Genomic DNA, 57,671 nt, shown 5'->3' on the forward strand with positions numbered 1-57,671 from the left:
ACCACTCATCGCCTGTTTGATCTCATCAATAAGACTATAAATAACAGAGTAATAGCGCAGATCTAAATTTTCACTTTCAACGATACGTCTTGCTGCAGCATCGGCGCGGACATTAAAGCCAATGATAATCGCATTAGAAGCAGCAGCCAATGTAACATCCGTTTCTGTAATACCACCAACACCTGAACCAATAATTTTTACTTTCACTTCATCAGTTGACAGTTTTTGCAACGAATCAATTATAGCTTCACAACTACCTTGTACATCGGTTTTTAATACAATATTTAACTCAGAAATCTTACCATCTTCCATGTCAGCAAACATGTTTTCTAGTTTTGACTTCTGCTGGCGTGCCAATTTCACTTCCCGGAATTTACCTTGACGATAAAGTGCAACCTCACGCGCTTTCTTTTCATCACGGACAACCGTTGCTTCATCACCTGCTGAAGGTACATTTGATAAGCCCAGAATTTCAACCGGAATTGATGGCCCTGCAGACTGAATATCTTCACCTAATTCATTACGCATTGCACGAATACGGCCATACTCAAAACCACATAGGACAATATCACCTTTATTAAGAGTGCCTTCCTGAACTAAAATAGTCGCAACCGAACCACGCCCCTTATCCAAATAAGACTCGATAACAACACCACTTGCCATGCCGGTACGAACCGCTTTGAGTTCTAATACTTCAGCTTGCAATAAGATAGCTTCTAATAATTCATCAATACCTGTCCCTTTTTTGGCAGATACATTGATAAATTGGTTTTCACCACCCCACTCTTCAGCCACTATACCATATTGAGATAGCTCATTTTTAACGCGATCAGGATCAGCTTCGTGTTTATCAATTTTATTAACTGCAACAACAACGGGAACATTAGCGGCCTTAGCATGCTGAATAGCTTCTATCGTCTGGGGCATCACACCATCATCCGCTGCAACGACCAAAACAACAATATCAGTTGCTTTAGCACCACGAGCACGCATCGAAGTAAATGCAGCATGCCCTGGTGTATCTAAAAAGGTAATCATGCCTTTATCTGTTTCAACATGATAAGCACCTATGTGCTGTGTGATCCCGCCAGCTTCACCCGATGCCACTTTAGTCGAACGAATATAGTCAAGTAATGACGTTTTACCATGGTCAACATGCCCCATGATCGTTACAACTGGTGCTCGTGGTTCTGCGATTGCTTCACCAGTATCACGATCACTTAAAATTGCTTCTTCCAACTCATTTTCACGACGCAAGATGACTTTATGCCCCATCTCTTCTGCCACAAGTTGCGCTGTTTCTTGATCAACCACCTGATTGATGGTCACCATGGCGCCCATTTTCATCATAGTCTTGACAACTTGGGAGCCTTTGACTGCCATCTTATTTGCTAATTCAGCAACCGAGATGGTTTCGCCAATAACAACATCACGGTTAATAACCGCAACTGGTTTTGTGAAACTTTGCTGTAATGAACTGGTTTTCTTCTGTTTACCTTTAGTTTTATTCGTACGACCAACCGCTCGCTCTTCTTCGCGATCAGCTTTCTCAGAATGTTTATTATTTTTTTTCTGCCGAGTAGCCTTTCCGCCTCGATTTCGGGCGCGACGGCCTTCTTCTTGGGCATCATTTTCGTCTTCTGCTTCACGAGCATGACGAGAAGTCGTGGTATGATAATCTACATTATCTTCTACTTCATCAGCACTACTCCAACTATTGGAGTTTTCCTCTGCCATACGTCGAGCTTCTTCAGCAACTCGTTTAGCTTCAGCTTCTACCTTACGTCGCATCTCTTCTTCAGCTTTCCGCTTGAGCTCTGCTGCTTCAGCTTCGCGACGCTGTTTTTCCGTATAAGTAGCCGAATCTTGATTCGATTTAGCCGTTTTTTGATTATTTTTACTTTGTTTCACTTTCTCTTTTTCCGCTGCTTCGCGCTTGGCTTTTTCAGCTGCTTCACGTTTCGCTTTTTTCTCTTCGGCTTCACGTTTTGCTTTTTTTTCTGCTTCGCGCTTTGCTTGCTCTTCAGCTTCATGCTTCACTTGCTCTTCAGCTTTCGTTTTTTCCAATGCATCGCGGTCAACATATGTGCGCTTTTTACGGACTTCAATATTGACTGATTTACTTTTTCCGCCCGTACTCGGAACACTTAGAGTGCTGCGAGTTTTTCGCTGTAGTGTTAATTTGCCAGTCTGGTTACCTGTAGTCCCATCTTCACGATTTAAGTATGCAAGTAAAGTTTCTTTTTCATTTTGAGTAACAGCGTCATTTTCAGTTTTCTTTATCCCGGCATCAGCAAACTGCTGTACCAGGCGTTCAACTGAAGTTTGAATCTCTGCTGCCAATGATTTTACAGTTTCATCTGCCATTCTGTTCCTTCCTGCTACAAATTATTTTGGATCGTTGCCAAACCAGCAAATATTGCGCGCAGCCATAATAATTTCACCAGCCTGTTCATCATTCAGCCCTTCTTCAATATCTCTCAGATCGTCGATCCCCTGTTCGGCAAGATCTTCCAATGTACAAATACCATGAGCAGCTAGGTTCATTGCTAAAGCATGATTCATACCTGGTAGATTTAACAGATCCTCAGTTGGCTGATTATCCCCCATACTCTCTTTTTGAGCCAATTCTAATGTCGTCAGCGCCGCTTTCGCTCTTTCACGCAAAACTTCAATCGTTGTCTCATCAAGACCTTCAATTTCTAATAGTTCGTTGATTGGTACATAAGCTAATTCTTCTAATGTAGAAAAACCCTCTTCAACGAGAGCAGTAGCGAATTCTTCATCAATATCAAGATGCTTAACAAAAGAATTAATAGATGCATGTGCCTCTGCTTGATGTTTAGCTTCAAGTTCTTCTGCAGTCATGACATTTAATTCCCATCTGTCATCTCCACGATGTTTTTTTAGTAATTGAGAAGCTAAGCGAACATTTTGTCCATTACGACCAATTGCCTGAGCCAAATTACTACTCTCAACGGCAACATCCATCGTACATTTATCTTCATCAACGACAATAGAAGCCACATCAGCTGGCGCCATCGCATTAATCACAAATTGTGCAGGATTATCATCCCACAGAACAATATCAATACGCTCACCACCAAGTTCACTTGATATTGCTTGCACCCTTGCACCACGCATGCCAACACAGGCGCCTACTGGATCAATACGTTTATCATTCGTTTTTACGGCAATTTTTGCCCGCGAGCCTGGGTCACGGGCAGCAGCTTTAATTTCAATAATTTCTTCACCAATTTCAGGTACTTCTATGCGAAATAATTCCACTAACATTTCAGGACGAGAACGACTAACAAATAGCTGAGCCCCACGCGCTTCTGGACGTACATCATATAATACACCACGCACACGGTCACCTGGACGAAAGTTTTCACGTGGTAACATATCTTCCCGCAAAATTACCGCTTCGGCATTATTTCCTAAATCTAATGTAATATTTTCACGATTTACTTTTTTTACTACCCCGGTAATGATTTCACCTTGCTGCTCACGAAATTGTTCGACAACCATCGCTCTCTCAGCTTCACGTACCTTTTGAACAATAACCTGTTTTGCAGTTTGAGTAGTAATGCGGTCAAACGTAACAGACTCTATTTGATCCTCTACATAATCGCCTAATTTAATCTCTGAGTCTTCAAATTTTGCCGCATCTAAGGTAATTTCACGTGTTGGCTGCGTTACTTCTTCAACTACTAACCAACGCCGAAATGTATCAAAATCTCCCGTTTTACGATCAATATTAACGCGAACATCAATCTCTTGTTCATATTTTTTCTTAGTAGCTGTTGCTAATGCGGTTTCAAGCGCTTCAAAGATTTTTTCGCGAGGAAGAGATTTTTCATTAGAAACCGCTTCCACAACAGCCAGAATTTCTTTATTCATCCTAGTTGCCTCATTGAACTTTATTAAAAGTGGGGTACCAGGTTAGCTTTCTGGATGTTTTTTAGTGCAAACACTTCGTCCTTGCCATCCACAGTAACCGTAATCATTTCGTCATTAACAGCTTTAATTATACCTTGCCATTTACGACGGTTATGCATTGCTATTCTTAATATTAAATTCACTTCTTTACCAATAAAACGCTGATAGTGTGCAACAGTAAAGAGTGGACGCTCAAGTCCTGGTGAAGATATCTCCAGGTTATAGAGCACTGAGATCGGATCTTCAACATCCAGTACTGCACTGACCTGGTGGCTAACATCGGCACAATCATCAACAGTAACACCATGTTCATTATCAATATAAACGCGTAATGTCGAAACACGTGCTCGAATAAACTCCAGCCCAACAAATTCAAAACCTAACGCTTCTACCGGCACTGAAATCATCGATGTTAATTTTTGCTCTAATGTGGACAAACCCCACCCCCAGACATAAAAAAAGGGCTAAAAGCCCAGTAATTCTGTTTTAAATAACAAAAAACCCCGAAACCCGGGGCTTTATGCAACTGGACCCTATACACTGCCAGTAGGTTTAACCCCTGACTCAGCACTCTTCCAAACGAAAAATAATTCAACGAGACGCCTGAAATAGATCATATGCTAAGAAGTGGTTGCGGGAGCCGGATTTGAACCGACGACCTTCGGGTTATGAGCCCGACGAGCTACCAAGCTGCTCCATCCCGCGTTCGAAAACTTCGCAAATTTTACGCTGATAATATACGAAACGCAAGTTATCTTTTAAAATGGTGCCGAGGACGGGACTTGAACCCGTACGCCTGTTTTATAGGCACTACCACCTCAAGGTAGCGTGTATACCAATTTCACCACCTCGGCACACCAGTAAGACAATTTTTTGCCAAAACCGCCTCACTACACAAACTGTTGTTTAATTAATGAGGAATATCACTTGTTGGTGCAACAGGCGCGGTAGGTACTCCAACTGGTTTCTCAACTTTAACCGGTTCACCAATGTTTTCCCATTTGCTTCCAGTCACACTTTTATTGGAAGTTAAATTCCCTAAAATTAAACTGATAACAAAGAATAATGTTGCAAAGATAGCCGTCATCCGCGTCATAAAATTACCTGACCCTGATGAACCAAATAATGTTGCAGAAGCGCCAGCACCGAATGAAGCTCCCATATCAGCACCTTTCCCTTGTTGCCGCATGACCATAGCAATCAGCACAATTGAGACTAACAAAAAGATAACCAAAAGGGTTATGTACATAGCTAACTACCTATTTAACAATAAAGTTTGGGAAAACCTATCTATTGCAGCTCGCTCCTTACGTCGTTACTCTAAGGAGCGGTTTTGAATACTAACCAAAGCTTAGCTGACAAGCAAGATTATTTTTATTTCATTGTACTATTTGTAGAAAAAAACAACAAAAGTCGTTACCTGAAGTCAGCGGGTAAAAAATAACACAATACTTATACAACCATATGATTTTTTCTAAAAATATTATGATCTATTTTACTTGCTTAACCACTTCGGCAATACGATTAGCCATTGCAGTAACCTGTTTTTCATTCTCACCTTCTACCATAATACGAATTAAAGGCTCGGTTCCTGATTTACGTAATAAAACCCGTCCTCTACCTGCTAGGTCATTTTCCACTTGTTTTACCACATTTAAAACATCTTCTGTAACCAATGGATTATGGCTACCAGAAAAACGCACATTTACCAATACTTGAGGCATCAATTTCACCTCTCGGCAAAGATCATAAAGACTGGTATTATTACGGATCATGGCACTTAGAACTTGTAAACCAGCGATAATACCATCACCTGTTGTTGTTTTATCTAACAATATAATGTGACCTGAATTTTCAGCACCAAGCCGCCATCCTTGTTCTTGTAATTTTTCGAGAACATAACGATCGCCGACTTTTGCCCGGATAAAAGGTATATCCAACTGTTGCAAGGCTAATTCCAATCCCATATTACTCATTAAAGTGCCAACAACACCACCATGCAATTGACCTTGTCGAAGTGCATCACGAGCAATAATATAAAGAATTTGATCGCCATCAATTCTATTGCCCCGATGATCAACCATTATTAGCCGATCACCATCACCATCAAACGCAAGGCCAATATCCGCTTTTTCAGCTACCACACGTTTTTGCAATAGCACGACGTCAGTCGCCCCACAGCCTTGATTAATATTCAGTCCATTTGGTTCACAGCCAATTGCGATGACTTCCGCGCCAAGCTCAGTTAATACATTCGGCGCAATATGATATGTTGCACCATTAGCACAATCTAAAACTATTTTTAAACCACTTAGACTTTGGTCACTCGGAAACGTCCCTTTGCAAAATTCTATATAACGCCCAGCAGCATCAACAATACGACTTGCTCGTCCTAATTCGGCAGACTCTACACAAGTAAGAGGCTTCTCCATCTCAGCTTCTATTGCTTCTTCTACGTCATCAGGTAACTTAGTGCCATCAATCGAAAAGAATTTAATACCATTATCATAATAGGGATTATGAGAAGCAGAAATGACAATACCCGCCTCAGCACGGTATGTGCGTGTTAAATAAGCAATTGCTGGTGTCGGCATAGGACCTGTAAATGCAGCAGATAGTCCAGCTGCTGCAAGACCCGCTTCTAAAGATGACTCCAACATATAACCTGAAATGCGTGTATCTTTACCTATGATTATTTTACGAGAACCATGCCGCGCTAAAACCTTACCCGCTGCCCAACCCAATTTCAAAACAAAATCAGGGGTAATTGGGTTTTCTCCTACTTTGCCACGAATACCATCGGTGCCAAAATATTTGCGCTTACTCATAATCATCTGTTTCCTTTACTGAAAGGGTTGCTTGAACAATATTCATAGCCTGTACAGTTTCTTTTACATCATGCGCACGAATAATCTGTGCTCCCTGCATAGCTGCGATAACAGCGCATGCAATACTGCCAATAAGCCGTTCCTCTAGTGGCACATCTAATAATTCACCAATCATAGATTTACGTGACATACCAACTAGCAGCGGCACTTCTAGAGCATGAAATTCATTCAATTTCGCTAATAATTGATAATTATGCGCCAAATTTTTACCAAAACCGAAACCTGGATCAATAATCAAACGATTTTTCGCAATGCCTGCCGCTTCACAGCGGTCAATTTTATCTGATAAATACTGTTTTACTTCTGCAACCACATTTTTATAAACGGGTGTTTGTTGCATTGTCTTAGGTTGACCTAACATATGCATAATACAGATAGGTAACCCTGTTTCAGCTGCGGCTTCTAATGCACCCGGCTCATGTAACGACCGAACATCATTAATAATATGCGCACCGGCTCTGGCTGCCTCTGTCATGACAACAGCTTTCGATGTATCAACAGAAACCCAAACCTCAAAACGATCAGTTACGGCTTCAATTATTGGGATAACCCGGTCAAGTTCTTGCTGTAAAGTCACTTCACTAGCACCCGGGCGGGTTGATTCACCACCAATATCGATAATTGCCGCACCATGGTCAACCATACTAGCTGCATGCTTGAGCGCATAGTCGTAACGATTGTATATACCACCATCAGAAAAAGAGTCTGGAGTAACATTTAATATTCCCATAACAATAGGACGATTAAGATCAAGCTCTATTTTTCGGGCAGTAATTTTCATAATCACCTTACTCAACCAAACAAAACCCCAGGCTATCCTGGGGTTTTAATTATTAATTCATTTCACATAGAAAACCGATGAGCATTAACGATTCTCTGTGTTACTACCATTATCATTTCCATTCACACTATCTTCACCCTGAGCGGCAGAAATATTCTTTTCTGGCTCGCCTTGTGATGAGGATGTTGCAGTAGGATTACTACTATCATTATCATCCCAGCCAGCTGGCGCTCTAACTGGACGGCGATTCATTAAATCATCTATTTGAGGTGCATCAATGGTTTCATATTTCATTAATGCATCCTTCATCGCATGCAGGATATCCATGTGATCATTCAAAATCTGACGAGCTCGTTTATAATTACGATCAATAATTGCCTTAATCTCTTCATCAATTGCTCGCGCAGTTTCGTCTGACATATGATTCGCCTTAGCAACCGAACGGCCTAGGAAAACCTCACCCTCTTCCTCTGCATAGAGCAATGGCCCTAATTTCTCAGAAAAACCCCATTGCGTCACCATATTACGAGCAAGATTAGTTGCTACTTTAATATCGTTTGAGGCACCAGTAGATACCTTTTCTGAACCGTAAATAATTTCTTCCGCTAACCTACCACCATAAAGGGTGGAAATTTGACTTTCTAGCTTTTGCCGGCTCGCACTAATTTGATCGCCTTCTGGCAAGAAGAATGTAACACCTAACGCACGACCACGCGGGATAATTGTCACTTTGTGAACAGGATCATGCTCTGGAACAATCCGGCCTATAATTGCATGACCAGCCTCATGATAAGCAGTAGATTCTTTTTGTTCTTCTGTCATGACCATAGAGCGACGTTCAGCACCCATCATGATCTTGTCTTTTGCCTTTTCAAATTCCACCATAGTGACAACACGCTTATTGCCGCGCGCCGCAAAAAGGGCAGCTTCATTAACTAAATTAGCTAAATCAGCACCAGAAAAACCAGGGGTGCCTCGTGCCAATACCGAAGCATCAACACTAGGATCTAAAGGTACACGGCGCATATGAACTTTCAAAATCTGTTCACGACCACGTACATCAGGTAGACCCACAACAACCTGCCGATCAAAACGTCCAGGACGCAATAATGCCGGATCTAACACATCGGGACGGTTGGTAGCAGCAATAACAATAATACCTTCATTACCTTCAAATCCATCCATCTCTACCAGCATCTGGTTAAGAGTCTGTTCACGTTCATCGTGCCCTCCTCCCAAACCGGCACCACGTTGGCGGCCAACAGCATCTATTTCGTCAATAAAAATGATACAAGGCGCTGCTTTCTTGGCTTGCTCAAACATATCACGTACGCGAGAAGCACCAACACCAACGAACATTTCTACAAAATCTGAACCGGAGATAGTAAAAAAGGGAACCTTTGCTTCACCAGCAATGGCTTTTGCCAACAAGGTTTTACCTGTTCCCGGTGGTCCTACCATCAAAATTCCCTTAGGAATTTTACCACCTAATTTTTGAAAACGTCCAGGTTCACGCAAATATTCAACTAACTCACCCACTTCTTCTTTCGCTTCATCACAACCGGCAACATCAGCAAAAGTTGTTTTAATTTGATCTTCTGTCAGCATGCGAGCCTTACTCTTACCAAAGGACATAGCACCTTTGCCACCTCCTCCTTGCATCTGACGCATAAAAAAGATCCAAACCCCAATCAGTAATAACATTGGGAACCAGGAAATGAAAATAGTTGCTAAGAAACTTTGCTCTTGAGGTGGTTCACCAATGACGGTGACATGTCTTTCAAGCAAGGTATCCAACAATCTTGGATCCTCTCTCACTGGAATATAAGTCGTATAACGACTGTTATCCGTTTTCTTAACACTAATTTCACGATCAGAAATACGCACTTCACGTATCTGATCCTGAGTTAACTCATTCATAAAGGTAGAATAATCCACCCTGCGACTATTCGAATCGCTAGGACCAAAACTCTGGAATAGAGACATCAGGACTACCGCAATGACTACCCAGAGAATCAGGTTTTTCGCCATGTCACTCAAGGGATGAACCTCTTCATTACAACTATGTTAAATAAATAACGTACAGGGTACTATATTTTGCGTCCTGTCGCTACAATGTACACTTCACGTGAACGTGACCGCGAAGCATCTGGTTTACGAATTTTAACTTTTAAAAATAGAGAGCGAATTTCCCTCAGATATTCATCAAAGCCTTCTCCCTGAAATACTTTAACAATAAAACTTCCGCCGGAAGCCAGTACATCACGACACATATCCAACGCTAGCTCAACCAGATACATGGAGCGAGGAATATCGACTGCAGGGGTCCCACTCATATTGGGAGCCATATCCGACATAACGACCTGGACTTTTTTATCTCCAACGCGTTCAAGCAATGCCTTTAATATCTGCTCATCTCGAAAATCTCCTTGCAAGAAATCAACACCAACGATGGGATCCATTAGCAATAAATCACATGCAATAACCCGCCCCGTCTGGCCAACTTTACTTGCTGCATATTGAGACCAACCGCCAGGCGCTGCACCTAAATCAACAACGGTCATACCAGGTTTAAATATTTTATCACTCTGCTGGATCTCATCCAATTTAAACCATGCGCGTGAGCGAAACCCTTTTTTTTGTGCTTGAAGAACGTATTTATCACTAAAATGTTCCTGCAACCAACGACTAGAGCTTGCTGAACGCTTTTTATTAGCCATTGTTTTTCCAACTATACTTATAAAATAACATCTATCTTTGCCATTTCGATATACCAAAATTATAGAATTTATGGTGATAATTAAAAGATGGCGGTAGAATGTACCGTTTTCAATCCCACTAAAGCAAAAAACAATGACTCTTAATAAAAAGCAAATACAATATCTAAAAAGCCTTGCTCATCATCTAAACCCTGTTGTAATGATAGGTAACAATGGTTTAACTGAAGGTGTTTTAGCTGAAATAGAACAATCTTTTTCATATCATGAACTTATCAAAATCAAAATAGCGAGTGAAGACCGTGAGACCAAAAATTTGATAGCAAACGCTATTGTTAGAGAAACCGATGCTATCAATGTGCAAATTATTGGTAAAATCTTGATACTCTATCGTCCTTCTGAAACACACAAGATTATTTTACCTAAATAAGTCTTCTACATTTATACAAAAATGCCATCTCACTGCAGGGTAAAAAAGGCCATATTGGCCTCTTTTACTTTAAAATTAACTCAAGAATATAACGCTTTAAGATAAAATGAAAATCAAATATATTCCACTTTCAAAATTTCATATTCAACTTCACCGCCAGGGGTGGTGATAACTGCCACATCATCCATAGTCTTACCGATCAAACCTCGTGCTATTGGTGAATTAACAGAAATGAGATTTTCTTTGATATCAGCTTCATCATCACCCACAATACGATAAATCTGATCTTCATTTGTGGTTACATTAAATACCGTGACTGTTGCACCAAATATTACACGACCCTCATTTTTCATTTTTGTTACATCAATAACTTGCGCATGAGACAATTTAGCCTCAATTTCTTGGATACGCCCTTCGCAAAACCCTTGCTGCTCACGCGCTGCATGATATTCTGCATTTTCTTTCAAATCACCATGTTCACGTGCTTCTGCAATAGCAGCAATAATTTCAGGACGGCGGATATTCTTTAAAAATTCTAACTCTTTACGCAACTTTTCTGCGCCACGTACCGTCATTGGAATCTGTTTCATTAATAAATGCCTCTGATTCTTTCCTAAATAAAAATTAAATATCTTCCTGATTTTTCTGTCATTAAAGCAAATTAGCACTTCTGACAAAACAACATTCTAGGCAAACAAAAAAGGGGTAAACCTTGTTAACTATTAATTTGCGACTTTATTATTCTATCATTTAATTAACCATTCTAACGCACACTTAATGCTAGGTCACCGTTTACTTTTTTCTGCATTACACTTTAGTATGTCTATTATGTCTACTTTTATATACTGCACTTATGGCTTTTTTAAAAAAAATGGGAAGATCATATTGGTTATTTAACCTACTTTTCATATTCAATCAGGCGCTATCAGCACCCATTGAAACCTATATCAATTATCTGCCCACAGGCACAAATCTCGCTTTTATCGCGCAAAAAGTGGGGAGTGATACGCCGTTGATCGATTACCATAGCCAACAAATGGCGCTGCCTGCAAGTACTCAAAAAATTATTACCGCATTAGCCGCCTTACTTCAATTAGGTAGCGATTATCAATTTGTCACCTATTTCGAAACCGAAGGAAAAATTATCGGTCATCGTTTAAAAGGTGATTTGGTTGTACGCTTCACTGGTGATCCAACCTTAACACGCCAACAAATTCGCAATATGGTAGCTGAATTAAAGCAGCTAGGCATTGAGCAAATTGATGGCGACTTAATTATTGATATATCAGCCTTCGCTGGCCAAGATAAGGCTCCTGGGTGGGTATGGAATGATATGACACAATGTTTTAGTGCTCCACAAAGCGCTGCGATTATCGATAAAAACTGTTTCTCAGTCACTTTACATAGTGGTCAAAAACCTGGCGATATTGCTTATATCCATACTGCCCCTTTTTACCCTGTTAATATGTTCAGCCAAGTTATTACGCTAGCAAAAGGTTCTACTGATGCACGTTATTGTGCATTAGATGTTATACCAGGAGAACTAAACCGTTATATACTAACTGGTTGCTTAATTCAACGCACTGAACCGTTACCATTAGCATTTGCCATTCAAAATGGCGCAAGCTATGCAGGAGCCATAATAAAAACTAGCCTGACAAATGCCCAGATTGCGATTACTGGGCACATTAAACGGCGCCATATGCCTACCATAGCAGGAAATATCCTAGCTACAACAAAATCTAAGCCATTACATCATTTGCTAACAATAATGTTAAAAAAATCTGATAATATGATAGCTGATGCGATCTTTAGAACCATAGGCCGTGAATATTATGGTGTCCCTGGCACCTGGTCTTCTGGCTCCGATGCTATCCGCCAGATTTTAAAACAAAAAGCCAATATTAACTTAGCTAATACAATTATGGTAGATGGTTCAGGGCTATCTCGTCACAATTTAATTACACCAGCGGCTATGATGTCTATTTTGCAATATATTGCTAAACATGATGGTCAACTAAACTTTATTGCTATGTTACCCTTAGCAGGCCATGACGGCACTCTACGTTATCGTGGCGGCTTAGACAATGCCGGAGTTAATGGTAAGGTCACAGCTAAAACCGGTGCTTTGCAAGGAGTATATAATCTCGTCGGCTTCATTACTGCACAAAGTGGTCAGCGTATCGCTTTCGTACAGTTTATTTCAGCTTATAGCTTACCGCCAGCACAATATAATAGTCGCCGTATTCCACTTGTCCGTTTTGAGGGCCATCTCTACAAAGATCTTTATCGTAATAACTAAAAAAACAAAAGGGTATCTACTCGATACCCGCTAAAAATAATTCGTATTAATTAACGCTTATAAATGAAGTCGATTCCCTCTTCATCGTCTTCATCCCAATCGTCATCATCTAGATCCGTTTTATTATCAAATAGTTGCTCTTTATGATAATCATCCCACATAAATTCAGCTTTATCTGATCCGTTACTATTATCTAGTGATATATTTTGCGGATGGGCTTGCATAAATGTCATAATATCCCAACAAAGTGCTTTAACGCCTAGCTGATTTACCGCAGAAATCTGATAATACTTATCTTGCCATTTTAAAGTTTCAATAATAGCTTTTGCACGATCATTTGCCTCTTCAGTAGTCAAAAGATCAACTTTGTTAAACACTAACCACCGCGGTTTTTGGGCTAACTTTTCACTATATTTTTCCAGTTCGGCATCAATTATTTTGACATTCTCAACCGGATCAGAACCATCAATAGGGCAAATATCAATAAGGTGTAGAAGTATCGTGCAGCGTTCCAAATGCTTTAAGAAACGAATGCCAAGACCTGCACCTTCTGCTGCTCCCTCAATTAAACCAGGAATATCTGCAATAACAAAGCTTTGCTCACTATCCACACGTACTACCCCCAAACTCGGTACCAATGTAGTAAAGGGATAATCAGCAACTTTGGGTTTTGCTGCAGAAACTGAACGAATGAAAGTCGATTTACCTGCATTTGGCATACCTAACATGCCTACATCAGCAAGTAACATCAATTCAAGTAGCAACTCTCTTGTTTCTCCTTTCGTTCCCATCGTTTTTTGACGAGGCGCACGGTTGACTGATGATTTAAATCGAGTATTACCTAAACCATGAAATCCACCTTTTGCAACCATTAAGCGCTGCCCGTGACGCGTCATATCACCGACGATTTCACTGGTTGAAAAATCGCGTATCCGTGTACCAACTGGCACTTTAATGGTGTTATCTTGACCACGTTTACCTGTACAATCACGACTTTGACCATTCTGTCCTCGTTCAGCTCGAAAGATGGTTTCAAATCGATAATCAATTAACGTATTAAGATTTTCATCAGCCAACAGATAGACATCTCCACCATCTCCACCATCTCCACCATCAGGCCCACCCTTAGGAATATATTTTTCACGGCGGAAGCTAACGCAACCATTGCCACCATCGCCAGCTATAACTAATATTTTGGCTTCATCAACAAATTTCATTATCTTTTCTCCGCATACTAGACATTATATGCTAGATGGTAGTTTTACTCAGAGATGGTATTACATAAGGTAATATAAAAAGCCCCGCATATTTGCAGGGCTTTTTTAAACTCTATTTAAAGATCAAAAAAACTTATTCAGCTTCAATACTGACATATTTACGATTTTTTGGTCCTTTAATTTCAAATTTAACTTTTCCGTCAGCCAATGCAAATAGGGTATGATCGCGACCACAACCAACATTAATACCAGCATGGAATTTAGTACCACGCTGACGAACAATAATGCTACCTGCCAATACAGATTCACCACCAAAACGTTTTACACCTAGGCGTTTTGCTTCGGAATCGCGACCATTACGCGTTGAGCCGCCAGCCTTTTTATGTGCCATTAATCTGCTCTCCTAATTCTTAAGCAATACCAGTGATCTTAACATCAGTAAACCACTGACGGTGGCCCTGTTGTTTACGGCTATGTTTACGGCGACGAAATTTAACAATTTTAATTTTCTCACCGCGACCATGCGCAATAACTTCAGCTTTAACTTTGATGCCTTCAACGACAGGCGCACCGATTTTAATATCATCACCGTCGGCGATCATCAATACTTGATCGAACTCAACAGTTTCACCTGTCGCAATGTCTAGCTTTTCCAGGCGAACTGTTTGGCCTTCGCTGACTCGGTGTTGTTTACCACCACTTTGGAAAACCGCGTACATATAAACTCCGCTTAACACACTCCCTTAGCATATTTGATTCAGAGTGCGTTTTATAAATATTCACAATAGGGCGCGAATTCTACGCAAAAAAGCATCAGAAGACAAGCCTAGAATTCAATCTAATAATAAAAAATCTACTTTATAAAGTGTATTTATTCTGTAGCCGTTCATTTGCAATTAATTTTACAGTACAATCGGTGACAGATTAACAGTACAAGATCACATGACTAAATATTATGTTTAGGTAAAACCAAATTGATGTAAGAATTTATAAAATGAATTTAGAATCAATTATCAATCTAACCGCAAAAGACATGGAAGCGGTTAATAAAGCAATCTTGAATCAATTAAATTCAGATGTCTACCTCATTAATCAACTAGGTCACTATATTATCAGTGGTGGCGGAAAAAAAATTCGGCCTATGATTGCTATTCTGGTTGGAAGAGCGCTAGGTTATCAAGGCGAAAAGCACATTAATGTAGCAGCATTGGTTGAATTTATTCATACCGCAACATTACTACATGATGATGTTGTTGATGAGTCAACCTTGCGGCGCGGGAAAAAAACAGCAAATTCTGTTTTCGGTAATGCCGCCAGTGTATTAGTAGGAGACTTTATTTATACCCGCTCATTTCAAATGATGACAGCACTTGATTCAATGCCTGTTTTAAAACTGATGTCTGATGCAACAAATGTCATTGCAGAAGGTGAAGTTTCACAACTAATCAATTGTAATAATCCAGACATCACCGAAAGCATCTATATGCAAGTAATATATAGTAAAACTGCACGCCTATTTGAAGCTGCGACACATGCATCAGCGATTGTATCTGGTGCCAATGAGACCCAGCAACAAGCCTTACGAGATTATGGTCGTTTTCTTGGTACGGCCTTCCAACTGATTGATGATCTTCTAGATTATGACGCGGATAGTACCACTATTGGCAAAAATATCGGCGATGATTTAAATGAGGGAAAGTTAACATTACCGCTACTTCATGCAATGAAAAAAGGCACCGCAGAAGAATCCGCACTTATTCGTAACGCAATAGAAAAAGGTAATGGGCGCCATTTACTTAGTACTATATTAATTACCATGAAACGCTGTGGCTCTCTTGAATATACCCGTGACCGAGCTAGAGAGGAAGCCGATAAAGCAATTAAAACGCTAGATATCTTACCTGACACATCTTATAAGGATGCTCTGATCAGCTTGGCTTGCATTTCCGTGCAACGCCCCTCGTGACAAAAACTTCTTTGGAACAGCTCATCCTGTTCCAGAGTTATCTTCTTCCACTAATATCGCTTCACAACAATTGATATAACCAATTAACTTTTCCAATCCTTCCCGTAAAATAAATTTAATAATTTTTTCACGCTCTTTTTTTGTTAATTGTTTATAAGCTTCGACCCAAATTAAAAAAGCATCTTGTCGTTTTCCTTTGCCGCGATAATCAATAGAGTTATCATTTAGCGATAATACATTAAATACATCTTCAGGCAGACTACTGACATGATATTCAACAGCTTTGCCTTGGACTCCACGTTTTCGACGTTGCTCCCAACCTTCCCTGCGAGCCATTAGGTTGATACCTTGTGGTGATGAAGGCAAACCAACCAATCCAGCGAGTTCTTTCGCGGTATACCATTCTTTTTTCATAATTTTCTCGCATCACTTTTGGTATTAATACATAACCTAATTCTGCAAATCTAATTGTTAAAAATGGTGGCCTTCTTGATTATTTTTTTCTTTTAAAACCCTCCAAATTTCTTAAACATAGAAAAATCATTGAATAAAATTGCAGGGTTATTTCTTTTTTTATCTCTTGCAAATATTGTTCTCCTTTTTACTATCATTATTAACTAATTTTTTTTCTATTAATATCGGACAAATTATTTTATAACTATTAATTTTAAGGAATTAATATGAATTAAAGATTTTTATTTTTTTCACTCTATTATACTGAATTAATATAACTAGAATTAATTATATACACTCCTAATAAATTGAAGAGAACCTCACTATATTTCTTAAAATATCTGTAAAATTTCTCTATTTTTTGCAATCAAGTTCAAAAAAGAGATTTTTAAGAAAAAAATAAGAAACTATTAAAGAAAAAAATGTTATTTTATTTCTAATAACAAGTTCTAGTTCGAAATACATGTGAGAACTATCTGTTATTTATACCACTAATACAGCAATATATTTAATAGAAAAAGGATTAAAAATGATTTCACAGAAATCTGATTGGCATCCTGCGGATATTATTGCAGCGCTAAGAAAACGCGGAACAACATTAGCAGCTATATCAAGACAAGCAGGTTTAAGCTCTTCTACCCTAGCCAATGCTTTATCTCGGCCCTGGCCAAAAAAAGAATGGATAATTGCAAACTTTTTAAACCTTCATCCCTCTGAAATATGGCCTAGCCGTTATTACGATTTCAATACAGGAGAATTATTAGAACGAAATATTCGTCAGCCTACTAATAAAAATAACGAATAAATTATAAAAAAACCGCAGACTCATATCTGCGGTTTATTATTTAATTAAGTTAATAATATTATTTATTAATAAAATTTTCGCCTAATTTAATATCTTTATTGAGTGTCTCTAACATATTTTCCAATTTATTTTTTTCAAAGGTATTCATAATATTTATAGGTAATCTTTCTTCAATACCATTTTTACCTAAACGTATTGGCTGAGCAAAAAAACGCGCATATTCACCATCACCTTCCACATATGCACATTCGATTATATTTTCTTTACCATTTAAAGCGTGTATTAATGATAAACCAAATCGTGCAGCGGCTTGTCCCATAGAAAGTGTTGCGGATCCACCACCGGCTTTTGCTTCTACAACTTCAGTTCCCGCATTTTGGATACGTTTAGTTAGCTCCTCAGCTTCCTGTTCGGTAAAGCTAACTGCTGGAATTTGAGAGAGTAGCGGTAGAATCGTTACGCCAGAATGACCTCCAATAACCGTCACTTCAATTTCTTGCGGTTTTTTACCTTTTAATTCAGCAACAAAAGTGTTAGAACGGATAATATCTAAGGTTGTTACACCAAATAGTCGATTTCTATCATACACACCGGTCTTTTTTAATACCTCTGCTGCTATCGGAACCGTGGTATTGACCGGATTAGTAATAATACCAATTAACGCCTTTGGACAGCTCTGAGCAACTTTTTCAATCAGACTACGTACGATACCGGCATTTATATTAAACAAATCTGAACGATCCATTCCCGGTTTCCTGGCAACACCTGCCGAAATTAATACTACATCAGCACCGTCAAGTGCAGGTGTTGGATCTTCACCAGCAAAACCAATTACTTTTACATCCGTTGGAATATGGCTTAAATCTTTGGCAACACCAGGGGTCACAGGAGCAATATCATAAAGAGAAAGCTCTGAGCCTGATGGAAGCTGGTTTTTAAGAAGAAGTGCAAGCGCTTGACCAATACCACCTGCTGCCCCAAGAATAGCTAATTTCATGCTGATACTCCTTTAAATGATGACACTTCGAAATAGCTTAAAACTTTCAATCTATTACATACATTATTCATATGACAGTCTATTAATTACGATTAATTGTTGTTAATAGATAAGTCCGATAAATTTTTTGCTTTCATTTTAAATAAAATCCTTATCGACTAATGCGATAAGGGGCACTTTTTTAATATTGATTAGGTAGCAGCATAAGGTAGAGTCACAAAGGTTATTTTTACAATTAACATTATTTTTTAAACAAAAATTTATCTTCAATTTCCACAAAACAGACAAATAACTAACAAATAATTTCTATTATTGCTTTTTTTATTATTTTCATAGCACTATGGCTAGACTCCTTGTTGCATAAAAATTCACCTTTATACATAATATCGCTCTACTTAACGTCTTGAAAAAGGTGATTTATGTATGCTTCTTCTAAACAAGAAGATCTCGTGAAAGCTTTTAAAGCGCTGCTCAAAGAAGAAAAATTTAGTTCACAAAGTGAGATCGTTATAGCACTTCAAGAGCAAGGCTTTGAAAATATAAACCAATCAAAAATTTCTAGAATGCTGACTAAGTTTGGCGCAGTGCGTAACCGTAATGCGAAAATGGAAATGGTTTATTGCCTACCCGCTGAACTGGTTGTTCCTACAACAACTAGCCCACTAAAAAATTTGGTATTAGATGTTAATTACAATGAATCAATTGTGGTTATTCGTACTAGCCCTGGGGCTGCACAGCTGATTGCTCGTTTATTAGATTCTTTAGGAACTTCAGAAGGAATTTTAGGTAGTATCGCCGGCGATGATACCATTTTTTCTACTCCAACTCTGGGATTTTCCACCAAACGACTTTATGAAGCCATTTTGAATTTATTTGAACAAGAGTTGTAAAAATCACAGTTATCGCGCTGATCAGCGCGATAATATGAAATGAATCGTTATCTTGATTAACAAAAATAATCCAACTATTAATCTTGCCCTAATTTGGCTAAACTGCACGCACATAAGGAACTACAGTTCCTTAAAAAACCTCTATAAAATTTGACTCAGGACCTTGGTCATGAAAACATTAGACGAATTTATCGTTGAAAAACAACATGATTTTCCTCATGCTACTGGTGAACTTACTGCATTATTGTCAGCCATTAAATTAGGTGCAAAAATCATTCACCGCGATATTAATAAAGCCGGTTTGGTGGATATTTTAGGCGCAAGTGGTGCTTCTAATGTTCAAGGTGAAGTTCAAATGAAACTTGACCTCTACGCGAATGAAAAATTAAAAGCCGCTTTGAAAGCGCGAGGAGAGGTTGCTGGCATTGCCTCTGAAGAAGAAGACGAAATCGTTATTTTTGATGGTGATCGGGCAGAAAATGCCAAATATGTCGTATTAATGGATCCATTAGATGGTTCATCAAATATTGATGTAAATGTTTCGGTAGGAACTATTTTCTCTATTTATCGCCGCATTACACCGATTGGACAACCTGTTACCAAAGCAGATTTTTTACAACCGGGCCATCAACAAGTCGCAGCCGGCTACGTTGTATATGGCTCTTCAACCATGCTGGTCTATACAACCGGTTATGGTGTGCATGCCTTTACCTATGATCCTTCTCTGGGAGTTTTCTGTTTATCTCACGAAAAAGTGATGTTCCCGACCCAAGGCAACATGTATTCAATCAATGAAGGAAATTATAGTAAATTTCCATTAGGGGTAAAAAAATATATAAAATATTGCCAGGAGCAAGATCCCGCTACACTTCGCCCTTATACTACCCGTTATATTGGCTCTCTGGTGGCAGATTTTCATCGAAATTTACTAAAAGGTGGTATTTATATTTATCCAAGTACAGCAAGCCATCCTAAAGGTAAATTACGCTTACTATATGAATGCAATCCGATTGCCTTTTTAGCCGAACAGGCGGGAGGTAAAGCAAGTGATGGTAGTCATCGCATTTTAGATATTGTTCCAGAACAACTACATCAACGTGTACCATTCTTCGTTGGAACAAAATCTATGGTAGAGAAAGCCGAAAGCTTTATGCTTGAATTTTCAGTTAATGAATAACGTCCTATCGTACACAATAAAGGCAACCAATCTGGCCTTTATTGTTAAGCTTATTTTTATAATAAGATCCTATCTGATAGTGAGTTTTTCTTTCGTTTACGGCTATAATAACCGCTACTCAATTTATAGCTTTAAATAAAGGACATTTTTTATGAGCCTAAATAACGTACCGGCAGGGAAAGAACTGCCTGAAGATATCTATGTCATTATAGAAATTCCAGCCAATGCTGATCCGATAAAATATGAAGTAGATAAAAAATCCGGCGCCATCTTTGTCGATCGTTTTATGTCTACTGCTATGTTTTATCCCTGTAATTATGGTTATATCAACCATACTCTCTCCCTAGATGGCGATCCTGTTGATGTTTTAGTTCCAACACCTTATCCGCTACAACCAGGAGCAGTGATCCGTTGTCGCCCAATCGGTGTCTTAAAAATGACCGATGAATCCGGTGAAGATGCAAAATTAGTTGCTGTGCCTCATTCTAAATTGACTAAAGAATACGATCATATTAAGGATATTCACGATCTACCTGAATTATTACGTGCTCAAATTAAACATTTCTTTGAACACTATAAAGATTTAGAACAAGGCAAATGGGTAAAGGTGGAAGGTTGGGAAAATGTTGATGCGGCAAAAGCTGAAATTCTTTCTTCTTTTGAACGCGCAGCTAAAAAATAATCATCATATAGATTTAACAGATCCCCTTTATTATTAATAAATGGGATCTAGTTAGAAAAATTTATTTGCTTTTCCCATTACGTTTTAGCCAATCACCACTTTCAATTCGCCGTAAACCATCTACCGGAAGTTTATAAAGATAAATCCATGCATTACCATAAGGTGTCGATATCAACTCTCTTTCATAATCCTGGGAATTCCTTTTTAATTCATCAAGCTCAGTTAAAATTGAAGGTGTAATACGATAAACTTCACATTCTATCGTCCCTTTACCACGTATTACTGCAGGGTAATGACCTAAGTCATAAATTTCATAACCTTCCAACCGATACTCTCCTAATAGCTGAGCATAGGTCATCCAATGATGATTTCCCTGTTTACGTCTTAAACTACCATAAACAATTATACGCATAATTAAAACTCAAACTGATAAAGCAGATCTAGTGCCTGATCAACACCAGACACAGCTTCTAGATACAATTTTGGCATCAAACGATAGCGTAGCGTTAATGTAGCAAGAGAATTAAATATCCCGACACCATATTTAACTTGCAAATCATTAGTAATCTTTCCACTCACTACAACCTGAGATTTGTCACCAACTCCCTGAGTATCTAATGCTAAGTCGGAAACACCAAATGTTTCACCAATACTTCCCAATAATTTTCCACTTTTGGAAACTCCCATACTAATCAGCAAAGCAGCCATATGGGTACTATCTGCGCCACTACTATCTAACCCTTCACCTCTAAGTAAATAAGACAGCGCTTCCTGCTGCGATTTAACTGGCTCGGAGAAAATCGTTGCTTTTGGTTTATCCGCCAAGCCGGTAACCCTGACACCCGCAATCACATTATCATTGGTACTCTCCGGATTACGGATCGCTTCTACATTTAAGAATGGCTGATCAACGGGGCCTGAAAATAAAATTTGTCCTTTCCGGACAATAAGATCTTGTCCATATGCATGAAATCGTCCTTCAGGAATATTAATCTGGCCATTTAAACCCAATCCTTGTTTATCTTGGATAACTTTTAATATTCCTGTTAATCGAGCTTTTAAACCAAATGCGTCCAGACGAACATCATTGCCAATTTTAATTTGTAGATTGGTTAAGATTGGTATTGATATACCTTTTTTCTCAATTGGCTGCAAATTTGCATCTAACATCACTTCATCTGATGAAACGCCTACTGCTGATTCCGGTAATTCTTGTACTGTTATACGCGCCCAGGGAATATTTACATTACCATTAAGACTTAATAAATTAGGTGTAGCTTCAAAAACAATATCCGGCTCCACATCAATACGAACCATTGGCGGTAATGTTATCCGCAGTTTGTTACCGGTGGCCGAAATTCTCGCTTGCCAGGCTTTAATGTTACGCCAATCCGCCTCTCCGGTTAATTTTAAATAACCTTCTGGTGTATTTATACGTCCGGTTAATTGAGAATGTGTTCCCATAAAATTCAGTTTGAGGAAACCCTGATTGATATCAAATGGAAACCAGTGTCCTTTTGCTGCCACATTAGAAAGTGCCAAATTACCATTTAATAGTGGCTGCTTCATATTGCCAGCTAACCTTAAATCGGCATTCAAATCGCCATCTAACTTTTCACCTTTACTTAGAACTGGACGAATTAATGCTAATGAAATATTTTCAATGTTAACACTACCTGATAATTTACGGTTTTGTTGCAGATCGTCAATCCGTATATTGCCTGAAAATTTGCCATTATTGTTAATTTGTATTAACCACTGTAAGACCGCCTTACCATTACTCATATCTGCATTTAATGTTAGCGTTTGAAATTCAACTGGTAACACCGATCCTTCAATTAATTGCTTAATTTTCACACTATTACCAAGCAAATTTACTTTTGCCTGTGGTGAACGGCCATCCGCATACCAGCTCACTTTTGCATCACCATCAAAACTGCCTGTGAGCTGAGTTTCAGCAGGCAAAAAAGGTTTGAGCAGTGCTAAATCAAACTGTTGTAATAGAATATCTGCATTACCGGACTTACCAATTTTAGCCGTTTTAGACAGACAAAAACGCCCTTTAGCATTTATCCAGCAATGAGGGGACAAAGTGACTTCCTGTTGTTGATTAGCATACTCAATCGCAACTGGCCGACTTAATTGCCATTCACCGATCGGTGAATTAAATAAAGTATTATCTAACACGCCTTGCCATAACGCTTTCTGTCGATCAAAACGGCCTTTCAGTGTTAAATGACCAAAAATGGGTTTTCCATCGATATTCATTTTAACACTATGCTGTTGTTCATTACCTTTAGCATCTAAGTTGAAATTGTGCACAACTAAATCGGACTGTTTCAACTGATGAATAGCAACGGTTAACTGACCATGGATCTGTTTATCAGAACGGATATCACCTTGAATAATAGCTTTATCAATAGCTAAGTTTTTTTGCCATTTAACTTTACGAGCTGCCAGATCAACCATTAATTGTGGTGACTTTAAATCACCTCGTAATTTTAATTGTCCCTTAATGACACTCGCTAAACCAGGTAATACACCATCGAGACCGGGGGCATCTATTATCCCATCTAGTTGCCATTTGTCACTCACATGTCCATTAATAGCTAATTTATTGCGCCCGAGTAAGATATTGAAATCGGAAATGTTCCATTGACCTGCGGCATTTCCGTTTATCTGTCCGCGGGTTTGTAATAAATTACCTTTTACCTTACCATCCAAGGTAATTTCAGGGATTTTTAATTGCCAGCTACCACCATGTAAACTGCCTGTCGTGACGATTTTACCCTGTAATTTAGCTGGCCATTGTGGCCACTGTTTTGCAGTATTAATATTGGATAAAGTTAATAACCCATTCCAACTTATCGCTTTACTCCAATCAATAATTCCGCTTAATTCAGTGTGTCCTTGCAACGCATTCAATCGCAGACGAGTTAAACGAAACTGTTCTTCATTCCCTTTAGCATCAAGCGTTAATAAGGCCGGTGGCACATCCCGTCCATCCATTTGGGTTCTTAATGAGAGGTCATAATTCATCACCTTACCATTCAAACGTAAACGCAGATCCTTTAAACGATATTCGGGTTCACCTTGCAGTGGCCAATTAAGCTGCTGACTTTCTAGGGTTAATTGAATTGGCAATCCTGCTTGTGATAGGGCTGCTTCAGCAACCAAATTAGCCTTGATGGGCCCCGTAAAACTTAACATTAATTTAAGCTGTTGTAATAAAGCCCCTTCTAATTTCAAATCAACTTGTTGCCCTTTAAGATCATTAAGATAGGATACGGCTTGAACAGCAATATTGACCGGCCACTGCTGAGCCAAATTAGCATCACCAGTGAGAGTGATCTTGCCTTCAGGCGCCACAACATCAAATTGCTTGATAGCTATCTGCTGATTTTGTACGCTAGCTATTAATGTCAAATTAGCAACGAATAGCTTAGTATCTCCAGCTAAATGCCAGTTTATCCCTCGGATCTGCTCAATATTAATATCGATAGGCAACACGACTTCAGGTAATTTAGCCAATAAGGGCTCAGCAAACAGGGCTTTTAATGTTTCAGCAGGTGATTTATCTGCTATCCCATTAGTAGTTTTTATTACTGTTTTTTCTGTCTCTTTATTTGCTTCTATTGTTGTTTTTGGCAAATTAACTGCTAATCCATTAATTGTCGTCGGTTTAATTGTTAATAGATTAGCTTGCCAATCAGCCGCCATTGTTAATTCAGCCAGCAAAACCTGGGTGTTATCAAGCTGGATACTGATATTTTTGAGGGTTAACTGATTTAACAAAATAGGATAAGGGGTCGACAATTTAGTTAAGGGTTTTGAGCTAGCTTGCTCTTCGGCAGATTGAAAGGCTTTGCTATCAATCTTAACATCGACGCCTTCAGTTGAAATATTATTAACGCACAATTGAAAACGTTTTAAACAGTTAACTTGGAGTGAAAGATTAAATTTATCAACATCAACATTAATACCCTTGGTTCGATAACGAACTCCTTGCAAATTCAAATCACTCCAGCCGCCGGACATGGTCGCAATTTCTAATCCTGGCAACCAACGCACGGCTGTATTAAGGGCAAAATGTAAGCCTGATTGCGTGGTAACTATCCAACCAATTATCGTTAATAATATTAATAACAAAAACAATAAAGCCAGACTAATTCGTTTTATCCATTTCATAGCTCAGCACCTAACCCAATATAAAATTGTACTTTGCTATGATCAGGATCACCAACCGGTGCAGCAATATCCAGTTTAATTGGCCCAACTGGTGAAACCCAGCGAATACCAACGCCAGCGCCAACTTTAAAATCATCCTTATTAAAATCATTGACCGCCTCACCACCATCAACAAATATGGCACCCCACCAGTTGCCCGTCACATTATATTGATATTCCAGTGAGCCGACGGCTAATTTGGAAGCACCGGTTAATTTTCCTTGGTCATTGGTAGGGGAAATTTTTTGATAACCATAACCTCTGATACTGCGATCACCACCAGCAAAAAAACGCAGATCGGGAGGGACTTTGTCAAATCGATTAGCTTCTATCCAACCCAGATGACCTCTTACAACAAAACGATGCCCTTTCCAGGGGGTTCTTATCCAAACATTTTGCGCTTGTAATACAATAAAATCGATATCTGAACCCCAGGTAGTATTAGAAATATCAATAGTATATCGTTGGCTATCCCCCCAATAGGGCATGGCGCCACCTCGTTGTCGCATGCGGCTGAGACTGACGCCAGGATACAGAAGCATAGTTGTATTGGTTACATTTGCCTGGGTAAAATGGCTAAGACTCCAACGCAAATTAACGCCATATTGCCAACCTTTATAATAATCCCAATTCCTTAATAAATTGTGGGTTGTCGTATCAGACTGGGTATCATTTAAGTCAGTACGTTTGAAACCGGCCTGAACGGCATAGTATTGTTCTAAGGGGCTCTTTTTTAGTGGAATTTTATAGCTTGCATCAATAATTTGTTCAGGTTGCGAAAGACTGAGGCTGGAAGTAAAACTCTGTCCTCTCGAATTAATCCAGGGCTTATTCCAAGTAGCCTTGACTCGAGGGCCGACATCAGTGGAATAACCACCACCTAATTCAACATGATTTCGCGCACGTGGCGTTAATACCGCGTCCATTGGCAGAATATGGGTGCCTTTCTGACGCGCTTTATTGATATCAGGTGTCACAATGGCGGAATTGAACCAACCCGTACTGACTAACCGTTGATTGAATTCAGCCAATTGCTCAGAAGCGTAATAGTCTCCCTGTTTAAAGGGAACAATATTATTTAAATAATCTTCGCGAATTTGAGCGCCTTCATATTTGATAGCGCCGAAACGATAACGCTCACCACTATTGAAATCAAATACCCAATAAGAAGCTAGATGAGCTAATGAGACGCCTAACTGACTTTTTTCCATTTCTGCATCAAAATAACCTTTACGAACCGCCAGCCGACTAAATCCCTGTTTCAAATCTTCATAATCGCCATGATTAAGAATAATTCCTTTTGGGGGCGTATTGCGGGCTATCATTTCCGCATAGTCTTTATCATATTTGGCCGCTCCCTTTAGTGTTATCTTTACATCTGCCACATGAACCGGTTTTCCAGGATCAACTTTCGCGGTTAAAACGGGTCGAGAAGGTGGTTGAAATTCCTGATAAGAAAATTCAATAGTGGGTTCATAATAACCTAACGGCCTTAACCCTAAACGAATTGCCTTATCAACTCTCACGCGAAAACGACCATCTGTGGCAATTTCATCCTGAGTGATACTTGAGAGCTGAATACGAACGTTTTTTTCAAGTTCTCCTGTCAAACCCTCAACTTTTAAACGAAGATTGGCACCATTGGCAATAGGCACTACCATCGACATACAAAGAAAACAAAGCAAAGAATATCTTGGCACGCCAACTCCTAATGGAAAATAACGATAAAAACTCACTCATTTTGGTTAAATTAAACAAGATATACAAGATATTAATAATAAATAATGCAATCTTTCACTCTCGATTTTGGCTCAATAACAGTAGTTGAATAGCATGCTAAAACATTTTTAACTAATAGCACTATTGGTTATTTATTTTTATACCGTTAAGCCAAAATTTATGTACCAAATACCTTATTAAAAATAGCAACTTTCTTTCGAAAAAACGAAATGGAAAAATTTTCTTACCATAAAAAGTTTAGATAGGGATATAAATAGAGGGTAGGCTGAAAAAATAATTACCAAATAACCACAAATTTTGGTAATTATATCACTGTTTAAACAGCTACATGCGATCAAGTGGATATATTAGAATTCATCATTACATCTGTTCAGATAATAGTCTGAATATGCTAATTAGCCTGAATTTCCTCACTCCCTGGTAATGCAATCTGTTTTGTATCATTTAGGACAGTATAAGAAGCCATTTTAGTTGTTAACGGACGATTAGCCGCAGGGTTAAACAGTAAACAAGTCACGTCTGGACGTGAATAATGGCCGACCGGATCAGCAATTGCTTTGGCGTAGGTAATTGCGGCAGGTTCAAGCGTAGCCAACAGTAATCCTTCCTCATTTTCTGCCAACGGTGCTGTTAGCTCACTGCCATCTGGGCCAAATATACGCGCATAACCACCACCTGCTTTTAACAAGTTCCGCTTAGTCTCATCTGTACATAACTGTTCAATCATCTGCTCTGACACAGTGGCACATGGCGCAATAACAAAACACTGCCCTTCTACTGCATAGGCGCGTGAAAGCGCGATATTAACTTCAGGGCTCAAAGCAGCTGTTGCATCGCGATAAATACTAAAACTAGGCCAAGACCCAATATGAATTTGCTCATGCTGAGCATACATAACATAACGCGTTAACGGTTGAATGTGTTCCCAACAACACAACGCACCTATTATGCCTAACGGAGTAGTAAATGTTTTTAGCGATGAACCATCACTTTCACCAAATAGAGTGCGCTCAACATGGGTCGGTTTAAGTTTTCGCCGCACACCGATCGTTTCACCCGTATTACTGATAAGCCATTGAGCCATATAAAGGGTACCATGATCTTTTTCACTCAGACCCAATAGCAGCCAAATATTATTCTCTCTAGCCACCGAAGCGATACGCTTTGCCTGATCACTGTCTAATACTAAAGAATTTTGATAATATTGATAAACCAGTGGGGTTAATGCTGCGGGTGAGTCCAACCAAAGAAACCAGGGATAGCCAGGTAGCCAATTTTCCGGAAAAGCAATTAATTCCGCCCCCTTACTTGCCGCTTCTTTTATTAAATCGATAGTTTTATCGATAGTTCCTGCCAAATCCATAAATACCGGAGCTGCCTGTACACAGGCAACGGTGATTGATTTATCCATTATTAATTCACCTCATTGTTGAATGTCGCATATAATTTATGTTCGCGATTATACAAATGAAGTGCTTACTAATGTTATTACCCAAAAGCAGCAAGTTTATCAGGCTCTATACTATAGAGCCTGATATTGAAGTCTACCAGATATGGATCCTCTCTTTAGGCGCCAGATAAAGCTTATGCTCCTTTTCTACCTTAAAGGCTGTATACCAATCATCCATATTACGTACCACGCCGTTGGCACGATAAGGATTCGGACTATGGGGATCAGTCATAATCTTATTACGCTCGGACTCTTTATTGGCTAACTCCCGCCAAGTTCTTGCCCAGGCAATAAAGAAGCGTTGTAAACCCGTCATTCCATCGATAATCGGTGGTTCACCATTGGGATAATGTTCTTTAGAAAATTGCTTATAAGCATTGAGGGCAATATTTAACCCACCGAGATCACCAATATTCTCACCTAGGGTCAGTTTACCGTTAACCGTTAAACCATCAATTTTAAACCCATTATACTGTTTAATAAGGTTGGCAGTTTTTTCTTCAAAATGCAGTTGTGAAGCTGCTGACCACCAGTTTCTTAATTGCCCGCTTCCGTCATAAAGACGACCTTGATCGTCAAAGCCATGTCCCATTTCATGCCCAATCACCGCACCAATGGCACCATAGTTATAAGCAGGATCAACATTTTGATCAAAAAATGGCGCTTGCAAAATAGCAGCCGGGAAAACAATTTCATTCTGAACGGGATTATAGTAAGCATTAATTGTTTGTGGCGTCATCCCCCATTCCCACTTCCTGACTTTTTCTCCGATCCGACTCATATTATCTTGATAGAGCCAGTTTTGTACTTGCAAATAATTGTCGAATAATGTATCTGGTTGCAAGTGTAACGTACTAAAATCATGCCATTTTTCTGGGTAGCCAATTTTGACTGTAAATTGGTTAAGTTTTTTTAGTGCTTCCTGACGGGTTTGTTTATCCATCCAGTCATTATTTTGCAAACGGGTTTTAAAAGTCCCTTTAACATAGCTCACCAAATTTTGGATCTTATTTTTAGCATCAGGATCAAAATAAGTTGCAACATAAAGTTGCCCCAATGGCTCCCCTTGTAGTTTATTAACGACTTCTAATGCCCGTTCTTTACGTGACCGCTGCTGTTTAATACCATTTAATCGGCTTGAATAAAAATTAAATCGAGCATCAGAAAAAGCTTGATTCAAGTAATTGGCTGTACTACTCAGATAGTGGAAAAATAAGTAGTCTTGCAGGGTAGATATCGGTGTATGCGCCAATATTTTTGCCAATTGCTCAACTGCACTGTCATTTTCTACGATAACTTTCGCTAGCTGTTCATCTGACAGTTTCCATTGTTGAATAAAACCCTGCCATTGATAATCTGGCGTAAACTTTTTTAGTTGACTAAGCGACATTGGATGATAATTTTTCAACGTGTCACGTTCAGCCTCTGGTGTCCAATGTACTTTTGCCAACGATTTTTCTAATGCAAAAATTTGCTTAGCCTTTAACTGCGTTTCTTTTTCTCCCGCTAATTGTAAAATAGTGGCAATATAAGCGACATAATCCTGACGGATAGTCTCCATCTGTTTAGTGTTATCCAGATAGTAATTTCTATTAGGTAAGCCTAAGCCGCCTTGCCCCAGATAAAGAACGTAAGTATCAGGTACTTTTGCATCCAATCCTACCCAATAGGAAATAAATGGCATATAACCTGGTTTTGCCATTAGATTAGTAATGTCAGCATGAGTTTTTGCCTGCTTGATAGCATTAAGTGCATTTTGTACCGGCGTTAAACCTGCTTTTTCAACGGCTGTTTCATTTAAATAGCTACGATAAAGATTACGAATATTGCGTTGATTATGATTAAGCTCACTTTGCGGTTGAACTTCAAGTTTATTTATCAGTGCTTGCAACTGTTTTTCTGTTTTGAGATATAACTCAACAAAGGAATTAATTCGTGACATTCCAGCTGGGATTTCTGCATGGGTTATCCAATCCTGATTAACATACTGATAAAAATCATTACCCGGAGAAATGGAATCAGACAATGTGATTTTTTGTTCGCCGTAAGTAACGCCTTTGGCAACAACAAAGGAAGAGCCTGTCAGAGCAGACAGACTAATAAGTAGTGCTAACACAGTTTTTTGCATAGGAGAAAACCTTTCTCTTCTTTGAGATTGATATGTTCCATCAACTAGTGTTGATAAGCTGATAAGTTGTATATACTACTTCAATTTTTTAACAAAAATGTACACTTAAATTTAATTTTATACAAAATTGTAATCTTTATCGTAATTAAAACATCGCTGCTCGCATAGCCAACACCAAATTATCAAATACCGGTCACAAAATGAAATGCCATACGTAAACATCAAATCTAACATGCAGCGAGTAAAGTGAGGAGGTATGTTAAAATATTTTTTGCTAATCCGAGCTATAGCAAAACTTATTTATTAAAACCAGTTAGGTCATGATGAGTTGATATTTTTATTTGCGCCACTGAGGATGTGGCGCACAATTTATCAGACGGGTTAACCTATTTCTGTCTGGAGGATAAGGACTTCTTTATTGATTTCATTCATTATGTGGAAATGCCGCTTATCTTTAATTCTAGGGGGTAATATCTTTCCTTTGTCAAATTCAAATACTCCCATATCTTTGATATACAATCGACCACGAAATAATATTTTGACGTAACGCGCAATCTTCAGTGGGTTGTAACGGTGAAAAATCTTCATTCAACTTTTTCCTCCACTTTGTTGATCTTGAAGTCACAAAAATGTGATTCATGACACATTTTATAGTCATAGACTCTCGTGACAAGCTTTAGTTCTCCTTTTCCAATAAGATTTAACGATTTTACATAACATGATAACTGATAAAATAGCTTTGAATAATCATTACAATATTTTTCATTTGATGTCTTAACAACTTTTGTTGTATGTGCTTTAGCAGCTTTCTGTAGCAAAGACATTATATTTAAGATTGACTATGCTAATAAACGATGACAATCATCAATAATCAGTTTAGAAAAAATTAATGAGGAGCACTATGTTAAAAAAGATCATAGCAATAGTAATTTTGTTAATTCTCCCTATCTCTGCATTAACTGCTACATTAGAAGTCAATAAGCCAGTGCCTACCGTAACTGTTACCGATCGAGGTGAACTTCTGTTGAACGAAAATGGTAAATTGATTTATCAAGATTGGAGTAGCAAAGAACTTGTTGGCAAAGTAAGAACGATTCTACATATTGCCGGGCGTCTTTCCGCTAAAGAACTCAATGAGTCATTAATAGAGGCAATTAAACAAAAGAAATTTGATCAGAAAAAATATCAGACAACGACAATAATAAATACTGATGATACAATTCTTGGAACCGGTTTTTTTGTCCGCAGTAGTATTGAAGACAGCAAGCGTGAATTCCCGTTTTCTCAAATCATTGTTGATAATAATGGTGTAGTTAAAAAAACCTGGCAGCTAAAACCCAAGAGTTCTACTATCATCGTATTAAATAAAAATGGTAACGTATTATTTGCTAAAGATGGCGCACTAACATCTGAAGAGACAAACAAAGTTATCAAAGTGATTGAGGAACAATTAAAAAATAATTAATTAAACCATCAGAATATTGATACTCTAAATCCCGGATTAATAAATGATTCTCTGAGAGAATAGTTTAGTGTTCTACCATACCAATCTGTCACTTTAGCGCCTGCCGCCTGGGCGATCGCATGTCCGGCAGCAGTATCCCAGATATGAGTGGGTCCAAATCGCGGATAAAGCTGTGCTTTACCTTCAGCGATGAGGCAGAATTTTAATGAAGAACCCATCTCCATAACTTCATGCTGCCCCATTTGCGCTAAATAATCGATTAATTCTTTATCCTGATAAGAGCGGCTAATCACAATCAGCGGGGGATAGCCATTAGCAACATGAAGTGATTGTTTTACACCCTCTTCTATTTTCCACGCTGTACCTTGCTCACTAGCATAAAGTATATTTTTTGCTGGCGCATAAATAATCCCCATAACAGGAGAACCAGATTTGATCAAAGCAATATTGACGGTAAATTCACCATTCCTTTGAATAAACTCTTTTGTTCCGTCAAGTGGATCCACTAACCAATAGCACTCCCAATGACAACGCTCGTGCCAAGCCGGAGGAGCTTCTTCAGAGAGTAACGGAATGTGCGGTGTTATTCTTGCCAATCCAGTTTTAATAATTTGGTGGGCAATGAGGTCGGCTTCAGTCACCGGTGAACTATCTTTTTTATGCTTAACAGAAAGCTGTTGTCCACTTTCATAGATAGTCATAATTGCTCTACCCGCTTCTTTTGCCAAATCACATAGTTGCTCAAGCATAATATATCTCGGAAAACGGCATAGATTATTTATCGAATTAGCTTGTTTATCAACCAACTAATTCGATGAAAAGTAAAACTTAATTATATAATCTCGAGTAATTCAACTTCGAAAATCAACGTGCTAAAAGGCGGAATAGCGGCGCCAGCACCACGTTCACCATAAGCCAAATTATGCGGAATAAAAAGTTCCCATTTTGATCCGATAGGCATCAATGTCAACGCTTCAATCCAGCCAGGAATAACACCGTTAACAGGGAATTCTGCTGGTTGTTCTCGTTCTCTTGAGCAATCAAAAATCGTACCATCAATTAACCGACCAGTATAATGAACACGAACCCGATCTGCTTTAGCCGGGATCGGTCCTTCACCTTGTTTTAATATAATAAATTGTAATCCTGATTCTGTCGTCTTGACTTCTTCACGTTGCTGGTTGTTATCCAAAAACTGTTGTCCCTCTACTGCCGCCGCTTGCTGAAATTTACGCCGTTGCGCTTCCGCGCACTCATGGATCTCACGTAATGCTCTATGCAGAGCTTGAATGGGAACAACCGGCGTTTTACTATGTAATGCATCACATAAGCCCGCAAGTAAAGCTTCTGGCTGAATGCCTTCCAGGCCTGATTCTAAAAGCTGTTGACCAACTTGAAGGCCAATACCATAACTTGCCTGAGTTTCAATTGAATCAAATGCCTGATCTGTCATAACAGCACCTATTTATTAAATAATAATAAAGAATATCAGTCACAAATAAACGGGTAAATAACCGTATAAAATAAATTTAGTTAAAAATAATATTATAATTTTATATCAATTCATTAATTTTATAATACTAAAAACCGACAGATTGGCCTTTAATTTGAAAAAAAGGCTTTATTCCTAAAATAATATTTATAAATGATAATAGATTAACAGTGACAGTTGCATGAATTAAAATTATCTACAACCAGCTAAAATTTCTTTAACTGAAATAGATATACTAAAGTAAAGTTGTTAATTTTATACGATTAATTGATCGCAGCGCTGATTTAAACAGCAAAAATAGAAATAAAAACACCAGCCAATGCTGGGGTTTTTATTTGTGCTTAATAATCGGAAAGCAATTATTCAGCAATAATATTCACATTCAGTTTTGCAAATACATCACTATGCACTTGGAAATGAACTTCGTGTTCACCAACAGTACGTAATACACCATTTGGTAAGCGAACTTCGCTTTTCGCAACCTCGGCACCGGCAGCAGTGACTGCCTGAGCAATATCACGAGTCCCGATCGAACCAAACAGTTTACCTTCATCACCAGCTTTAGAAGCGATGGTTACTGTTGCTAATGAATTAATTTTCTCGGCGCGCGCTTTTGCAGTGTCCAAAACGTCGGCTAATTTAGCCTCTAATTCGGCACGACGTGCTTCAAAAAATTCAACATTCTTTTTAGTTGCAGGAACAGCTTTTTGCTGAGGAACTAAATAGTTACGAGCATAGCCCGCTTTAACATCAACTTTATCACCCAGGCTACCCAGGTTTGCTACTTTATCCAGTAGAATAATTTCCATTACCTTATCCTCTCTAAGTCGTTAATGGACCATACCAATTACTGATGAAGATCAGTATATGGCAACAGAGACAGGTAACGCGCGCGCTTGATCGCACGAGCGAGCTGACGCTGGTATTTTGCTCGAGTACCAGTGATACGACTCGGTACAATTTTACCACTTTCAGTGATATAGTTTTTTAGCGTTGCGATATCTTTATAATCAATCTCTTGAACGCCTTCCGCTGTGAAACGGCAGAACTTACGACGACGGAAATAACGTGCCATTTGGCTAGTCTCCAGAATCTATCAATTCAATCTGCTCGGCGTGAAGCACTAATTTATTCAAGCCATTAGCGCCCTGATGGCTACTAATGAAACCTATAACAGTGATCCGACTACCGACCGTTATACTGTGAGTAAACTGTTGTAATTTTTGTCCGCTGGCGATGATAGTTATTCTACACCATACTTGCCGATCAAAATCGGCCTCCTGCTGCTGTGAACGATGTTCGAGCACAAACTGACAGTGAGGAATTCCAGCTGGACTGACTTTTCTTATCGGTGCATTACAGATTTTGCCTGACAGCACCAAGCGGTTAGTATTCACAACCAAAATTACTCTTCAGAATCCTCAGCTCCCTCAATTCCTTCCAGGTCTTCATCAACCAAATCACGACTGCGACGATCGTCTTTGGCTTTAACCATTGGAGAAGCTTCAGTAACCGCATGCTTAACACGCATAATCATGCTGCGGACAACGGCATCATTGAAGCGGAAGTTTGTTTCTAACTCATCAATCACTTCTTGCGGCGCTTCAACATTCATCAGAACATAGTGTGCTTTGTGCAATTTATTGATTGGATAAGCCAATTGACGGCGACCCCAGTCTTCCAAGCGATGGATTTGACCTTGCGCTTCGGTAATAGAACTACTATAACGCTCAATCATACCTGCAACTTGCTCGCTTTGGTCCGGGTGAACCATAAAAACGATTTCGTAATGACGCATGAGTTTTGCTCCTTACGGATTAATCAGCCTCCTGTCAGGGTCAACCGCATCCCATGGAGGCAAGGAACTTATTTAATTGCGGCTGAAAAATTGACGCGTAACTATACCTATCCTTTAGTTAAAACTCAAGCATTAGATTAAATCATCATCTATCCTACATTGAATTGAGGACTGTAATCTGAGCAATATTATCAATGATCTCATTTTTTTCACTGACGACGCCGTTGACGCACTGCTTCAAATAAACAAACCCCCGTCGCAACAGAAACATTTAAAGACGAAACCACTCCTGCCATTGGAATACTAATCAGCTCATCACAATGTTCCCTTGTTAATCGACGCATACCTTCACCTTCTGCCCCCATCACTAATGCAATAGCGCCGGTTAATTTACTGTCATATAGCGTATGATCGGCTTCACCTGCGGTACCAACAATCCAGATATGCTGCTGCTGCAGTTGACGTAATGTCCGCGCAAGATTGGTAACCCGAATTAATGGCATACTCTCTGCTGCGCCACAGGCAACTTTTTTAGCGGTAGCATTAAGCTGAGCAGATTTATCCTTTGGCACAATAACCGCATCAATACTGGCGGCTTCTGCACTACGTAAACAAGCACCTAGGTTATGTGGATCGGTAATACCATCCAATATAAGCAAAAAGGGTGATTGCACCTGAGAAATAATAATATCTAAATCACTTTCTTGATATTGCCGTCCAGGTTTTACCTGAGCAATAATACCCTGATGAACAGCGTTTTCTGTCTGCCGATCCATCCATTGACGATTAGCTAACTGGATAATAACGCCCAACTTTTCAAGTTGATGGATAATTGGCAATAAACGTTTATCTGCACGCCCTTTGAGTACATAAACTTGTTTTAAACGCGAAGGATCGCGTTCCAGCAGTGCTTGCACTGCATGAATACCATAAATAATTTCACTCATAAATTTATCGATTAGTTAATAACGGTTAAAGATAGTCAACCATTGCCGATGAAAAGGATCATTAATAAAAATAGCTAAGATTTTTTTTGTGCTTTTTTGAGTGCCTTTTTTACTTTCAATTTTGCAGCAATTTTTTTGCTTTTATCAGAAATTTTTTTCCCTTTCTTATCTGCTTTTTTAGCGTTCTTGCTGCCGTTCTTATTAGGTTTAACCAATACACTATTGGGGTCAAAATTTTTGTCTTGGCTGTGATTTAGTTGGCTATTAGTTGAAATTGCTTTTTTAAATTGCTTTTTGGCTTTTTCTTTTGCTGTCTTACCTGGATTTTTCGCCTTACGTAAAGTTGATATCAACGCGAAATCGATCTTGCGTTCATCCATATGTACCGCTTCAACACTAATTTCAACCTCATCACCAAGACGATAAACCATGCCCGAAGAGTCACCAATAAGTCGTTGTCCTACATTATCGTAACGATAGTAATCATTATTCAGTGAAGAGACATGCACTAGACCATCAATAAAAAGATCTTTTAAACGGACAAAAAAGCCAAAACCTGTAACACTGGTGATAATGCCAGTAAATACATTGCCAACTTGATCTTGCATAAAATCACATTTCAACCAATCAGCAACATCTCTCGTTGCTTCATCAGCCCGCCGTTCTGTCATTGAACAATGCTCACCTAATTGCAACATTTCATGGGTATCAGCATGCCAACCACCGGTTGGCGTCGAACGATGTTGATTGTTTCCATGTTGTGAAGATAAAAGATATTTAATCGAACGATGTAGGGCTAAATCAGGATAACGACGAATCGGTGAAGTGAAATGGGCATAAGATTTCAATGCTAAGCCAAAATGTCCTCTATTTTCAGGATCATAAATAGCCTGTTTCATTGAACGCAAAATCATCGTTTGCAGCAATTCATGATCCGGACGTTCAGCTACTTCGTCCATGATTTTAGCATAATCAGCCGGCTGTGGTTTCATACCCCCTGGTAATGTTAAGCCCAATTCACTAAATACCGTTCGTAAGTTTACAATGCTCTCTTGTTTGGGCCTATCATGGACACGGTACAAGCTAGGTTCTTTATTCCGCTCAACAAAACGTGCAGCAGCGATATTTGCTAAAATCATACATTCTTCAATTAATTTATGCGCATCATTCCGTTCAACCGGCTCTATCCGCTCAATGCGTTTTTCTGCATTAAAAATAAATTTTGCTTCTTCAGATTCAAAGGAGATAGCCCCTCGTTTCACACGCGCGTTATCTAACGCTTTATATAGTTGATGAAGTTGTTCTAAATGTGGCACTAGATCTTGATAATGTTGACGTAATTGTTCATCACCTTGTAAAATTTTCCAGACTTTGGTATAAGTCAACCTGGCATGGGAACGCATCACCGCTTCATAGAATTTAGATGAGGTAATTTGTCCTTGCGGCGATAACTGTATTTCACATACCATGCAAAGCCTTTCGACTTCAGGGTTTAATGAACATAATCCATTAGAAAGAATTTCAGGCAACATGGGGATCACCCGTGATGGAAAATAGACTGAGTTTCCTCGACTAACCGCTTCATTATCCAACGCCGTTTGTGGCCTTACATAATAACTAACATCTGCAATTGCGACCCATAAGCACCAACCACCGTCTTCTTTCGGCATACAATAAACTGCATCATCAAAATCCCGGGCATCTTCACCATCAATCGTGACTAAAGGTAGATGGCATAAATCTACTCGCCCTTTTTTTGCCGACGCAGGGATCTGTTCCGACAAATCAGCAACTTGTTTCTCAACTTGTGGCGGCCAACGATAAGGAATTTCATAGGTTCTTAATGCAATCTCTACCGCCATGTTAGTACCCATGCTTTCGCCTAATACTTCGACAATATTGCCTACTGCCTGAGTATGCCGTGCTGGCCGGGTTGTCATCTCAACGACAACCACATTTCCCATCCTAGCACCGTTAACCTGTTCTTTAGGGATCAAAATATCAAAAGATAGACGACTATCATCAGGGACTACATATCCCATGCCAGATTCTAAAAAATAACGTCCTACAATATGATTATTGCGTGGAACGAGTACTCGAACAATGCGAACCTCTGTACGTCCTCGCCGATCTTTGCCCAATGGTTGGACAAGCACAACATCCCCATGCAGCGCTTTTTTCATTTCTTCCAAAGAAAGGTAAAAATCCTCTTTTTGACCTTCTACACGTAAAAAACCAAAACCATCACGATGGCCAATAACAGTACCTTTGAGTAAATCAAGACGTTCAGGTAAGGCATAACATTGGCGGCGAGTAAATACCAATTGTCCATCACGTTCCATAGCACGTAAACGGCGCCGCAAGGCCTCTAACTCTTCTTCTTTGGTTAACTTTAATATTCGGGCAATTTCCTGTCGACTCACAGGCGTGGTAAATTTTGCTAATACCTCTAAGATATATTCACGACTTGCAATTGGTGAATGATATTTCTCTGCCTCTCGGTCTTTATATGGATCTTTTGCCATCATCCACCTCCGCTACCATATCGATTAATATAGCTACAAATACATTAGGTCTATTGTTTATTTTAACAGTAACTTATACAGTGGCTCGTTATTTTTTATTAGATCAGCCAGTGTATATTTATCTAATTCACTTAAAAAATGATCAATCGCTTGATTTAATATCTGTTTTAATCGACAAGCAGAAGTAATATGGCAATAATCACTACAGCAATTGACTAATGCTAGGGGCTCTAACAGACGAACAACCTCTCCAATTCGGATCTGTTCAGCTGGCTTGCCCAAATAAATACCCCCATTTTTCCCTCTCACCGCAGCAACAAGTCCAACTCGGCTTAATTGATTAATAATTTTTACCATATGGTTACGTGAGACACCGTAAACATTAGTGACTTCAGTAATATTAGTCATTTTATCCTTAGGTAATGACCCCATATAAATCAATGCTCTTAAGCCATAATCTGTAAAACTTGTTAACTGCACATCAACCTCTAGTTATAAAACAAAAATGAAAGGACACTTTTTTTACATTAATTCATTAAGTTATATCTATTATGTAAATTTTTATCCTATTAAGCAAAATTGATCAGTAATTTTGGTAACATGAATTAGTAGATATAAAAATAACGCCTGAATGTTCAGGCGTCACTCATTGAGCGATAGTATTTAGGGGTAAAATTATGCATCAAAAGGATCTTGTAATATCATTGTTTCAGCACGATCAGGCCCGGTGGAAATAATATCTATCGGGATGCCGGTTAATTCCTCAATCCGTTTAATATAATCAATTGCTGCTTTAGGTAATTGATTATATTCTTTTACCCTAAAAGTACTTTCACTCCAGCCTGGTAATGTCTCATATATTGGCTCTAAACCTTCCCATTCCTCTGCCGCTAATGGTGTTATTGTCAATTCAGTTCCATCTGGTTTGCGATATGCAATACAAAGTTTCACTTCATCTAAACCATCTAATACATCTAATTTAGTTAAACAGAAACCAGAAAGCGAATTGATTTGAACAGCTCGATTAATAGCAACAATATCTAACCAGCCGGTACGGCGGCAACGACCGGTTGTTGCACCAAATTCCTGCCCTTTTTCACGCAGGTATTCGCCCGTTTCATCGGATAATTCGGTTGGGAAAGGACCACCACCAACACGGGTAGAATAAGCTTTCAATATGCCTAAAACATAATCAATATAGCGCGGACCTAAGCCAGAGCCAGTAGCTACGCCCCCCGCCGTTGTGTTTGATGAAGTCACATAGGGATAAGTACCATGATCAATATCCAGTAATGTCCCCTGTGCCCCTTCATACATCACTAATTCACCTTTTCGATGTGCTTTATATAACAAATCAGCAACATCAACGGTCATCGCCGTCAAAATATCGGCAATAACCATAATATCATCTAATGTTTTTTGGTAATCGATTGCAGGCGCTTTATAATAATTCACTAATTGAAAATTATGGTAATCAACAATTTCTTTAAGTTTGGCTGGAAATGTTTTTTTATTAAACAAATCACCGACACGTATTCCACGGCGGGCAACTTTATCTTCATATGCAGGTCCAATGCCCCGGCCTGTCGTGCCTATCGCTTTTGCGCCGCGCGCTTTCTCACGCGCATTATCTAAAGCAACATGATAGGGCAAGATTAATGGACAAGCCGCTGAAATTTTGAGACGTTCACGCACTGGCACGCCACGCGCTTCCAACTTTTTCATTTCATCCATTAATGCATCAGGTGCTAACACTACACCATTGCCAATGACACTTATAACATTTTCACGCAGAATACCTGATGGGATAAGATGGAGTACAGTTTTTTCACCATTTACCACAAGCGTATGACCAGCATTATGGCCACCTTGATAACGAACAACATACTTAGCGCGTTCAGTTAGTAAATCGACTATTTTGCCTTTACCTTCGTCACCCCACTGAGTACCTAATACGACAACGTTTTTACCCATTTCAAAATTCACTCGATTGCTTAAAAAAGAATTCTACCATTTCAAACATTAGCTGCCAGCAATTTTTATAATACCAATACCTCTTTTCATCACAATCTTAACACATTAAAGCCCGCCTAATGCGGGCTTATCCAGAGTCATTTGGCAATCATTTTGCTTATCTTTTAAATGATCACTGTACCGCTCTTTGTTTAGTTGGTGCTCGCATGTAGCGGAAAAAATCTGTATCTGGACTTAATACCATCACATCATCACCATTTTTACTAAAACTCTTCTCGTATGCCCGCAAGCTACGAATGAAAGCATAGAAATCAGGATCTTGATTAAATGCATCAGCAAATAGCTTGGTCGCCATCGCATCACCTTCACCGCGTAATCTCAACGCAGTGCGCTCCGCTTCTGCCAATGTTTCAGTCACAGTTTTATCTGCTGCTGCACGGATCTTCACTGCCTCTTCTTGACCTTGTGAACGATGCTGACGCGCTACCGCCTCTCGTTCAGCACGCATACGCTGATATATCGCTTCCGAAACTTCACTTGGCAATTCAATACGTTTGATACGAACATCAACCACTTCAATCCCTAATGCCGCCATACTGTTTGGATTCACAACTGGCGAATTACCTTTGATCTCTTTATCAAAACGGGCTGCTGCCGAGGCAATAGCCTGATCAGCCTCTTTTGTCGCTTCAGTATCTGAACCTTTATTAAGTGCATCACGTACATCGACAGTCAAGCGCCCGCGAGAATCAGTAATAATATCTTTCACATTTAAACAGCCAAATTCTGAACGCAGGCGATCACTAAATTTACGTTTCAGTAAGGTTTCAGCTTGATAAGGATTACCGCCACCGGTCGCAACATAGTAACGACTAAAATCAGTAATTCGCCATTTTAAATAAGAATCAACCATTAAATCTTTATTTTCTCTAGTCAGATAGCGATCTGCCTGAACATCCAATGTCTGAATACGAGCATCCAACATTTTTACCGTTTCAATAAATGGTATTTTGAGATGCAAGCCTGGCTCATAAATAATAGGTTTATTATCACCATCACGTACAACCTTACCAAAGCGTAAAATGATGCCTCTTTCGGTCTGTTGAACTGTGAAAATTGACATATACAACACAACTAATGCAGCAACAATAATAACAATCACTGATTTACGCATGATTATTGTCTCCCTACACGAGCTGAATTACTGCCCCGAGCATTATCCCGCGTACCATAGCTATACGAATAAGGCGATTCAGTAGAAATATCCGATTGCTGAATAACTTTTGGTGGCGTTATTTTTTGTACATCTGCTACTTTATTTTGGTTGCTATTGCGTAGAATTTGTTCTAACGGTAACACTAACATACTATTACTCTTGTCGTTAACAATAACCTTACGCGTATTACCTAGCACTCGCTCCATTGTCTCAATATATAAACGCTCACGAGTAATTTGAGGAGCTGCTCGATATTCCGGCAACATTTTAGCAAAACTGGCCACTTCACCTTCAGCCTTGAAAACCACACTGGACTTATAAGCTGTTGCCTCTTCAATCAATTTCTGCGCATTACCTTTTGCTAATGGCAGGACTTCATTACGATAAGCTTGCGCTTCACGAATGGTCTTCTGTTCTTCTTCTCGTGCTGCAATAACATCATCAAATGCCGCTTTAACCGCTTCCGGTGGACGAGCAGCCTGGAAGTTAACATCTAATATTGTTATACCCATATTATAAGGTCTTATCGTATTTTCTAACTCTTTTTGTGTTTCATCACGGATAAAGGCGCGTTTCGTTGTCAACACCTGTTCCATTGCTGATTGACCGATAATTCCACGTACTGCGCTATCTATTGCCTGACGTAAACTGTTATCCGGGTTAGTAACATTAAATAAATATTGAGCCGGATCTGTGACTCGATACTGGACGTTCATTTCAACTTGGATAACATTTTCATCCGAAGTTAACATCATACCGCTAGTCGCTTGTTCACGTATGGTTTCAACATTAACCGGAATGACTTTTTCAATAAAATTCGGCTTCCAATTTAAACCCGGTTCAACAGTATGACTATATTTACCAAAACGGAAAACAACGCCACGATCACTCTCTTTTATCGTATAAAAACCACTTGCAGCCCAAATAATAACCATTGCTGCAATAATAATAGCGATAAAACGGCCGTTTATATTGACGCCATTTTGATTACTCGAACCATTTCTACCTTTATTATTCCCACCTAAACCACCAAGTTTGCGACTTAACTTGCGGAACAGATCATCAAGATCAACTGTTCCTTTTTTCCGATTACCTTTATTACCACTGGAGTTGCCGCTATTGCCGCTTCCCCACGGGTCGCGGTCCTGTCCGTTATTACCGGGCTGATTCCACGCCATGTTATAGCTCCATTCGTTATGATTGGTTTTTCAGGGCTAAGAGCAAATATATTTACTCTTAATTTGTTCAATCTATTGACCACATTTAATGTGTTGACTTAACAATGTACTCAAGTAAAGGTTGTTCTTGCTTACAAAGCCTTTGCCAGTCAACAATCGGCAGCTTCACTTCAAGCATGATACTGCCATCTTTATCCATTTCTTCATATTCGATTGCCTGAAGTTGATAAAACCGACTGCGCAAACGACCCGCTTCTGGCGGTAAACGCAATTCATAGTGTGCAATTTCACCAGAAAGACGTTCTGTCAGCGCCTGTAATAATAATGGAATTCCTTCACCTGTTTGGGCTGAGAGCCAGACCCGAATAGGGACATTATTCTCATTGCGATCAATACGGGGGGTAAATCCATTCAACATATCAATTTTATTCATGACTAACAGTGCTGGAATTTCATTAGCCTCAATTTCCTCTAATACACTTTCAACTGCTTGGATATTTTCTTCCATACGGTTATCCGCAGCATCGACAACATGTAATAATAAACTGGCTTCACGTGTTTCCTGCAATGTTGCTTTAAATGCCGCAACAAGATCGTGAGGAAGATGACGAATAAAACCGACAGTATCAGCCAACACTACCGCTCCAACATCATCTATATCAATACGCCGTAATGTAGGATCTAACGTCGCAAATAATTGATCTGCCGCATACACTTCAGACTTTGTCATTTGATTAAACAGACTAGACTTACCTGCATTAGTGTAACCTACCAATGATATGGTGGGAATACCCGCTTTACTTCTAGCTTGTCTACCCTGCTCTCTGTTTTTCAACCTTAGCCAACCGAGAAAGGATTTGCCGAATTTTACCTCGGATCAATCGACGATCCGTTTCAAGTTGAGTTTCACCAGGTCCACGCAGGCCGATCCCGCCTTTTTGTCGTTCAAGATGAGTCCAGCCACGGACCAAACGGGTAGAAATATGCCTTAACTGAGCTAATTCAACTTGTAGTTTACCTTCATGGGTTCGAGCGTGCTGTGCAAATATATCTAAAATTAAACCCGTACGATCAATAACTCGACACTGACATAATCGCTCAAGATTTCTTTCCTGGGCAGGGCTTAAAGTATGATCAAAAAGAACCACATCGGCATTACTAACTTTAACCGCTGCCGCAATTTCTTCCGCTTTACCTTCGCCAACAAAATATTTAGCCTGTGGTGATTTGCGATTACCTGTGATTATCTGTACTGGCTTGATGCCCGCAGAGATGACTAATGATTCAAATTCAATGAGGTTTTCAGTATCTTTTTCATTAGAGAAAAAAACATGCACAAGAACAGCTAATTCCCCACCTTCATGTCTGTCAAACAAAAGCACAACTCCTTAGACTTAAAAAATACCAAACAGGCAAAATACAGATAAAGTTCCCTTTATCTGTATTTTTTTGTTCAGACAATTAACTGAATTATTCAGTCGCATCACTATCCTGTGGAACTGCCACATTACCTGTATTGTAATTACCTAGGCCTGTATTACCCCCTTGGTTACTATGGTGAGATACAGGACGAGAAGGTACTACAGTAGAAATAGCATGCTTATATACCATTTGGCTTACTGTGTTTTTCAGTAAAATAACAAATTGATCAAATGATTCGATTTGACCTTGTAATTTGATGCCATTGACCAAATAAATGGAAACCGGAACCCTTTCACGACGTAACGCGTTTAGGAACGGATCTTGCAAAGATTGCCCCTTAGCCATTCTCTATTTTCCTTATTTTGTTGTTTTTAACTAAGAACCTTTATGGTTCGAAAAAATTAACTACTCAAAAAATTGTGCCTTTACCATCAATTGTACATAAATAGCAAACCTATGCACTAATAAGATGCAATATTGTGTTAAGAGCTCCCTTAATATCATCGCTATCAAGTCTATGCACGTTTTTCCATCCTTTTAACCATGTAATTTGACGTTTAGCCAATTGACGTGTTGCACATATACCACGATAAACCATTTCATCATAGTTGATTTCACCAGACAAATATGACCACATCTGACGATAACCAACGGAACGAATCGCAGGTAGATCCTGATGGAGATCCCCCCTAGCATAAAGAGCACTAACTTCATCCTCAAAACCTGCATTCAACATTTGTAGAAAACGCATCTCGATACGTTGATGAAGAATTTTACGTTCTTGTGGTGAAATCGCAAACTGTAACACATTATAAGGTAATTCTGCCTCTACAATTTTAGTCAATTCTGTCAGGTTCTTTCCAGAAACTAAGAAAACCTCCAAGGCTCGAGACAAGCGCTGCGGATCATTAGGATGGATTCTAGCTGCCGATATAGGATCAACCTCTTGCAAACGTTTATGAATTGCCTTCCAACCAGATTGCTTCGCTTGCATTTCAATTTCTGCCCGAATTGTAACATCGGCTGCGGGTAAGGGTGACAACCCCTCTAGCAACGCTTTAAAATATAGCATAGTCCCTCCAACGAGTAAGGGAATACGACCTGAAGCAACAATTTTTTCCATTTCTGTTAAAGCATCACGGCGAAAATCTGCCGCAGAATAAGATTGTGAAGGATCCAAAATGTCAATTAATCGGTGTGGAGCAATTTGTTGCTCTTCCAGTGTTGGTTTCGCTGTTCCTATATCCATGCCGCGATATATTAACGCAGAATCTACACTAATTATTTCAACAGGTAATTTTTGACGCAATGCCATTGCCAATGCTGTCTTTCCCGACGCCGTTGGTCCCATTATAAAAATCGCTTGCGGTTTAGGTTGAAAAATCTGTTTACTCATGGGTTAAAGCCGTTATCAACGATTCAAAATCAATTAGTTGTAGTAATGTTTTCGGTGGTTCTTTAACTAATTCAGGGTGAACTCGCTCAAGATCCGCTAGTAACTGTACCCCTTGTGCAACCGTCCACACTTGCTTTTCATTTACTAAATGATCTGCTAACCAAACAACTAATTCCTTAACCTGACAAGAAGAATTTTGAGCAAGATATTCCAACAGCTTTGGAAATAATTCAGCCAAATTTTGCGATCTCAAGGGACAAGATACAGCCCTAATTGTTGCTTTGTTATGAGAAATATTAATGTCAAAACCTAATGTAGTTAATAATACCTTTACTCGATAAAAAGTTTCAATTTCCTTTTCTGTTAATGCAAGTTTTATTGGTATAAGTAAAGGTTGAGATTTTAATCCTTGGTCAGTAGGAATTAATTGACTTCGTTTCAAATATCGCTCAGCTTCCGCTAATGATAACAAACCTATGCCAAATGATGATTCAATAAATGCGAAATTTTTAGAATAAATCGTTAATATTTTACCAAATGTATAATTTCTATCATTTTTTTCAACAACAATCGATTTTACTGCTAATTTTTCAGTTTCTATGGGGTTTCGTTCTGGAAAAAGTGGGATTTTTTCTTGTTTACATGGCTCATTTTGCATCAATTGCTGATAAAGCTCGCCCTGTTTTTTGTTATAGATTTTTTTAGCGATTTTTCCATTGTTGTAACAAGAAAATGCCGTCGTTTCCGATGGCGAAATTTGGCTAGTTGCATTTAATTCTGTTATTGCTTGCGCTTTTTGCTCTTCTACAACTAAATGCGGTTTTGAATCATTTGAGGCGAAAAAATTTTCACCGGCAGCTAACCGATTTTGCAATCCTAAAACAGGATGAGTTTCCTGTTTTGAACTAACAGCGACTTGATTAAATTGTTTTTGGTTTTGTTGTTGGCTTAATACCGTATTCACACCCTGATAGATAAAATCATGAACTAATCTTGCTTGGTGAAAACGAACTTCCTGTTTGGCTGGATGAACATTCACATCAACCTGATGAGGATCAATTGTTAAATAAAGAACATAAGCAGCTTGCTGCTCTTCTGGCAGACGATCAGCATAGGCCTGGCGAATGGCATGATTAATTAATCGATCACGCATCATGCGACCATTAACATAACAATATTGAATTTCAGCAGTCTTACCTAAATAGGGATTAGTGATCCAGCCTTTAATTGCTAAATCACCATGTTGCCAATATAATTGCAGCGCATTTTGCATAAAAGTACTACCGCAAATAGCAGCCAGACGTCGTTCATATTGTTCTTCACCCTTTGTCGCACGATACTGGCGCACTAATTTACCATTATGGTGCAAGTTAATTGCAACATCGAAACGCGCTAAGGCGATTCTACGTACCACCTCATCAATATGGCTAAATTCGGTTTTCTCAGTACGTAAAAATTTACGGCGAGCTGGCGTATTATAAAACAGATCAAGAACTTCAACTGTTGTTCCTATTGGGTGAGCAGCCGGTTTTAACGTAACATTCATCTCACGCCCTTCAGCATAAGCTTGCCAGGCTTCTGTTTGTGTTTCGACGCGTGAAGTTAGTATTAAACGAGAAACAGAACTAATACTAGCCAGCGCTTCTCCTCTAAACCCCATACTCATAATAGCGGCAAGATCTTCTAACGTAGCTATTTTGCTAGTAGCGTGTCGCTCCAACGCTAGTGTTAAATCTTGTTTGGCTATACCACTACCATTGTCATGAATACGAATGAGTTTTGCACCACCACGCTCAATTTCAATATCAATACGACTGGCGCCAGCATCAAGACTATTTTCGACTAACTCTTTCACAACCGATGATGGACGTTCAACAACTTCACCCGCAGCAATTTGATTAGCTAACTGAGGAGAAAGAATTTGTATTGCTGACATAATGACCTCTGCGGTATTCCATCATTTTGGCGCTGCTTGTAAGGGGTGCAGGATAAAATAATTACGTAATCCTTGATGAATAGCTATTGCCAAACGTTCCTGATAATCATCAGAAACTAAAAGACGTTCTTCAGAAATATTACTAATAAAACCTGTTTCCACAAGAATAGATGGAATGTCAGGAGAACGAAGTACCCCAAGACTGGCATGCTCCGGATCATATTTATGGATATTACCAATTTTATTTAATTCTGTTAGTACTTTTACCGCGACAGCATAACCTACACGCTGGGAATTGCCAAATTGCAAATCTAAAACAGCTTGGCTAAGATATGGATCTGCACCATTAGCTAATGCATCACCTGCACCACCTAATAATTCAGATTGCTTCTCATGTTGTTCAAGCCAATTACCCAATTCACTATTCGCTCTTCGATTGGAAAGAACCCAAACAGAAGCACCTCGAGCACGATTATTAGGTGCTGCATCAGCATGAATTGAAACGAGCATATCAGCTGCTTTTTGTCGTGCCACTTCTGAACGGCCCGCTACAGAAATAAAATAATCGCCATTGCGAGTCATCACCGGCTTAAACATCGGATCCGCTTTTAAATAGTTCTCTAATTTACGCGCGATACTCATTGTTATATTTTTTTCTCGATGACCATTTTGCCCAATTGCGCCGGGATCTTTACCACCATGCCCAGCATCAATTGCCACGACAACTTGCCGGGTTCCTTTAGGTAAATTTTTATATATTGAGGGGGCTGGAGAGTAATTGGCTAACTTTTTCTCAGTTTGTGAATTAATTGCTAACGATTTATTGATTACTTCAGTTGTTGGCTGAGATATCTGAGGCTGTGATGCGCCAGCATGACTATTCTTTAAGGTAAAAACTATTTGATAATGATGATTTATTTGTTCAACTACCGCACTTGCTGTCACTGCATTTGCCAGTTCGATAACAATACGTTGATACTGACTATTCGGAGGCTGACTAGTACGAACCCCTTTAACCAAATTATTATTTATAAACTTCATTGGCAATCCAGTTACCTGATCAGATTGACGGAAATCGATAACTAAACGCTCAGGTTCATGGAGTGGAAAAAAACGGTACTCTGGATTACCTGCAGCAAAGTGTAAAGTGACTTTTGCTTCTGATAAATTATCATTGACGTGAATATTGGATAAAGTTGCAGCCTGTGCACTAGACAACAATAAGTTGTTATGTAGTATCATTGTCATTAATAAAAAAAATACATGAGTTTGCCATCTTTTTATTATATTAATCATCGAAGTCGTCATCATGATTAGTATTCCTATTACGACAATTTTTCTAATAACGTTTCCCCATATGTTGATAACGCGACAAAGCGTGCTTGTCTTGCATTATTGTCATATGATAGATAGAGTTCAAGATCAGCGCATGGTAATATCCCTTCACCTTTTTTTGGCCACTCCACTAAACATATGGCCTGCCAATCAAAATAATCACGAATACCCATAAATTCAAGCTCTTCAGGATCAGTTAAACGATATAAATCAAAATGGTAAACGGGATTAGGAGCCAATAAATACGATTCAACTAACGTATAAGTTGGACTTTTTACATGTCCTTGGTAACCTAAACCTTGCAAAAAACCACGACTAAAAGTCGTTTTCCCGGCGCCCAAATCGCCATACAAATAAAGAATAAAAGATTGCTGACAAAGATGAGCTAAACGATGCCCTAAAGCTATTGTTGCTTTTTCATTAGCAAGCAATAATATAAGTTCTTTCATAAAAATATTGCCATTTTTTGTAATTTTTTATTTAATAGTTTAACTCATAAAATATATCATAAAATACTATTACTTACCGACTATTATAGCGATATTTAATGTTATTTTTAGCAATATTACTTACATCATATGTTTATGATTTAACTAGTTAATCTTTTTCAGTTACTTACTTTTACCAATATTCTATCATTTGAAGTGAACAAATTTATATAAAAAACAAACATATGAAATTTTTGATTAATTTCAAAAAGTTAATGTTTTTTATGTAATATTGTTGCTAAATAATTAGTAGATAAAACTTCATTAAATAACATTATGAAATTTTCTTGTGTTAAACAATTAAAGTTATTTAATTGAGAGTAGCTTTTTTACATGACTAAACAGGTGCTATATATCGAAACATAAATAAATACCCGCTAGTAAAAAAATATTATATTGTTTTAGATAGTTACACCTTGAAATATATCAATAAAATAACATTTTCGTTATCAGTAAAAACATTATCAAAATAATAATAGCGTCTTGTCTGCAATATCTGGTTTTTAACATTAATATTTTCAAGAGTTAGATACTTCAATTTTACTTGTGTATAAAATAAAAATGCATTGACCATGAAAAATAATTATATAATCAACCATCAAAAAATATAAATATTTTTTACAGTATTTTCAATAGGTTAAATGATATTTATGAAGAAAAGCAACAATAGTGATAGCGATAAAAAATGTATTTGCCTGTGGATAACTCTGTGCAACAAAGCAAAGGAGACACTGCGTGCCATAACCAAAATTCAATTGTAAATGAATAAGTTATTAAAACATTTTAACTAAGAAAATGTAGCAGCTTTAGCCATAAAATTTCTAAGATTAATGTAGATAACAACATCTATTCACCTAAAATACATTTTAAATACTAAAACAATTTCCCTGCCAAGAATGACACCACATGGTTCACTTCACTGATAAAGTATATGCCGTAACACCTACTTCAAAATTGGGGGAGTGGAATTCTATGCCTAGCAGATACGATTTGCAAGTCCTATGTGCCCGATTTTTCAAATAAATTTTATCTCGACTAGCTATATAATTGTTGACTATGGAACAAGAATATGACTTCTTTTGGTAGCTAATCTCCTATTTAAAAATAGACGCTTTTTATCAGAGTGCAACAAAAAATTTTATTCTTATAATTAAATAAAATTCAAAACAGAAAAATAAAATTCACCAACAAAATAGGTATAAATGGCCACTAAACTTTGAGTGAAGAAGAAGCTGACAGAATGAAAAATATGAAAAAAAACAATAAATTATATCACAGACTTTTAAGTTGATTACGATAAAGGAGAATTTGGAGCGGGAAACGAGACTCGAACTCGCGACCCCGACCTTGGCAAGGTCGTGCTCTACCAACTGAGCTATTCCCGCATATTTATAACAACAATATTACCAATCACCATGGGTTGCGAATTATACGAAAAATTGCCGAACAGACAAGTACTTTTAGCCATAAAAAATCTATTTTTAATCTAAATGCTGATTAAAACAGCAAATCGCTCATAATCAGCATAATAATAACTCGACTTAAAGATTGATAAAGTGTTGGCGATAATAAACTAGTTCTGCAATAGATTCCCGTATATCTTCTAAAGCCTGATGGGTATTCCTTTTTGTAAAACCGGGCAATATATCAGGCTTCCAACGGCGAGCCAGCTCTTTTAGGGTACTGACATCTAAATAACGATAGTGGAAATATTTTTCCAACTCAGGCATATATTTGAATAAAAAACGTCGGTCTTGAGCAACACTATTACCACAAATAGGTGAAACGCCCCTAGGTAACCATTTTTCTAAAAAAGCTATTGTGGCTAACTCTGCTTTTTTTTCATCATATTGACTAGATTTAACTCTATCAATCAGCCCACTTTCAGTATGCGTTTTAACATTCCACTCATCCATAAGAGATAACTGTTGCGCCGATTGATGAATGGCAATCACTGGCCCTTCGGATAAAATAGTTAGATTGGAATCAGTGACGATTGTTGCGATCTCAATGATACGATCCTGTTCTGGATCTAATCCTGTCATTTCCAAATCTATCCAAATCAAATTGTTCTCTCGATTGACCATGTTATATCCTGGGTTCCATTCTAAACTGAAAGCATGCAATACTTAGTGTATGATAGCTTCTTAAAAGCACAACTATGATAACTTTTGATAATGAATGCAATCAACAAACCAATAAAACTAGTGAGGTCAGGTGGCTAAAAAGAAATTTACCAAAGGCCAACAACGCCGAATACATGCAAACCATCAAACTAAGCTAAAAAAACAATCCCAGCAAGATATTGATGATAATCAACTTGGCATTCCTCAAGACGGGTTAGTTATTAGCCGTTTTGGTCAGCATGCAGATATCGAAACAAATGAAGGTGACATTCAACGCTGCAATATTCGTCGAACAATCCATTCATTAGTCACAGGTGATCGTGTTATTTGGCGTCCTGCGCTATATCAGCAATCTGATATAAAAGTTAACGGTGTCATTGAAGCAGTCTATGAACGATCATCCATCTTGACTCGCCCCGATTACTATGACGGACTCAAGCCAATCGCGGCTAATATCGACCAAGCGATCATTGTCTCAGCCATCTTACCTCAATTATCGTTAAATATTATTGATCGTTATTTGGTTGCCTGCGAAACACTTAATATTGCACCAATTATTATTTTAAATAAAATTGACCTGCTCGATAAAGAGAACAGGAAAGAGATTAGTAAAGTAATAAAACTTTATCATAATATTGGCTATGAAGTTTTAGAGGTTTCTAGCCATACTAATGAAGGAATAGATAAACTTATTGAGCTCCTTATAGGAAAAATATCTATTTTTGTCGGGCAATCTGGTGTTGGTAAGTCTAGTTTGATAAATAACTTACTACCTAATAATGAAGAAAAAATTTTAATCAACCAAGTATCTGATAATTCAGGATTAGGTCAGCATACAACAACAACTGCGCGTCTTTACCATTTTGCTAAAGGAGGCGATCTTATCGATTCACCAGGTATTCGTGAATTTGGCTTATGGCATCTGACAAAGGAACAAATAACTAAAGGGTTTGTCGAATTTAGGCAATACTTGGGATACTGTAAATTTCGTGATTGTAAGCATTTAGATGATCCTGGATGCGCTTTGCTAGAGGCAGTAACTGCTGGAAAAATAACAAAATCACGTTTTGAAAACTATCATCGTATTTTAGCAGGCATGGAACAAATAAAACCACGTAGACCTTTTATAGATAATAAATAGTTATAAATATAACCATGGAATTCATAAAAAGCATAGGTACAATGGCTATCTTTTTTTGATTACAACCCAATAACATTAGAATCAGACTAGAGGTTAATGTGCTGGAAAAAATAAAGATTAAACTACAATATCTATTACCAAAACAAGGGCTAACACAATTAGCTGGTTGGCTGGCAGAGCAAAAAGCGGCTGGATTTACTCAGTTAATGATTAAGCTTTTTGCTAAATTTTATAAAGTTGATATGACAGAAGCAAAAGAAAGCGAATTTTCAGCTTATTCTACCTTTAATGAATTTTTTACTCGCCCATTAAAAGAAAATATTCGCCCTCTTGTTGTAGGCAACAATCAACTTGCTCTACCTGCTGATGGTGTAATAAGCCAATTAGGCTTAATTGTAGATGATCAGATCTTACAAGCTAAAGGTCATTCTTACAGTTTAGAGGCATTATTAGCCGGTAATCATCTATTGGCCGATAAATTTCGTAATGGGACGTTTGTAACTACTTACTTATCTCCACGTGATTACCATCGTGTCCATATGCCTTGCGACGGTTTACTAACTGAAATGATTTATGTTCCTGGTGATCTCTTTTCCGTTAACCAACTAACTGCAACAAACGTGCCCAATCTTTTTGCCCGCAATGAGCGTCTAATCTGTATTTTTGACACGCGCGTTGGGAAAATGGCACAAATTTTAATAGGAGCAACCATTGTCGGAAGTATAGATACTAGTTGGTGTGGCTGCGTCAATAATGAACGGGAAGGGATTATCAAACGCTGGACTTACCCAGGAAAAGATAAGACAGGTGCAGTCTATCTGAAAAAAGGCGAAGAAATGGGAAAATTCAAACTCGGCTCAACCGTTATCAATTTGTTTGAATCTAACCATATCAAACTTAATTCTGTACTAGAGCCAGAAAGCATAACTCGAGTTGGCGAATTATTAGCTGAATCAATTGATCCAAATACTGGGCAACATACTAATCCACAAAATTTAATAGATGGATCTGAATAATTTTATCTGAGGAACCCTATTGTGCGCCTGATAGTCTGCATACTATTTAGTCTCTTATTTATCACGATACCTGCATTTGCAGCGATTAATCTTGATGAAATACAGATTAAAAAAGAGATTAAACAACTTGAAGCAAATAAAAATGCCAAAAATGCAGAGATTATTCAGGCATTACAAGTTGCGCTCAATTGGTTATCAGAGGCACAAGAATCAGAGAAAAAAACCCGCGCTTATCAAGAAACCATTGATAATTTCCCCAAAATCATAAAAGAATTACAACAACAGTTTCTTATTGAAAGCAATAAAACAGTTACTATACCAACCAATATAACTATTCTGGAACTTGAGCAACGTATTGTGCAAGCGAGTAGTCAATTACTTGAGCAAGGCAGACAAATTCAGCAAGAACAGGATAGAAATCGTGAAATCAGCGACTCACTTTTAACCTTGCCTCAACAATTATTAGAGGCTCGCCGCCTGCTTTCTGACTCTATTGTAAGACTAGAATCCCTGCCTGTTCCGGTTTCTCCTTTAGCTGAAGCACAATATAACTTAGCGCAAACAGAAGTTACGGCAAGAAAGTCAAAAACCAATGAACTAGAAATAGCACAGCTTTCAGCCAATAATCGCCAAGAAATTGCACGCTTACGCATCGAGCTTTTTAAAAAACGTTATCAGCAAATCGATCAAGAGCTTCAACAACTGCGAAATCATCTAAACTTTCAACGCCAACAGAAAGCGCAACTGGCACTTAAACACACTGAAATGCTTGCTGCTCAAGGAGGAGAACTTCCCCAATTTTTAACAGAACAATTGCAACTAAATCGTAAATTATCACAACGGCTTAATGAACAAGCATACAGAATAAATGATATTGAACAAAGGCAACGCCAAACTTCCAGTGATATACTAACCGTTCGCCAAGCACTTGGCACCATTCGCGAGCAAGCCCAATGGTTAAGCGGTTCAACTACTTTGGGTGAAGCACTACGCGCTCAGTTGTACCATTTGCCTGAAATCCCAAAAAATCAGCAAATTGACAGAGAAATTGTCAACAAGCGCATTGATCGCCTGAAGTACCAAGATATGTTGGAAAATCTTAACCCCAACAATAAAGAGAACGAAGAGAAGCAAGCCGAAACAAAAAATTTCACCGTAGAACAAAAGCAAATTTATGATTCACTCATCCAAACCCGGAAAGAATTATTAAGCTCAATAATTTCTGGTTATGACAGTGAAATATTGGAATTAACCAAGCTCAACGTTGCAGCAACCCAATTAACCGATGCATTAACAGATATCAAAGATGCAACCCATCGTTATATGTTCTGGATCGCGGATACCGATCCTATAAATCTTAACTATCCGATAACGATAGTAAAAGATCTGACGCGCTTACTATCGTTAGATACACTATCTCAACTCAGCGGAGCAATTAGAGTTATCTTCGCCAGCCAGGATAGTTTGCTGTACCTGCTGGCTGCTGTTGCTATCGTCATTTTCAGCATTAGTACTCATCAGCATTATAATAATTTTCTGCTTCGCGCGAGCACACGTATCGGTAAAGTAACCCAGGATCGCTTTGCTCTAACCTTACGAACCGTATTTTGGTCTATTCTCATCGCACTTCCTTTACCTATCTTATGGTCAGCGATTGGTTACGGCCTGCAAAGCGCCTGGCAATTTCCAATGGCGACAGCTATTGGCTCTGGAGTGAGAGCGACAACACCGGTTTTATGGGTTTTTATGATTAGTGCCACTTTTGCACTGCCAAATGGATTATTTATTTCTCATTTTGGTTGGTCAGAAGAAAACGTAAAAAGAGCGATGCGTTATTATCAACTATCAGTTTTTGTCATAGTGCCGTTAATGATGGCCTTGATTACGTTTGAATATTATAATGACCGTGAATTTGCCCCAAGCTTAGGTAGATTATGCTTCTTATTACTCTGTATTGCGCTAAGTTTGATTACCCATAATCTCAAACGAGTTGGCGTGCCTCTTTATTTAGATCGCCACGGCTCGGGCGAGAATGCGATTAGTAATATATTGTGGTTATTACTGATCATCGCACCAATTTTTTCTGCGGTTGCGGCACTATTGGGTTACCTGTCAACATCGGAAGAACTTTTAGCCAGGCTAGAAACCTCTGTTGCAATCTGGTTTTTTTTACTAATTATTTATCACATTATCCGCCGCTGGATGTCTATCCAACGGCGTAAAATTGCGTTTGAAAGAGCAAAACAGCGGCGCGCTGATATTCTCGCTCAACGGGCAAAGGATGAAGGTGACAATAATAGTAATATTAATAGTAGTGGCGAAGCCTTAGTCGATATTGAAGAAAGTACAATTGACTTAGATACAATCAGTGCCCAATCTTTGGGTCTAGTGCGCTCTATTCTCACCATGATAGCGTTAGTTTCACTGATTTTAATTTGGTCTGAACTACATTCAGCATTCTCTTTTCTGGAAAATGTCCGGCTTTGGAATGTAACTACTACGGTTAATGGTGTAGATACTATTCAACCTATTACCCTCAGTTCTCTCTTTATTACTATTCTTATTATTATAATTACTACCCAGCTAATTAGAAATTTGCCGGCATTATTGGAGCTTGCCCTGTTACAACACCTTGATTTAACTCCGGGAACAGGTTATGCAATCACTACTTTGACTAAATATACTATTGCGCTTATAGGTAGCTTAGTCGCATTTTCGATGCTCGGAATTGAGTGGTCAAAACTGCAATGGTTAATTGCTGCTATGGGCGTTGGGCTAGGTTTTGGTCTACAAGAAATTTTTACTAATATCATTTCAGGTTTAATGATCTTATTTGAGAAACCAATTCGTATTGGCGATACCGTCACTATTCGTGACTTAACGGGTAGCATCACCAAAATCAACACTAGGGCAACAACCTTGACAGATTGGGATCGCAAAGAAATTATTGTTCCTAATAAGGCATTTATTACCGAGCAATTTATTAACTGGTCGTTATCCGATACCATCACTCGTATCGTTTTAACCATTCCTGCACCCACAGATGTAGATAGCGCCAAGATCAGTCAAATCTTACTAGATGCCGCTGAAAAAACACCTATGATTTTAACTAACCCAGCACCTGAGGTATATCTGGTTGATTTACAACAAGGTATTCAAATCTTTGAATTACGTATCTTTGCGGCAGAAATGGGGCATAGGATGCCAGCCCGCAATGAAGTTCATCAAAATATATTAATTGGTTTTGCTCAGCATGGCATTACACTACCATTTCCTCCCTTTCAAGCCCGAATTGATATTGCCAGTAATAATCTATTACGAAGTACAACAAAAAATACATCCAGGCGTAACCCGGCAAGAAAAGCCGGAGAATTGTAAACTGTAATGAACTTTTGCCGTTAAATAATAGGAATAAATCGCATAA

The 57,671-nt window shown here is 38.6% G+C and carries 50 protein-coding genes, 3 tRNA genes and 1 pseudogene (1 of these 54 only partly in view); 12 read left to right on the plus strand and 42 right to left on the minus strand.

Features of this window, described 5'->3' with window-relative positions; translation table 11 throughout:
* The 10 genes from infB to rlmE all read right to left on the minus strand — a co-directional run.
* A protein-coding gene (gene infB / locus H1X92_RS01220; protein ID WP_180558502.1) for a translation initiation factor IF-2 crosses the window boundary here: on the minus strand, positions 1–2,367 show its 5' portion. The gene continues 324 nt to the left of window position 1, outside the view; only the first 2,367 of its 2,691 coding nucleotides appear in the window; it begins with the start codon at positions 2,365–2,367; its stop codon lies off the left edge, out of view.
* A 21-nt stretch (positions 2,368–2,388) separates the two neighbouring features.
* Positions 2,389–3,903 carry a transcription termination factor NusA gene (gene nusA, locus H1X92_RS01225; protein ID WP_180558503.1) on the minus strand — a complete coding sequence of 505 codons (1,515 nt, stop codon included), beginning with the start codon at positions 3,901–3,903 and terminating at the stop codon, positions 2,389–2,391.
* A gap of 23 nt (positions 3,904–3,926) precedes the next feature.
* A complete protein-coding gene (gene rimP, locus H1X92_RS01230) occupies positions 3,927–4,379 on the minus strand; it encodes a ribosome maturation factor RimP (RefSeq protein ID WP_180558504.1) in 453 nt (150 codons plus the stop codon).
* A gap of 191 nt (positions 4,380–4,570) precedes the next feature.
* A tRNA-Met gene (locus H1X92_RS01235) sits at positions 4,571–4,647 on the minus strand.
* A 59-nt stretch (positions 4,648–4,706) separates the two neighbouring features.
* Positions 4,707–4,796, minus strand: a tRNA-Leu gene (locus tag H1X92_RS01240).
* Positions 4,797–4,852: 56 nt separating this feature from the next.
* Entirely contained in the window at positions 4,853–5,191 is a 339-nt protein-coding gene (gene secG, locus H1X92_RS01245) for a preprotein translocase subunit SecG (protein WP_180558505.1), read from the minus strand.
* A gap of 241 nt (positions 5,192–5,432) precedes the next feature.
* A complete protein-coding gene (gene glmM, locus H1X92_RS01250) occupies positions 5,433–6,770 on the minus strand; it encodes a phosphoglucosamine mutase (protein WP_180558506.1) in 1,338 nt (445 codons plus the stop codon).
* Positions 6,763–7,611: a dihydropteroate synthase gene (folP, locus tag H1X92_RS01255; RefSeq protein ID WP_180558507.1), complete on the minus strand. Its 849-nt coding sequence runs from the start codon at positions 7,609–7,611 to the stop codon at positions 6,763–6,765. The genes glmM and folP overlap by 8 nt, the downstream gene beginning before the upstream one ends.
* Before the next feature lie 84 nt (positions 7,612–7,695).
* Positions 7,696–9,642: an ATP-dependent zinc metalloprotease FtsH gene (ftsH, locus tag H1X92_RS01260; RefSeq protein WP_180558508.1), complete on the minus strand. Its 1,947-nt coding sequence runs from the start codon at positions 9,640–9,642 to the stop codon at positions 7,696–7,698.
* 59 nt (positions 9,643–9,701) lie between these two features.
* The gene (gene rlmE / locus H1X92_RS01265; RefSeq protein ID WP_180558509.1) at positions 9,702–10,331 is read right to left on the minus strand and encodes a 23S rRNA (uridine(2552)-2'-O)-methyltransferase RlmE; all 630 of its coding nucleotides are present in this window, start codon (positions 10,329–10,331) and stop codon (positions 9,702–9,704) included.
* Positions 10,332–10,464: 133 nt separating this feature from the next.
* Between rlmE and yhbY the strand changes: the two genes are divergently transcribed.
* A complete protein-coding gene (yhbY, locus tag H1X92_RS01270) occupies positions 10,465–10,758 on the plus strand; it encodes a ribosome assembly RNA-binding protein YhbY (protein WP_180558510.1) in 294 nt (97 codons plus the stop codon).
* Between the two features lie 113 nt (positions 10,759–10,871).
* On the opposite strand, the gene greA is transcribed toward yhbY, so the two are convergent.
* Positions 10,872–11,348: a transcription elongation factor GreA gene (gene greA, locus H1X92_RS01275; protein ID WP_026821834.1), complete on the minus strand. Its 477-nt coding sequence runs from the start codon at positions 11,346–11,348 to the stop codon at positions 10,872–10,874.
* A 281-nt stretch (positions 11,349–11,629) separates the two neighbouring features.
* On the opposite strand from greA, the gene dacB reads away from it, so the two are divergent.
* Positions 11,630–13,060: a serine-type D-Ala-D-Ala carboxypeptidase gene (dacB, locus tag H1X92_RS01280; RefSeq protein ID WP_370520600.1), complete on the plus strand. Its 1,431-nt coding sequence runs from the start codon at positions 11,630–11,632 to the stop codon at positions 13,058–13,060.
* Positions 13,061–13,110: 50 nt separating this feature from the next.
* On the opposite strand, the gene cgtA is transcribed toward dacB, so the two are convergent.
* From cgtA to rplU, 3 genes are all read right to left on the minus strand, one after another.
* Complete coding sequence (gene cgtA / locus H1X92_RS01285) at positions 13,111–14,277, minus strand: Obg family GTPase CgtA (RefSeq protein WP_180558512.1); 1,167 nt, start codon at positions 14,275–14,277, stop codon at positions 13,111–13,113.
* Positions 14,278–14,410: 133 nt separating this feature from the next.
* Positions 14,411–14,668 (minus strand): 50S ribosomal protein L27, encoded by a 258-nt coding sequence (gene rpmA / locus H1X92_RS01290; protein WP_180558513.1) that lies wholly within the window; start codon positions 14,666–14,668, stop codon positions 14,411–14,413.
* Between the two features lie 19 nt (positions 14,669–14,687).
* The gene (gene rplU / locus H1X92_RS01295; protein WP_026821838.1) at positions 14,688–14,996 is read right to left on the minus strand and encodes a 50S ribosomal protein L21; all 309 of its coding nucleotides are present in this window, start codon (positions 14,994–14,996) and stop codon (positions 14,688–14,690) included.
* Between the two features lie 275 nt (positions 14,997–15,271).
* On the opposite strand from rplU, the gene ispB reads away from it, so the two are divergent.
* Complete coding sequence (gene ispB / locus H1X92_RS01300) at positions 15,272–16,243, plus strand: octaprenyl diphosphate synthase (RefSeq protein WP_180558514.1); 972 nt, start codon at positions 15,272–15,274, stop codon at positions 16,241–16,243.
* Between the two features lie 21 nt (positions 16,244–16,264).
* Here the strand turns inward: ispB and H1X92_RS01305 are convergent, their stop codons facing one another.
* Positions 16,265–16,657, minus strand: coding sequence for a DNA-binding protein (locus H1X92_RS01305; RefSeq protein WP_032114378.1), 393 nt, complete (start codon positions 16,655–16,657; stop codon positions 16,265–16,267).
* 568 nt (positions 16,658–17,225) lie between these two features.
* Here H1X92_RS01305 and H1X92_RS01310 point away from each other — a divergent pair.
* Positions 17,226–17,501, plus strand: a complete 276-nt coding sequence (locus tag H1X92_RS01310) for a helix-turn-helix domain-containing protein (protein ID WP_180558515.1) — start codon at positions 17,226–17,228, stop codon at positions 17,499–17,501.
* A 58-nt stretch (positions 17,502–17,559) separates the two neighbouring features.
* On the opposite strand, the gene mdh is transcribed toward H1X92_RS01310, so the two are convergent.
* A complete protein-coding gene (mdh, locus tag H1X92_RS01315; protein WP_180558516.1) occupies positions 17,560–18,498 on the minus strand; it encodes a malate dehydrogenase in 939 nt (312 codons plus the stop codon).
* A gap of 419 nt (positions 18,499–18,917) precedes the next feature.
* Here mdh and argR point away from each other — a divergent pair, with 419 nt between their 5' ends.
* From argR to ppa, 3 genes are all read left to right on the plus strand, one after another.
* The gene (gene argR, locus H1X92_RS01320) at positions 18,918–19,388 is read left to right on the plus strand and encodes a transcriptional regulator ArgR (RefSeq protein ID WP_180558517.1); all 471 of its coding nucleotides are present in this window, start codon (positions 18,918–18,920) and stop codon (positions 19,386–19,388) included.
* 169 nt (positions 19,389–19,557) lie between these two features.
* Entirely contained in the window at positions 19,558–20,565 is a 1,008-nt protein-coding gene (gene fbp, locus H1X92_RS01325) for a class 1 fructose-bisphosphatase (protein WP_180558518.1), read from the plus strand.
* A gap of 151 nt (positions 20,566–20,716) precedes the next feature.
* Entirely contained in the window at positions 20,717–21,247 is a 531-nt protein-coding gene (gene ppa, locus H1X92_RS01330) for an inorganic diphosphatase (RefSeq protein ID WP_180558519.1), read from the plus strand.
* A 61-nt stretch (positions 21,248–21,308) separates the two neighbouring features.
* Here the strand turns inward: ppa and H1X92_RS01335 are convergent, their stop codons facing one another.
* The 6 genes from H1X92_RS01335 to H1X92_RS01360 all read right to left on the minus strand — a co-directional run bounded on the left by H1X92_RS01335 (position 21,309) and on the right by H1X92_RS01360 (position 31,380).
* Entirely contained in the window at positions 21,309–21,659 is a 351-nt protein-coding gene (locus tag H1X92_RS01335; RefSeq protein ID WP_180558520.1) for a gamma-glutamylcyclotransferase family protein, read from the minus strand.
* Between the two features lie 2 nt (positions 21,660–21,661).
* A complete protein-coding gene (gene tamB / locus H1X92_RS01340) occupies positions 21,662–25,435 on the minus strand; it encodes an autotransporter assembly complex protein TamB (RefSeq protein WP_180558521.1) in 3,774 nt (1,257 codons plus the stop codon).
* Positions 25,432–27,174 carry an autotransporter assembly complex protein TamA gene (gene tamA / locus H1X92_RS01345; RefSeq protein WP_304488589.1) on the minus strand — a complete coding sequence of 581 codons (1,743 nt, stop codon included), beginning with the start codon at positions 27,172–27,174 and terminating at the stop codon, positions 25,432–25,434. The genes tamB and tamA overlap by 4 nt, the downstream gene beginning before the upstream one ends.
* A 431-nt stretch (positions 27,175–27,605) precedes the next feature.
* Entirely contained in the window at positions 27,606–28,625 is a 1,020-nt protein-coding gene (locus H1X92_RS01350) for a carbon-nitrogen hydrolase family protein (protein WP_180558522.1), read from the minus strand.
* A gap of 133 nt (positions 28,626–28,758) precedes the next feature.
* The gene (locus H1X92_RS01355) at positions 28,759–30,792 is read right to left on the minus strand and encodes a M13 family metallopeptidase (RefSeq protein WP_180558523.1); all 2,034 of its coding nucleotides are present in this window, start codon (positions 30,790–30,792) and stop codon (positions 28,759–28,761) included.
* A gap of 381 nt (positions 30,793–31,173) precedes the next feature.
* On the minus strand, positions 31,174–31,380 hold the full coding sequence (locus H1X92_RS01360; RefSeq protein ID WP_180558524.1) for a DUF1107 domain-containing protein: 207 nt from the start codon (positions 31,378–31,380) through the stop codon (positions 31,174–31,176).
* A gap of 313 nt (positions 31,381–31,693) precedes the next feature.
* Here H1X92_RS01360 and H1X92_RS01365 point away from each other — a divergent pair, with 313 nt between their 5' ends.
* Complete coding sequence (locus tag H1X92_RS01365) at positions 31,694–32,257, plus strand: YtfJ family protein (RefSeq protein WP_180558525.1); 564 nt, start codon at positions 31,694–31,696, stop codon at positions 32,255–32,257.
* Between the two features lie 8 nt (positions 32,258–32,265).
* Here the strand turns inward: H1X92_RS01365 and cysQ are convergent, their stop codons facing one another.
* From cysQ to rpsF, 6 genes are all read right to left on the minus strand, one after another.
* Entirely contained in the window at positions 32,266–33,006 is a 741-nt protein-coding gene (gene cysQ / locus H1X92_RS01370; RefSeq protein ID WP_180558526.1) for a 3'(2'),5'-bisphosphate nucleotidase CysQ, read from the minus strand.
* Positions 33,007–33,089: 83 nt separating this feature from the next.
* Positions 33,090–33,710, minus strand: coding sequence for an FKBP-type peptidyl-prolyl cis-trans isomerase (locus H1X92_RS01375; protein ID WP_180558527.1), 621 nt, complete (start codon positions 33,708–33,710; stop codon positions 33,090–33,092).
* 398 nt (positions 33,711–34,108) lie between these two features.
* Positions 34,109–34,558: a 50S ribosomal protein L9 gene (gene rplI, locus H1X92_RS01380; protein ID WP_180558528.1), complete on the minus strand. Its 450-nt coding sequence runs from the start codon at positions 34,556–34,558 to the stop codon at positions 34,109–34,111.
* Positions 34,559–34,596: 38 nt separating this feature from the next.
* Positions 34,597–34,824, minus strand: a complete 228-nt coding sequence (gene rpsR, locus H1X92_RS01385; RefSeq protein WP_180558529.1) for a 30S ribosomal protein S18 — start codon at positions 34,822–34,824, stop codon at positions 34,597–34,599.
* A gap of 4 nt (positions 34,825–34,828) precedes the next feature.
* Positions 34,829–35,146: a primosomal replication protein N gene (priB, locus tag H1X92_RS01390; protein WP_180558596.1), complete on the minus strand. Its 318-nt coding sequence runs from the start codon at positions 35,144–35,146 to the stop codon at positions 34,829–34,831.
* Between the two features lie 8 nt (positions 35,147–35,154).
* A complete protein-coding gene (gene rpsF / locus H1X92_RS01395) occupies positions 35,155–35,547 on the minus strand; it encodes a 30S ribosomal protein S6 (protein ID WP_180558530.1) in 393 nt (130 codons plus the stop codon).
* Between rpsF and H1X92_RS01400 the strand changes: the two genes are divergently transcribed.
* Positions 35,539–35,688, plus strand: a complete 150-nt coding sequence (locus H1X92_RS01400; RefSeq protein ID WP_180558531.1) for a hypothetical protein — start codon at positions 35,539–35,541, stop codon at positions 35,686–35,688. The two genes, rpsF and H1X92_RS01400, sit on opposite strands and share 9 nt — an antisense overlap.
* 68 nt (positions 35,689–35,756) lie before the next feature.
* Here the strand turns inward: H1X92_RS01400 and rlmB are convergent, their stop codons facing one another.
* From rlmB to orn, 14 genes and pseudogenes are all read right to left on the minus strand, one after another.
* Positions 35,757–36,494, minus strand: coding sequence for a 23S rRNA (guanosine(2251)-2'-O)-methyltransferase RlmB (gene rlmB / locus H1X92_RS01405; RefSeq protein ID WP_180558532.1), 738 nt, complete (start codon positions 36,492–36,494; stop codon positions 35,757–35,759).
* Between the two features lie 74 nt (positions 36,495–36,568).
* A complete protein-coding gene (gene rnr, locus H1X92_RS01410; RefSeq protein WP_180558597.1) occupies positions 36,569–39,019 on the minus strand; it encodes a ribonuclease R in 2,451 nt (816 codons plus the stop codon).
* Between the two features lie 57 nt (positions 39,020–39,076).
* Positions 39,077–39,499, minus strand: a complete 423-nt coding sequence (nsrR, locus tag H1X92_RS01415) for a nitric oxide-sensing transcriptional repressor NsrR (RefSeq protein WP_180558533.1) — start codon at positions 39,497–39,499, stop codon at positions 39,077–39,079.
* Between the two features lie 195 nt (positions 39,500–39,694).
* On the minus strand, positions 39,695–40,993 hold the full coding sequence (locus H1X92_RS01420; protein ID WP_180558534.1) for an adenylosuccinate synthase: 1,299 nt from the start codon (positions 40,991–40,993) through the stop codon (positions 39,695–39,697).
* A 172-nt stretch (positions 40,994–41,165) separates the two neighbouring features.
* Positions 41,166–42,167 carry a protease modulator HflC gene (gene hflC, locus H1X92_RS01425; protein WP_180558535.1) on the minus strand — a complete coding sequence of 334 codons (1,002 nt, stop codon included), beginning with the start codon at positions 42,165–42,167 and terminating at the stop codon, positions 41,166–41,168.
* A gap of 2 nt (positions 42,168–42,169) precedes the next feature.
* Positions 42,170–43,387: an FtsH protease activity modulator HflK gene (hflK, locus tag H1X92_RS01430; protein ID WP_180558536.1), complete on the minus strand. Its 1,218-nt coding sequence runs from the start codon at positions 43,385–43,387 to the stop codon at positions 42,170–42,172.
* Between the two features lie 85 nt (positions 43,388–43,472).
* Positions 43,473–44,763 (minus strand): annotated as a pseudogene (gene hflX, locus H1X92_RS01435) (ribosome rescue GTPase HflX).
* Positions 44,764–44,857: 94 nt separating this feature from the next.
* The gene (gene hfq / locus H1X92_RS01440) at positions 44,858–45,154 is read right to left on the minus strand and encodes an RNA chaperone Hfq (protein ID WP_026821863.1); all 297 of its coding nucleotides are present in this window, start codon (positions 45,152–45,154) and stop codon (positions 44,858–44,860) included.
* A gap of 109 nt (positions 45,155–45,263) precedes the next feature.
* Entirely contained in the window at positions 45,264–46,205 is a 942-nt protein-coding gene (gene miaA, locus H1X92_RS01445) for a tRNA (adenosine(37)-N6)-dimethylallyltransferase MiaA (RefSeq protein ID WP_180558537.1), read from the minus strand.
* Entirely contained in the window at positions 46,198–48,141 is a 1,944-nt protein-coding gene (gene mutL / locus H1X92_RS01450) for a DNA mismatch repair endonuclease MutL (protein ID WP_180558538.1), read from the minus strand. Before mutL ends, miaA begins: the two co-directional genes overlap by 8 nt.
* Positions 48,142–48,162: 21 nt before the next feature.
* Positions 48,163–49,452 (minus strand): N-acetylmuramoyl-L-alanine amidase AmiB, encoded by a 1,290-nt coding sequence (gene amiB, locus H1X92_RS01455; protein WP_180558539.1) that lies wholly within the window; start codon positions 49,450–49,452, stop codon positions 48,163–48,165.
* 14 nt (positions 49,453–49,466) lie between these two features.
* The gene (gene tsaE / locus H1X92_RS01460) at positions 49,467–49,925 is read right to left on the minus strand and encodes a tRNA (adenosine(37)-N6)-threonylcarbamoyltransferase complex ATPase subunit type 1 TsaE (RefSeq protein WP_180558540.1); all 459 of its coding nucleotides are present in this window, start codon (positions 49,923–49,925) and stop codon (positions 49,467–49,469) included.
* 1,348 nt (positions 49,926–51,273) lie between these two features.
* Positions 51,274–51,349 (minus strand) — tRNA-Gly (locus H1X92_RS01465).
* 156 nt (positions 51,350–51,505) lie between these two features.
* Positions 51,506–52,051: an oligoribonuclease gene (gene orn, locus H1X92_RS01470; protein ID WP_180558541.1), complete on the minus strand. Its 546-nt coding sequence runs from the start codon at positions 52,049–52,051 to the stop codon at positions 51,506–51,508.
* 130 nt (positions 52,052–52,181) lie between these two features.
* Between orn and rsgA the strand changes: the two genes are divergently transcribed.
* The 3 genes from rsgA to mscM all read left to right on the plus strand — a co-directional run bounded on the left by rsgA (position 52,182) and on the right by mscM (position 57,625).
* Complete coding sequence (gene rsgA, locus H1X92_RS01475; RefSeq protein WP_180558542.1) at positions 52,182–53,231, plus strand: small ribosomal subunit biogenesis GTPase RsgA; 1,050 nt, start codon at positions 52,182–52,184, stop codon at positions 53,229–53,231.
* A gap of 98 nt (positions 53,232–53,329) precedes the next feature.
* The gene (asd, locus tag H1X92_RS01480) at positions 53,330–54,247 is read left to right on the plus strand and encodes an archaetidylserine decarboxylase (protein ID WP_180558543.1); all 918 of its coding nucleotides are present in this window, start codon (positions 53,330–53,332) and stop codon (positions 54,245–54,247) included.
* A gap of 21 nt (positions 54,248–54,268) precedes the next feature.
* Positions 54,269–57,625, plus strand: a complete 3,357-nt coding sequence (gene mscM, locus H1X92_RS01485) for a miniconductance mechanosensitive channel MscM (RefSeq protein ID WP_180558544.1) — start codon at positions 54,269–54,271, stop codon at positions 57,623–57,625.
* The last annotated feature ends 46 nt before the right edge of the window (positions 57,626–57,671 follow it).

Origin of the sequence: Arsenophonus endosymbiont of Apis mellifera (assembly GCF_903968575.1) — a bacterium.
Taxonomy (GTDB): domain Bacteria; phylum Pseudomonadota; class Gammaproteobacteria; order Enterobacterales; family Enterobacteriaceae; genus Arsenophonus; species Arsenophonus apicola.

What these genes read in the sequence shown, in the direction of transcription:
- nusA (WP_180558503.1), bottom strand. Translation starts at nt 3,903, where the DNA reads ATGAATAAAGAAATTCTGGCTGTTGTGGAAGCGGTTTCTAATGAAAAA.
- secG (WP_180558505.1), bottom strand. Translation starts at nt 5,191, where the DNA reads ATGTACATAACCCTTTTGGTTATCTTTTTGTTAGTCTCAATTGTGCTG.
- glmM (WP_180558506.1), bottom strand. Translation starts at nt 6,770, where the DNA reads ATGAGTAAGCGCAAATATTTTGGCACCGATGGTATTCGTGGCAAAGTA.
- folP (WP_180558507.1), bottom strand. Translation starts at nt 7,611, where the DNA reads ATGAAAATTACTGCCCGAAAAATAGAGCTTGATCTTAATCGTCCTATT.
- ftsH (WP_180558508.1), bottom strand. Translation starts at nt 9,642, where the DNA reads ATGGCGAAAAACCTGATTCTCTGGGTAGTCATTGCGGTAGTCCTGATG.
- rlmE (WP_180558509.1), bottom strand. Translation starts at nt 10,331, where the DNA reads ATGGCTAATAAAAAGCGTTCAGCAAGCTCTAGTCGTTGGTTGCAGGAA.
- yhbY (WP_180558510.1), top strand. Translation starts at nt 10,465, where the DNA reads ATGACTCTTAATAAAAAGCAAATACAATATCTAAAAAGCCTTGCTCAT.
- greA (WP_026821834.1), bottom strand. Translation starts at nt 11,348, where the DNA reads ATGAAACAGATTCCAATGACGGTACGTGGCGCAGAAAAGTTGCGTAAA.
- dacB (WP_370520600.1), top strand. Translation starts at nt 11,630, where the DNA reads ATGGGAAGATCATATTGGTTATTTAACCTACTTTTCATATTCAATCAG.
- cgtA (WP_180558512.1), bottom strand. Translation starts at nt 14,277, where the DNA reads ATGAAATTTGTTGATGAAGCCAAAATATTAGTTATAGCTGGCGATGGT.
- rpmA (WP_180558513.1), bottom strand. Translation starts at nt 14,668, where the DNA reads ATGGCACATAAAAAGGCTGGCGGCTCAACGCGTAATGGTCGCGATTCC.
- rplU (WP_026821838.1), bottom strand. Translation starts at nt 14,996, where the DNA reads ATGTACGCGGTTTTCCAAAGTGGTGGTAAACAACACCGAGTCAGCGAA.
- ispB (WP_180558514.1), top strand. Translation starts at nt 15,272, where the DNA reads ATGAATTTAGAATCAATTATCAATCTAACCGCAAAAGACATGGAAGCG.
- H1X92_RS01305 (WP_032114378.1), bottom strand. Translation starts at nt 16,657, where the DNA reads ATGAAAAAAGAATGGTATACCGCGAAAGAACTCGCTGGATTGGTTGGT.
- H1X92_RS01310 (WP_180558515.1), top strand. Translation starts at nt 17,226, where the DNA reads ATGATTTCACAGAAATCTGATTGGCATCCTGCGGATATTATTGCAGCG.
- mdh (WP_180558516.1), bottom strand. Translation starts at nt 18,498, where the DNA reads ATGAAATTAGCTATTCTTGGGGCAGCAGGTGGTATTGGTCAAGCGCTT.
- argR (WP_180558517.1), top strand. Translation starts at nt 18,918, where the DNA reads ATGTATGCTTCTTCTAAACAAGAAGATCTCGTGAAAGCTTTTAAAGCG.
- fbp (WP_180558518.1), top strand. Translation starts at nt 19,558, where the DNA reads ATGAAAACATTAGACGAATTTATCGTTGAAAAACAACATGATTTTCCT.
- ppa (WP_180558519.1), top strand. Translation starts at nt 20,717, where the DNA reads ATGAGCCTAAATAACGTACCGGCAGGGAAAGAACTGCCTGAAGATATC.
- H1X92_RS01335 (WP_180558520.1), bottom strand. Translation starts at nt 21,659, where the DNA reads ATGCGTATAATTGTTTATGGTAGTTTAAGACGTAAACAGGGAAATCAT.
- tamB (WP_180558521.1), bottom strand. Translation starts at nt 25,435, where the DNA reads ATGAAATGGATAAAACGAATTAGTCTGGCTTTATTGTTTTTGTTATTA.
- H1X92_RS01350 (WP_180558522.1), bottom strand. Translation starts at nt 28,625, where the DNA reads ATGGATAAATCAATCACCGTTGCCTGTGTACAGGCAGCTCCGGTATTT.
- H1X92_RS01355 (WP_180558523.1), bottom strand. Translation starts at nt 30,792, where the DNA reads ATGCAAAAAACTGTGTTAGCACTACTTATTAGTCTGTCTGCTCTGACA.
- H1X92_RS01360 (WP_180558524.1), bottom strand. Translation starts at nt 31,380, where the DNA reads ATGAAGATTTTTCACCGTTACAACCCACTGAAGATTGCGCGTTACGTC.
- H1X92_RS01365 (WP_180558525.1), top strand. Translation starts at nt 31,694, where the DNA reads ATGTTAAAAAAGATCATAGCAATAGTAATTTTGTTAATTCTCCCTATC.
- cysQ (WP_180558526.1), bottom strand. Translation starts at nt 33,006, where the DNA reads ATGCTTGAGCAACTATGTGATTTGGCAAAAGAAGCGGGTAGAGCAATT.
- H1X92_RS01375 (WP_180558527.1), bottom strand. Translation starts at nt 33,710, where the DNA reads ATGACAGATCAGGCATTTGATTCAATTGAAACTCAGGCAAGTTATGGT.
- rplI (WP_180558528.1), bottom strand. Translation starts at nt 34,558, where the DNA reads ATGGAAATTATTCTACTGGATAAAGTAGCAAACCTGGGTAGCCTGGGT.
- rpsR (WP_180558529.1), bottom strand. Translation starts at nt 34,824, where the DNA reads ATGGCACGTTATTTCCGTCGTCGTAAGTTCTGCCGTTTCACAGCGGAA.
- H1X92_RS01400 (WP_180558531.1), top strand. Translation starts at nt 35,539, where the DNA reads ATGACGCATGAGTTTTGCTCCTTACGGATTAATCAGCCTCCTGTCAGG.
- rpsF (WP_180558530.1), bottom strand. Translation starts at nt 35,547, where the DNA reads ATGCGTCATTACGAAATCGTTTTTATGGTTCACCCGGACCAAAGCGAG.
- rlmB (WP_180558532.1), bottom strand. Translation starts at nt 36,494, where the DNA reads ATGAGTGAAATTATTTATGGTATTCATGCAGTGCAAGCACTGCTGGAA.
- rnr (WP_180558597.1), bottom strand. Translation starts at nt 39,019, where the DNA reads ATGGCAAAAGATCCATATAAAGACCGAGAGGCAGAGAAATATCATTCA.
- H1X92_RS01420 (WP_180558534.1), bottom strand. Translation starts at nt 40,993, where the DNA reads ATGGGTAAAAACGTTGTCGTATTAGGTACTCAGTGGGGTGACGAAGGT.
- hflC (WP_180558535.1), bottom strand. Translation starts at nt 42,167, where the DNA reads ATGCGTAAATCAGTGATTGTTATTATTGTTGCTGCATTAGTTGTGTTG.
- hflK (WP_180558536.1), bottom strand. Translation starts at nt 43,387, where the DNA reads ATGGCGTGGAATCAGCCCGGTAATAACGGACAGGACCGCGACCCGTGG.
- hfq (WP_026821863.1), bottom strand. Translation starts at nt 45,154, where the DNA reads ATGGCTAAGGGGCAATCTTTGCAAGATCCGTTCCTAAACGCGTTACGT.
- miaA (WP_180558537.1), bottom strand. Translation starts at nt 46,205, where the DNA reads ATGAGTAAACAGATTTTTCAACCTAAACCGCAAGCGATTTTTATAATG.
- mutL (WP_180558538.1), bottom strand. Translation starts at nt 48,141, where the DNA reads ATGTCAGCAATACAAATTCTTTCTCCTCAGTTAGCTAATCAAATTGCT.
- amiB (WP_180558539.1), bottom strand. Translation starts at nt 49,452, where the DNA reads ATGATGACGACTTCGATGATTAATATAATAAAAAGATGGCAAACTCAT.
- tsaE (WP_180558540.1), bottom strand. Translation starts at nt 49,925, where the DNA reads ATGAAAGAACTTATATTATTGCTTGCTAATGAAAAAGCAACAATAGCT.
- orn (WP_180558541.1), bottom strand. Translation starts at nt 52,051, where the DNA reads ATGGTCAATCGAGAGAACAATTTGATTTGGATAGATTTGGAAATGACA.